Origin of the sequence: Streptomyces sp. NBC_00237 (genome assembly GCF_026342435.1) — a bacterium.
Taxonomy (GTDB): Bacteria; Actinomycetota; Actinomycetes; order Streptomycetales; family Streptomycetaceae; genus Streptomyces.
Genome location: NZ_JAPEMT010000002.1, coordinates 920,492 through 977,378, shown reverse-complemented (window position 1 = coordinate 977,378; position 56,887 = coordinate 920,492). Strand labels below are relative to the sequence as shown.

At 71.0% G+C, this 56,887-nt stretch carries 53 protein-coding genes and 1 pseudogene (2 of these 54 cut by a window edge); 24 read left to right on the top strand and 30 right to left on the bottom strand.

All coding sequences use genetic code 11. The features are described 5' to 3' along the window. Positions 1-54: the start of a GNAT family N-acetyltransferase gene (locus OG897_RS18555; RefSeq protein WP_266658211.1), read on the bottom strand. 891 nt of this gene lie to the left of the window's left edge; the window shows 54 of its 945 coding nt (coding positions 1-54); the start codon lies at positions 52-54; its stop codon lies off the left edge, out of view. Positions 55-167: 113 nt separating this feature from the next. Between OG897_RS18555 and OG897_RS18550 the strand changes: the two genes are divergently transcribed. Beyond that, a complete protein-coding gene (locus OG897_RS18550; RefSeq protein WP_266658210.1) occupies positions 168-716 on the top strand; it encodes a DUF1707 and FHA domain-containing protein in 549 nt (182 codons plus the stop codon). Between the two features lie 122 nt (positions 717-838). Further along, on the top strand, positions 839-1,276 hold the full coding sequence (locus OG897_RS18545) for an SSI family serine proteinase inhibitor (RefSeq protein WP_266658208.1): 438 nt from the start codon (positions 839-841) through the stop codon (positions 1,274-1,276). Positions 1,277-1,438: 162 nt separating this feature from the next. On the opposite strand, the gene treY is transcribed toward OG897_RS18545, so the two are convergent. Then, a complete protein-coding gene (gene treY, locus OG897_RS18540) occupies positions 1,439-3,862 on the bottom strand; it encodes a malto-oligosyltrehalose synthase (protein ID WP_266658206.1) in 2,424 nt (807 codons plus the stop codon). 90 nt (positions 3,863-3,952) lie between these two features. Here treY and OG897_RS18535 point away from each other — a divergent pair, with 90 nt between their 5' ends. Beyond that, entirely contained in the window at positions 3,953-5,257 is a 1,305-nt protein-coding gene (locus OG897_RS18535) for an MFS transporter (RefSeq protein WP_266658204.1), read from the top strand. On the opposite strand, the gene glgX is transcribed toward OG897_RS18535, so the two are convergent. After that, a complete protein-coding gene (gene glgX, locus OG897_RS18530) occupies positions 5,211-7,343 on the bottom strand; it encodes a glycogen debranching protein GlgX (RefSeq protein ID WP_266658202.1) in 2,133 nt (710 codons plus the stop codon). The genes OG897_RS18535 and glgX overlap by 47 nt on opposite strands. 241 nt (positions 7,344-7,584) lie before the next feature. Here glgX and OG897_RS18525 point away from each other — a divergent pair, with 241 nt between their 5' ends. Together OG897_RS18525 and OG897_RS18520 are read left to right on the top strand one after the other, a co-directional pair. Next, on the top strand, positions 7,585-8,829 hold the full coding sequence (locus tag OG897_RS18525) for an SAV2148 family HEPN domain-containing protein (RefSeq protein ID WP_266658201.1): 1,245 nt from the start codon (positions 7,585-7,587) through the stop codon (positions 8,827-8,829). Positions 8,830-9,021: 192 nt separating this feature from the next. Then, a complete protein-coding gene (locus tag OG897_RS18520; RefSeq protein WP_266658200.1) occupies positions 9,022-9,762 on the top strand; it encodes a 3'-5' exonuclease in 741 nt (246 codons plus the stop codon). Between the two features lie 34 nt (positions 9,763-9,796). Here the strand turns inward: OG897_RS18520 and OG897_RS18515 are convergent, their stop codons facing one another. Next, a complete protein-coding gene (locus OG897_RS18515; protein ID WP_266658199.1) occupies positions 9,797-10,672 on the bottom strand; it encodes a phosphotransferase enzyme family protein in 876 nt (291 codons plus the stop codon). Positions 10,673-10,840: 168 nt separating this feature from the next. Between OG897_RS18515 and OG897_RS18510 the strand changes: the two genes are divergently transcribed. The 8 genes from OG897_RS18510 to OG897_RS18475 all read left to right on the top strand — a co-directional run bounded on the left by OG897_RS18510 (position 10,841) and on the right by OG897_RS18475 (position 20,706). Continuing rightward, entirely contained in the window at positions 10,841-11,776 is a 936-nt protein-coding gene (locus OG897_RS18510; protein ID WP_266658198.1) for a carbohydrate ABC transporter permease, read from the top strand. Positions 11,777-11,793: 17 nt separating this feature from the next. Next, positions 11,794-12,627 (top strand): carbohydrate ABC transporter permease, encoded by an 834-nt coding sequence (locus OG897_RS18505; protein ID WP_266660282.1) that lies wholly within the window; start codon positions 11,794-11,796, stop codon positions 12,625-12,627. Beyond that, a complete protein-coding gene (locus tag OG897_RS18500; protein ID WP_266658197.1) occupies positions 12,627-13,925 on the top strand; it encodes an ABC transporter substrate-binding protein in 1,299 nt (432 codons plus the stop codon). Before OG897_RS18505 ends, OG897_RS18500 begins: the two co-directional genes overlap by 1 nt. An 86-nt stretch (positions 13,926-14,011) precedes the next feature. Continuing rightward, entirely contained in the window at positions 14,012-15,214 is a 1,203-nt protein-coding gene (mgt, locus tag OG897_RS18495; protein ID WP_266658195.1) for a macrolide-inactivating glycosyltransferase, read from the top strand. A 350-nt stretch (positions 15,215-15,564) separates the two neighbouring features. Beyond that, positions 15,565-16,749 (top strand): S8 family peptidase, encoded by a 1,185-nt coding sequence (locus OG897_RS18490; RefSeq protein ID WP_266658193.1) that lies wholly within the window; start codon positions 15,565-15,567, stop codon positions 16,747-16,749. A 519-nt stretch (positions 16,750-17,268) separates the two neighbouring features. Continuing rightward, on the top strand, positions 17,269-17,463 hold the full coding sequence (locus OG897_RS18485) for a hypothetical protein (RefSeq protein WP_266658191.1): 195 nt from the start codon (positions 17,269-17,271) through the stop codon (positions 17,461-17,463). 305 nt (positions 17,464-17,768) lie between these two features. Beyond that, positions 17,769-19,793 carry a hypothetical protein gene (locus tag OG897_RS18480; RefSeq protein ID WP_266658187.1) on the top strand — a complete coding sequence of 675 codons (2,025 nt, stop codon included), beginning with the start codon at positions 17,769-17,771 and terminating at the stop codon, positions 19,791-19,793. Positions 19,794-20,151: 358 nt separating this feature from the next. Then, a complete protein-coding gene (locus OG897_RS18475) occupies positions 20,152-20,706 on the top strand; it encodes a DUF1697 domain-containing protein (RefSeq protein ID WP_266658184.1) in 555 nt (184 codons plus the stop codon). A gap of 94 nt (positions 20,707-20,800) precedes the next feature. Here OG897_RS18475 and OG897_RS18470 read toward each other — a convergent pair whose 3' ends face one another. Further along, positions 20,801-21,676 carry a GyrI-like domain-containing protein gene (locus OG897_RS18470; protein WP_266658182.1) on the bottom strand — a complete coding sequence of 292 codons (876 nt, stop codon included), beginning with the start codon at positions 21,674-21,676 and terminating at the stop codon, positions 20,801-20,803. Positions 21,677-21,805: 129 nt separating this feature from the next. Here OG897_RS18470 and OG897_RS18465 point away from each other — a divergent pair. Then, positions 21,806-22,816: pseudogene (locus tag OG897_RS18465) on the top strand (ketopantoate reductase family protein). Positions 22,817-22,852: 36 nt separating this feature from the next. Here OG897_RS18465 and OG897_RS18460 read toward each other — a convergent pair. From OG897_RS18460 to OG897_RS18400, 14 genes are all read right to left on the bottom strand, one after another. Beyond that, positions 22,853-23,617: a sirohydrochlorin chelatase gene (locus OG897_RS18460; RefSeq protein ID WP_266658180.1), complete on the bottom strand. Its 765-nt coding sequence runs from the start codon at positions 23,615-23,617 to the stop codon at positions 22,853-22,855. Between the two features lie 5 nt (positions 23,618-23,622). Next, on the bottom strand, positions 23,623-24,474 hold the full coding sequence (locus OG897_RS18455; RefSeq protein ID WP_266660281.1) for an ABC transporter permease: 852 nt from the start codon (positions 24,472-24,474) through the stop codon (positions 23,623-23,625). A 289-nt stretch (positions 24,475-24,763) separates the two neighbouring features. Beyond that, entirely contained in the window at positions 24,764-25,591 is an 828-nt protein-coding gene (locus OG897_RS18450; protein ID WP_266658178.1) for an ABC transporter ATP-binding protein, read from the bottom strand. Between the two features lie 58 nt (positions 25,592-25,649). Beyond that, positions 25,650-26,768, bottom strand: a complete 1,119-nt coding sequence (locus tag OG897_RS18445) for an aliphatic sulfonate ABC transporter substrate-binding protein (RefSeq protein ID WP_266658176.1) — start codon at positions 26,766-26,768, stop codon at positions 25,650-25,652. An 88-nt stretch (positions 26,769-26,856) separates the two neighbouring features. After that, positions 26,857-27,006, bottom strand: a complete 150-nt coding sequence (locus OG897_RS18440) for a hypothetical protein (RefSeq protein ID WP_266660538.1) — start codon at positions 27,004-27,006, stop codon at positions 26,857-26,859. After that, positions 27,006-28,337: a sulfate adenylyltransferase subunit 1 gene (locus tag OG897_RS18435; protein ID WP_266658174.1), complete on the bottom strand. Its 1,332-nt coding sequence runs from the start codon at positions 28,335-28,337 to the stop codon at positions 27,006-27,008. The genes OG897_RS18440 and OG897_RS18435 overlap by 1 nt, the downstream gene beginning before the upstream one ends. Positions 28,338-28,339: 2 nt before the next feature. Continuing rightward, entirely contained in the window at positions 28,340-29,275 is a 936-nt protein-coding gene (cysD, locus tag OG897_RS18430; protein ID WP_266658171.1) for a sulfate adenylyltransferase subunit CysD, read from the bottom strand. Then, positions 29,272-29,856, bottom strand: coding sequence for an adenylyl-sulfate kinase (gene cysC / locus OG897_RS18425; RefSeq protein ID WP_266658170.1), 585 nt, complete (start codon positions 29,854-29,856; stop codon positions 29,272-29,274). Before cysC ends, cysD begins: the two co-directional genes overlap by 4 nt. Next, complete coding sequence (locus OG897_RS18420; protein WP_266658169.1) at positions 29,853-30,560, bottom strand: phosphoadenylyl-sulfate reductase; 708 nt, start codon at positions 30,558-30,560, stop codon at positions 29,853-29,855. The genes cysC and OG897_RS18420 overlap by 4 nt, the downstream gene beginning before the upstream one ends. Further along, positions 30,557-30,739: a hypothetical protein gene (locus OG897_RS18415; protein WP_266658168.1), complete on the bottom strand. Its 183-nt coding sequence runs from the start codon at positions 30,737-30,739 to the stop codon at positions 30,557-30,559. The genes OG897_RS18420 and OG897_RS18415 overlap by 4 nt, the downstream gene beginning before the upstream one ends. Further along, complete coding sequence (locus OG897_RS18410; protein ID WP_266658167.1) at positions 30,736-32,442, bottom strand: nitrite/sulfite reductase; 1,707 nt, start codon at positions 32,440-32,442, stop codon at positions 30,736-30,738. The genes OG897_RS18415 and OG897_RS18410 overlap by 4 nt, the downstream gene beginning before the upstream one ends. A 147-nt stretch (positions 32,443-32,589) precedes the next feature. Next, entirely contained in the window at positions 32,590-32,673 is an 84-nt protein-coding gene (locus OG897_RS40820; protein WP_323188103.1) for a putative leader peptide, read from the bottom strand. A gap of 336 nt (positions 32,674-33,009) precedes the next feature. Further along, positions 33,010-33,588: a GNAT family N-acetyltransferase gene (locus OG897_RS18405; protein WP_266658165.1), complete on the bottom strand. Its 579-nt coding sequence runs from the start codon at positions 33,586-33,588 to the stop codon at positions 33,010-33,012. A 44-nt stretch (positions 33,589-33,632) separates the two neighbouring features. Further along, positions 33,633-35,273, bottom strand: coding sequence for an acyl-CoA dehydrogenase family protein (locus tag OG897_RS18400; protein ID WP_266658163.1), 1,641 nt, complete (start codon positions 35,271-35,273; stop codon positions 33,633-33,635). Between the two features lie 17 nt (positions 35,274-35,290). Between OG897_RS18400 and OG897_RS18395 the strand changes: the two genes are divergently transcribed. Then, positions 35,291-36,511, top strand: coding sequence for a YihY/virulence factor BrkB family protein (locus tag OG897_RS18395; protein ID WP_266658161.1), 1,221 nt, complete (start codon positions 35,291-35,293; stop codon positions 36,509-36,511). A gap of 185 nt (positions 36,512-36,696) precedes the next feature. Here the strand turns inward: OG897_RS18395 and OG897_RS18390 are convergent, their stop codons facing one another. Continuing rightward, positions 36,697-37,137: a CU044_2847 family protein gene (locus tag OG897_RS18390; protein WP_266658159.1), complete on the bottom strand. Its 441-nt coding sequence runs from the start codon at positions 37,135-37,137 to the stop codon at positions 36,697-36,699. Between the two features lie 163 nt (positions 37,138-37,300). Between OG897_RS18390 and OG897_RS18385 the strand changes: the two genes are divergently transcribed. After that, on the top strand, positions 37,301-38,083 hold the full coding sequence (locus tag OG897_RS18385; protein ID WP_266658157.1) for a helix-turn-helix domain-containing protein: 783 nt from the start codon (positions 37,301-37,303) through the stop codon (positions 38,081-38,083). Here the strand turns inward: OG897_RS18385 and OG897_RS18380 are convergent. Beyond that, positions 38,020-38,415, bottom strand: a complete 396-nt coding sequence (locus tag OG897_RS18380) for a VOC family protein (RefSeq protein WP_266658155.1) — start codon at positions 38,413-38,415, stop codon at positions 38,020-38,022. The two genes, OG897_RS18385 and OG897_RS18380, sit on opposite strands and share 64 nt — an antisense overlap. A gap of 222 nt (positions 38,416-38,637) precedes the next feature. Here OG897_RS18380 and OG897_RS18375 point away from each other — a divergent pair, with 222 nt between their 5' ends. Further along, the gene (locus OG897_RS18375) at positions 38,638-39,633 is read left to right on the top strand and encodes an NAD-dependent epimerase/dehydratase family protein (protein ID WP_266658153.1); all 996 of its coding nucleotides are present in this window, start codon (positions 38,638-38,640) and stop codon (positions 39,631-39,633) included. A gap of 127 nt (positions 39,634-39,760) precedes the next feature. Here the strand turns inward: OG897_RS18375 and OG897_RS18370 are convergent, their stop codons facing one another. Both OG897_RS18370 and OG897_RS18365 read right to left on the bottom strand, forming a co-directional pair. After that, the gene (locus OG897_RS18370; RefSeq protein WP_266658151.1) at positions 39,761-40,423 is read right to left on the bottom strand and encodes a phosphotransferase family protein; all 663 of its coding nucleotides are present in this window, start codon (positions 40,421-40,423) and stop codon (positions 39,761-39,763) included. Between the two features lie 205 nt (positions 40,424-40,628). Then, on the bottom strand, positions 40,629-41,279 hold the full coding sequence (locus tag OG897_RS18365; protein ID WP_266658149.1) for a cyclopropane-fatty-acyl-phospholipid synthase family protein: 651 nt from the start codon (positions 41,277-41,279) through the stop codon (positions 40,629-40,631). Between the two features lie 422 nt (positions 41,280-41,701). Here OG897_RS18365 and OG897_RS18360 point away from each other — a divergent pair, with 422 nt between their 5' ends. The 3 genes from OG897_RS18360 to OG897_RS18350 all read left to right on the top strand — a co-directional run bounded on the left by OG897_RS18360 (position 41,702) and on the right by OG897_RS18350 (position 44,922). Beyond that, complete coding sequence (locus OG897_RS18360; protein ID WP_266658147.1) at positions 41,702-42,541, top strand: 2,3-dihydro-2,3-dihydroxybenzoate dehydrogenase; 840 nt, start codon at positions 41,702-41,704, stop codon at positions 42,539-42,541. A gap of 199 nt (positions 42,542-42,740) precedes the next feature. Then, entirely contained in the window at positions 42,741-43,916 is a 1,176-nt protein-coding gene (dhbC, locus tag OG897_RS18355) for an isochorismate synthase DhbC (RefSeq protein ID WP_266660279.1), read from the top strand. A 259-nt stretch (positions 43,917-44,175) separates the two neighbouring features. Next, entirely contained in the window at positions 44,176-44,922 is a 747-nt protein-coding gene (locus OG897_RS18350; protein ID WP_266658145.1) for a hypothetical protein, read from the top strand. Between the two features lie 22 nt (positions 44,923-44,944). Here the strand turns inward: OG897_RS18350 and OG897_RS18345 are convergent, their stop codons facing one another. Then, a complete protein-coding gene (locus OG897_RS18345) occupies positions 44,945-46,138 on the bottom strand; it encodes an MFS transporter (protein WP_266658143.1) in 1,194 nt (397 codons plus the stop codon). A 56-nt stretch (positions 46,139-46,194) separates the two neighbouring features. Between OG897_RS18345 and OG897_RS18340 the strand changes: the two genes are divergently transcribed. The 4 genes from OG897_RS18340 (at position 46,195) to OG897_RS18325 (ending at position 51,184) form a co-directional block, all read left to right on the top strand. Further along, positions 46,195-46,737: a CGNR zinc finger domain-containing protein gene (locus OG897_RS18340; RefSeq protein ID WP_266660277.1), complete on the top strand. Its 543-nt coding sequence runs from the start codon at positions 46,195-46,197 to the stop codon at positions 46,735-46,737. A gap of 143 nt (positions 46,738-46,880) precedes the next feature. Continuing rightward, on the top strand, positions 46,881-48,092 hold the full coding sequence (locus OG897_RS18335) for a matrixin family metalloprotease (RefSeq protein ID WP_266658141.1): 1,212 nt from the start codon (positions 46,881-46,883) through the stop codon (positions 48,090-48,092). A gap of 366 nt (positions 48,093-48,458) precedes the next feature. Next, positions 48,459-49,574, top strand: coding sequence for a ribosome small subunit-dependent GTPase A (rsgA, locus tag OG897_RS18330; protein WP_266658139.1), 1,116 nt, complete (start codon positions 48,459-48,461; stop codon positions 49,572-49,574). Positions 49,575-49,714: 140 nt separating this feature from the next. Then, entirely contained in the window at positions 49,715-51,184 is a 1,470-nt protein-coding gene (locus tag OG897_RS18325) for a DNA-3-methyladenine glycosylase 2 family protein (RefSeq protein WP_266658137.1), read from the top strand. Here OG897_RS18325 and OG897_RS18320 read toward each other — a convergent pair. From OG897_RS18320 to OG897_RS18295, 6 genes are all read right to left on the bottom strand, one after another. Further along, positions 51,166-51,882 carry an ABC transporter ATP-binding protein gene (locus OG897_RS18320; protein WP_266658135.1) on the bottom strand — a complete coding sequence of 239 codons (717 nt, stop codon included), beginning with the start codon at positions 51,880-51,882 and terminating at the stop codon, positions 51,166-51,168. The genes OG897_RS18325 and OG897_RS18320 overlap by 19 nt on opposite strands. Beyond that, positions 51,879-52,673: an ABC transporter ATP-binding protein gene (locus OG897_RS18315; RefSeq protein WP_266658134.1), complete on the bottom strand. Its 795-nt coding sequence runs from the start codon at positions 52,671-52,673 to the stop codon at positions 51,879-51,881. Before OG897_RS18315 ends, OG897_RS18320 begins: the two co-directional genes overlap by 4 nt. Then, positions 52,670-54,301 carry a branched-chain amino acid ABC transporter permease gene (locus OG897_RS18310; RefSeq protein WP_266660275.1) on the bottom strand — a complete coding sequence of 544 codons (1,632 nt, stop codon included), beginning with the start codon at positions 54,299-54,301 and terminating at the stop codon, positions 52,670-52,672. The genes OG897_RS18315 and OG897_RS18310 overlap by 4 nt, the downstream gene beginning before the upstream one ends. A gap of 80 nt (positions 54,302-54,381) precedes the next feature. Further along, positions 54,382-55,311, bottom strand: coding sequence for a branched-chain amino acid ABC transporter permease (locus OG897_RS18305; protein ID WP_266658133.1), 930 nt, complete (start codon positions 55,309-55,311; stop codon positions 54,382-54,384). A gap of 44 nt (positions 55,312-55,355) precedes the next feature. Then, positions 55,356-56,594, bottom strand: coding sequence for a branched-chain amino acid ABC transporter substrate-binding protein (locus OG897_RS18300; RefSeq protein WP_266658132.1), 1,239 nt, complete (start codon positions 56,592-56,594; stop codon positions 55,356-55,358). 45 nt (positions 56,595-56,639) lie between these two features. Further along, positions 56,640-56,887, bottom strand: the 3' end of a protein-coding gene (locus OG897_RS18295; RefSeq protein WP_266658130.1) for a hypothetical protein. The gene runs 1,549 nt beyond the window's last position; 248 of the gene's 1,797 nt are visible here — the last part of the coding sequence; its start codon lies beyond the right edge, outside the window; the stop codon is at positions 56,640-56,642.

The window sequence follows — 56,887 nt, the reverse complement described above, 5'->3', positions numbered from 1 at the left end:
GAGGAACAGTCCGAGCTCTTCGGGGCCTGCGAGGGGACGGAGTATTACGGACAAAAGCGCTCCTTGAGCAGAGTGTTGTCGCAGATCAGTACGGTTTTGATGTGTGCACGATGCCAGAATCCCCGGCCTGCTGGACACCTCGGGCACCTCGGCCCGACAATCCTCCTGTGACGCCCCCCTACGAGCCCCACACCTACCCGGCGCGGCTCTCCGACGCCGAACGGGACCGTGCGCTGGCCCAGCTCCGCGAGGGCGCCGCCCAGGGCAAGCTCTCCCACGAGACCTTCCTCCAGCGGATGGAACTGGCCCTCGCCGCCCGGCAGTCCGCCGACCTCGCGATGCTCACCTCCGACCTGGACACCGACGGCCGCTGGGCCCGCCGGATGTTCGGCGCGGTGAGCCGCGCCTCCGCCTTCACCGTGCGGCTGCGCAGGGCCTGGACGACCGAACGGCTGCCGAAACTGCTGCTGCCCACCCCCGGGCCCACCCCGCTGCTGATCGGCCGGGACATCGGCAACGGGCTGCGGCTCAGCCACGAGACCGTCTCCCGGCGGCATGCGGAACTGCTCCGGCAGGGCGGTCTGTGGATTCTCCGTGACCTCGGCTCGACCAACGGCACCTGTGTCAACGGCCGTCGGGTGACGGGCACGGCGGTCGTCAACGACGGCGATCAGGTCAGCTTCGGCCGTATGTCCTTCCGGCTCTCGGCGACCTGAGGCGGGACTGCTCCTGTGGGCCGTTCGGCCCAGTACGAGTCAACGCGGGCCGCCCCCGTGCCGATGCACGCACCGGCGCGGACGACCGTCCGCGCGCACCCGTGCACAGAACGGTGACGCCCATGTCGGCAGTACGAAGCGCAGTGCGCCAGACCCTCGTCGCGACCGCCGCGACCGCCGCCCTCCTCGCCTCGGCGGGCGGCGCGACCGCCCAGCAGGCCACCGCGCGGGAGGCGCACCCGGACAACTGGATGTACCTCGCGGTGATCCAGGGCGAGGACGTCGTCAGCGAATTGTCGGGCACCCTGCTGACGTGTCCGCCCGCGAAGAACTCGGGCCACCCGAACGCGAAGAACGCCTGCAAGCAGCTCGCCGCCGTCGACGGGGACATCGCGAGGATCAAGCGCGCCGACGTCGCCTGCCCGATGATCTACAAGCCGGTGACGGCCATGGCGTACGGCAGGTGGGACGGCCGCCGCATGGTGTTCGCCAAGAACTACCCCAACGCCTGTGTCATGGAGGCGTCCACCGGGCTTGTCTTCACGTTGGCCGGCCAGTAGGAAGGTTGGCTGTCAGAACGGCACGGTGGTGCGCCACCCATCCGTGGCACGCCACCGTCGGCCGGGCCCTCGTCGTCGTCCTCGTCGGCCGGGCCCTCCTCGTCGTCCTCCTCGTCGTCGTACGAGACGCCCGTACGGCGCTGAGGCCGCACCCCGGCACTCCTACGTGGCTGTACCCGGCGCCCGTACCAACAGTGCCACCGGCCGCTCCGCGAGCAGCCGCACCAGAGGCACCGCCCCCTCGAACTCCCGCCCGCCCGGCAGCCGGTCAGCCCACCGTCCCTCCGGCAGCGTCAGTACGGTGTCCCGCCAGCCACCCGCCTCCGCCAGCCGCAGCGACAGCCGGGTCACCACGGTCACCGTCTCCCCGGAGCGGGTGAACGCGACACAGTGCCTGGCCGCCTGCCCCGTGGCGGACAGGGGGGTGTACGTCGCGCACTCCCCGAAGACCTCGGGCCGCTCCCGGCGCAACGCCAGGGCGGTCGTCGTCAGGGCCAGCTTCTCCTGCGACAGGGTGACGCCCGCAGGGGCCTCCGCGAGGGTGCGCGCGTCGAAGGCGACGGGACGCCGGTTGTCCGGGTCGACCAGCGCCAGGTACTCCCGCTCGGTGCCCTGGTACAGCTCCGGCACCCCCGGCATCGTCAGGTGCACCAGCGTGGCGCCCAGCACGTTCGCCCTCGTGTGGGGCGCCAGCTCCCGTGAGAACAGCGACAGTTCGTACTGTGCGGTCCCGCACGGCCCTGACCGTACGAACGCCTCCAGGGCCTGCTCGTAGCCCGCGTCCTGCTCCGTCCAGCTCGTGTGCAGCCCCGCCTCCCTGGCGGCCTTCAGCAGGGCGGGCACCAGCCGGTCCGGTCCCGCGTAGGGAACGGCGGCAGCCGTCTGCCAGGCCGTCCACGCGGCGTGCGGGTCCGGGGCCGCGGCCGTCTGCGCCCACCGCCGCAGCAGGCCCGCCCACCGCTGCGGGCACTCGGTCAGCACCGCCAGGCGTGCCCGTACGTCCGCGCTGCGCTTGGTGTCGTGCGTGGACAGTACGGTGCCGGTGCCCGGCCAGTCCCGGGCCAGGCGGGCACAGAACGCGTGGAACTCGTCCGGGGACACGGCGGGCCGCCCCGGGTCCCCGCCGACCTCCGCCGCCGAGAGGAGCGGCGCGTAGCGGTAGAACGCGGTGTCCTCCACCGACTTGGCGCGCAGCGCCGACGCCGTCTGCGCGAACCTGACGCAGAAAGCCTGGTGGTCGGGCCCCGCTCCCAGCCGCCCCAGCCCCAGTTCGCGCACGACGTCGACCGCCGCGGCCTCCTCCGGCACGGAGAACGCCGCCTTCGCCTCGCGCACCGCCTCCGGCGGCAGGGTCGCCTCCGCCTCCTCGGGGGTGGGGCCGCCCGCCGCCACATAGGGGCGGTAGACGGGCATCCGTACCAACAGCTCGTGCAGGGCACTGTGCAGTGCCCAGGGAGCGTGGTCCCGCAGGGCGGGGTCGGCGGCGCAGATGCGTCCCGCCGCACGCACCAGGAAGCCGGTCTCGGCGGCCAGTTCGTGGGCGAGGACCCGGTGGGCGGCGCGGCGCACTGTCGCCGCCCAGTAGCCGCCCCGGTCGCCGGGCGGGTCGGCGAACGCCCGGTACAGCTCGGTGAGTTCGTCGGCCCCCGTGGGATCGTTGAACAGTCCGTCGATCCGGTGCAGGGCGTCGTAGCCGGTCGTCCCCGCGACCGGCCAGTCGGCGGGCAGCCGCTCGTCGCCGGTGAGGATCTTCTCGACCACCGTCCACACCGGGCTCTCCGGCTCCTCCTGGCCCTCCGCGCTCTCGCGGCCCGCCTCCGTCGCGTCCGCCAGCCGTCGCAGGTAGTCGCCGGGCGCGGCCAGCCCGTCCGGGTGATCGATCCGCAGGCCCTCGACGACGCCCTCGCGCACCAGCTGGAGGATCTTCGCGTGCGAGGCGGCGAACACCTCGGGATCCTCGACCCGCACACCGATGAGGTCCGAGATGGTGAAGAAGCGGCGGTAGTTGAGCTCCGTGCGGGCCAGCCGCCACCAGGCGAGCCGGTACCACTGGGCGTCGAGCAGCTCCGGCAGAGGAAGCTTCTCGGTGCCCTCGCGCAGCGGGAAGGCGTGGTCGAAGTAGCGCAGCACCCCGCCCTCCACCCGGAGGTGCCCGATCTCCTCGCCGAGCCTGCCGCCCAGGACGGGGAGCAGGAGCTTGCCGCCGCCGCCCTCCCAGTCCAGGTCGAACCAGCTCGCGCAACGGGAGGCCGGACCCTCCCTGAGCACCTCCCACAGCGGCGCGTTGAGGTGCTCGGGCGCGGGCACGGCCATGTGGTTGGGCACGATGTCCAGGACCAGGCCGAGCCCGTGCGCGCGGGCCGTGCGGGAGAGCGCCCGCAGGCCCTCCTCGCCGCCCAGCTCTTCGCGCACGCGCGCGTGGTCCACCACGTCGTACCCGTGCAGGGATCCGGGCACTGCTTCCAGCACCGGCGACAGGTGCAGGTGCGAGACCCCGAGGGCGGCCAGGTACGGCACCGCTTCCTCGGCGGCCGAGAAGGGGAAGTCGGGCTGCAGCTGAAGGCGGTAGGTGGAGGTCGGCGTCATGCGAACGTACGTACCCGCATTCGGGGCTTCTGTGTCATCGGCCCATGCGTCCGCTCGCGGGCACGGAGCTAATTTCTCCTGATGGCTTCCATGAACAAGTCACCGAAGAAGAGGGAAGGTTCAGGTGCTCTGCGGACGTACCGGAAGAGCTATCAAGAGGCGATGGCGCTCACCGGCCCTGTACTGCCCCTGGTGTCCTTCCTCGGCAGGCTGCCCCTGGCCATGTGCCAGTTGGGAACCCTCCTGCTGGTCGCCGAGACCAGCGGCAGCCTGACCACCGCCGGACTCGTGGGCGGCGCCCTGGCGGCCGGACAGACCGTCGGCGGACCCCTGCTCGGCAGGGCCGCCGACCGGCGCGGACAGCGCGTCGTGGTGCTATCCGCGACCCTCCTCAACGCCGTCGCCGTGACCGCCCTGGTGCTCGCCTCGCTCGCCCGCCCGGACACCCTGACGCTCGCCCTGATCGCCGTGGTCGCGGGCGCGTCCGTGCCGCAGATCGGCCCGATGTCGCGCACCCGCACCCTGGCGCTCGCCCGTCGCGAGGACGCCGACGAGCGCCTCATCGGCACGGTGCTCTCCTTCGAGGGCACCCTCGACGAGGTCACCTTCGTCCTGGGACCCGCCCTCGTGGGCCTCGCCGTCGCCGTCGCGCACCCCGCCGCCGCACTGCTCGCCGCCGCAGGACTCCTCGCCGTATGCGGTACGTGGTTCGCCCTGCATCCGACGGCGTCCCTGCTACGTCCCGCCGCGCGCACCCCGTCGGGCGAACGTACGAGGCTGCCTGGTTCGGTGTACGCCCTGCGCCTCGCGATGGCCCTCCAGGGCGCCATGTTCGGCGCGTCCCAGGCGGGCATCACCGCCCTCACCGAGGACCTCGGGACGCCGGAGCAGGCGGGGCTGGTCTACGCCGCCATGGGCGTCATGAGCGCCGTCGCCGGGTTCTCCATGGCCGCCGTCCCCGCGAGCGTCGCCCTGAGCACCCGCTGGCGCATCGCCACCGCGGCCCTGGTGGTGCTCTCGGTGCCGCTCCTGTTCGTGTCGCAGCTGTGGCCGCTGTACGTCGCCGTGGTCGTCCTGGGCGTCGCGCTCGCCCCCAACATGATCACGATCTTCGGGCTGACCGAGCGCGTCGTGCCCGCCACCAGGCTCGCCGAGTCGATGGCGTACCTCATGAGCGGCATCGTCGGCGGTCAGGCCCTCGCCCTGGCGCTCTCCGGCCGGCTCGCCGAGTCCAGCGGCCCGCCCGCCGCCTTCGCCGTGGTGCTCGGCGCGGCGGTCCTGTGCGCGGCCCTCTCCTGGGCGGTGCGCCCCCGGACCGGCCGGGTGCGCACCGCAGCGCGGGGAGCCGTCACGCGGGGCGCTGAAGCACCGTCAGGCAGCGGCCGATCAGCGTGAGGTGCTCGCCCTTGTCGACCTTCGCGCCGGTGCCGGGCGGCACCCCGTCCTCCCGCGCGGTGTCCACCACGACCTCCCACTGCTCCCCGTGGTCCTGCGGAACACGGAATTCGAGGGTCTCGGCACTGGCGTTGAACATCAGCAGGAAGGAATCGTCCGTGATCCGCTCCCCGCGCGGGCCCGGCTCCGAGATCGCCTCCCCGTTGAGGAACACCGTGATCGCCTTGGCGTGCGCGGCCTCCCAGTCCTCCTGCGTCATCTCCTCGCCCTCCGGGGTGAACCACGCGATGTCGGAGAGCTCGTCCTGCGTGCCGCGCACCGGACGCCCGTGGAAGAAGCGCCTGCGCCGGAACACCGGATGCTCGCGCCTGAGCGCCACCATGGCGCGGGTGAACAGCAGAAGGGTGCCGTCCTCCGTCTTGTTGCCGTCGGCGTCCGGCCCCGGCCAGGGCACCCAGGACAGTTCGTTGTCCTGGCAGTAGGCATTGTTGTTGCCGTGCTGGGTGCGGGCGAACTCGTCGCCGTGGCTCAGCATCGGCACCCCCTGGGACAGCATCAGCGTCGCCACGAAGTTGCGCATCTGCCGCTGTCGCAGGGCCAGGACCTCGCCGTCGTCGGTGGGGCCCTCCGCACCGCAGTTCCAGGACCGGTTGTGGCTCTCGCCGTCCCGGTTGCCCTCGCCGTTGGCGGTGTTGTGCTTGTCGTTGTACGCCACCAGGTCGTGCAGGGTGAACCCGTCGTGGCAGGTGGTGAAGTTGATGGAGGCGAGCGGCCGCCGCCCGTCGTCCTGGTAGAGGTCCGAGGACCCCGTCAGGCGGCCCGCGAACTCCGCTATCGTCTGCGGCTCGCCCCGCCACATGTCCCGTACGGTGTCGCGGTACTTGCCGTTCCACTCCGTCCACAGCGGCGGGAAGTTGCCCACCTGGTAGCCGCCCTCGCCGACGTCCCACGGCTCCGCGATCAGCTTCACCTGGCTGACGACCGGGTCCTGCTGCACCAGGTCGAAGAACGACGACAGCCGGTCCACCTCGTGGAACTGCCGGGCGAGGGTCGCCGCGAGGTCGAAGCGGAACCCGTCCACCCGCATCTCGGTCACCCAGTACCGCAGCGAGTCCATGATCAGCTGGAGCACGTGGGGGGAGCGCATCAGCAGCGAGTTCCCGGTGCCGGTGGTGTCCATGTAGTACTTCGGGTCGTCCGCCAGCCGGTAGTACGAGGCGTTGTCCAGGCCCCGGAACGACAGTGTGGGCCCCAGGTGGTTGCCCTCCGCCGTGTGGTTGTAGACCACGTCGAGGATGACCTCGATGCCCGCCTCGTGCAGCGCCTTGACCGCCGTCTTGAACTCCAGCACCTGCTCGCCTCGGTCGCCCCAGGACGCGTAGCTGTTGTGCGGGGCGAAGAAGCCGATCGTGTTGTAGCCCCAGTAGTTGTTCATGCCCGCGTCGACCAGCCGGTGGTCGTTCACGAACTGGTGCACCGGCATCAGCTCCAGCGCGGTCACCCCCAGCTCCACCAGGTGGTCGATGATCGCCGGATGCGCCAGGGCGCCGTACGAACCGCGCAGCTCGTCCGGGAGGTCCGGGTGCAGCATCGTGAGGCCCTTGACGTGCGCCTCGTAGAGGATGGTGTGGTGGTACGCCGTCCGGGGCGGCCGGTCGTCGCCCCAGTCGAAGTACGGGTTCACCACCACCGACGTCATGGTGTGCGGCGCGGAGTCCTGGTCGTTGCGCGAGTCCGGCTTCCCGAAGTGGTAGCCGTACACCGCCTCGCCCCACTCGATCTCCCCGCTGATCGCCTTCGCGTACGGGTCCAGCAGGAGCTTCGCCGAGTTCGAGCGCAGCCCCCGGGCGGGCTCGTACGGGCCGTGGACGCGGTAGCCGTAGCGCTGGCCCGGCATGATGCCGGGCAGGTAGGCGTGCCGTACGAACGCGTCGGACTCCCGCAGCTCGACGGCGGTCTCCGAACCGTCGTCGTGCAGCAGACACAGCTCGATGCGCTCGGCGGCCTCCGAGAAGACCGCGAAGTTCGTTCCGGCGCCGTCGTACGTGGCGCCCAGGGGGTAAGCCTCTCCCGGCCAGACCTGCATGCGATCGACTCTTCCACTTCTGATGGCGGCCAAGGTGGTGCGGTAGCGTCAGATCTTCCCCCGAATCGTGCCCCAATGCGGCCCGATCGCCGGGCGGTTGTGGCCGTCTGGGGGAACGGCTGCACCGGCCGCCCCTCCCGGAGTACCCTTCCTTGATCGTCGGCGGAGGCCGGACAACGTGCGGACAGCGGCCGGACGGCAGCCGGACAACAGTCAGAAGCGGGCAGAAGGCGGTGCGTGGGTGAGCTCGGGAGGGCTGGAGCTACCCCCAGGTGACACGGGTCACGAGGGGGGCTCGGGCGACATCCCGCCCGGTACGGTCTCGCTCGCGCGACCGATGGAGATCGGCGCGGAACTGGACTGGGGCACGGACGCCTGGAGCGAGGTGCGTACGCGCGCCCAGCGCGCCGGACGCGCCTACATCTGGCTCAATCTCGTCGAGCAGCGCATGCGCGCCGTCGTCGCCGCCGTGCTGCGCCCGGTGTACGAACCGGTGCACGGCGACGAGTGGGTCGTGGCCGCGGCCGGGCCCGCGGGGCAGGAGTGGGTGCAGCGCGCCGTCGCGGTGCGCGAGGTGAGCCGCAGGAAGGGCTACCTCCTGGACCCGGCCGACGACAACGTCCTGAGCTTCCTGACGCTGCCGCAGCTGCGCGAGCTGATGGTGCAGCACTGGCCGTGCTTCGAGCCGTACTACGACGACCGCCGCGACGTGGAACTGGCGCTGGACGAGCTGGAGGTCACCCGCAACGTCGTCTCCCGCAACCGCGCACTGTCCGAGACCGTCCTCGCCCAGGCGGAACGGGCCTCCGCGCGGCTGCTCGAAATCCTCGGCGCGGGCTCCGGAGCGCCGTCCGCCGACCGGATGCCGGTGGACGCGGTCGAGGACCTCGTCGGCGACCGGTACGCCGACGTCGTCTCCGTCCACCCCGACCGGGTGCGCCTCCAGCGGCAGCTGCCCGCGGAGGACCTCTTCGGCGGGGCCCGGCGCGTCGACGCGATCGGGATAGGGCTCAACCTGCTCGTGCAGAACTTCTCCGGGCGCAGGCTCGTGCGTCTCGCGGAGGCGGGCTGCCGGGTGCGGCTGCTCTTCCTCAACCCGGCCAGCAGCTCCGTCAAGCGCCGCGAGCGCGAACTCGGGCTGCGCAAGGGCGAGCTGAGCAGGTCCGTCGAGATGAACATCCTGCACATGCGGCGGGTGCGGGCCAGCCTGCGGGACCCGGGGGCCTTCCAGATCCAGGTCTTCGACGAGACGCCGCGCTTCACCGCGTACCTCGTCGACGGCGACGGTCCCGGCGGCCTGGCCGTCGTCCAGTCGTACCTCCGCAGGGCGCGCGGCATGGAGGCCCCGGTGCTCGTGCTGCGCGGCGGCGGGCGGGGCGGGCGCGACGGGGTGGTGCGGCACGGGCAGGAGACCGAGGCCGGGCTCTTCGAGACCTACCGCGAGGAATTCGAGTCGGTCTGGACGGATTCGCGGCCGGTCTCCTGACCGGTCCTGGCCTCCTCGCGGGGCGTCGGGCGGTTTCGCGGGACTTCATGTTGCTCCGTGCGGCTTCGCGTGGTTTCACGTTGCTTCGTGCGGCTTCGTGCGCGAACGTCGATGATCTTCGGGGGCCGGATTGTCAGTGCTGCGTGCGAGGGTGGTTCTCCGTTGGGGGAGAACACTCAAGGAGGCCCAGGAATGGGATGGCACGGGGAATCGCTGATCGGCTTCGACCTGGAGACCACGGGTACGGAGCCGCTGGAGTCGCGCATCGTGACGGCGGCGGTCGTGGAGGTGCGGGGCGGGGACGTCGTGGAGCGGCGGCTGTGGCTGGCCGATCCCGGCATCAGAATCCCGGCCCAGGCCACGGCGATACACGGCATCAGCAGCGAGCACGCGAGCGCCGAGGGCCGCCCGGTCCGCGAGGTCGCGGACGAGATCGCCGACCTCCTGGTCGACCACTGGGCACGGGGCGTGCCGGTGATCGCGTACAACGCGGCCTTCGACCTGACGCTGCTCTCCGCCGAGCTGGCCCGGCACGGGCTGCCCGCGCTCGGCGACCGGCTCGCCGCGCGCACGGGGGAGCAGGGCATCGGCCCCGTCGTCGACCCGCTCACCATCGACCGGGCCGTCGACCGCTACCGGCGCGGCAAGCGCACCCTCGAAGCGGTCTGCGTGGAGTACGGAGTGGAGCTGGACGGGGCGCACGAGGCGTCGGCGGACGCGCTGGCGGCGGTCCGGGTGGCGATCGCGATAGCGGAGCGGCACCCCACGATCGCCGCTCTCGCCCTGCCGGAGCTGCACCAGGAGCAGGTGCGGTGGTACGCGGACTGGGCGACCGGCTTCCAGGAGTTCCTCCGGAAGAAGGGCACCGCCGATGCCGTCATCGACCCCGCCTGGCCGCTGCGCGCCCCGAGCCCGGCCGCCACGAAGAGCTGACCGGCCCCCGAGCCGCGGACCGGCCGGGAGGCTTCTAGAACGGGTACCAGCGCACCTGCGGGTCGTTGTCCCGCAGCGACCGCACCCGGCGACGGAACTCCGCGAGCGCCTTCGGGTTGGTCGGCGCGTGCTGGGCGACCCACGCACAGCTCGCCGTCTCCCGCGCGCCGCGCAGCACCGTCCAGCCGTCCCAGGCGCGGACGTCCCAGCCGTACGCGGCGACGAAGGCGTCGTAGCGCTCCTCGGGCAGCCCGTAGCGGTCCAAGGACAGCGCCATCACCACCAGGTCGTGCTCCCGGAAGTCCGAGGAGAAGGTCTCCAGGTCGACCAGGACCGGCCCTTGGGGCCCCACCATCACGTTGCGGGGCAGTGCGTCCCCGTGGATCGGGCCCTGCGGCAGCTGCGGGACGAGCGCGGCGGCGGAGGCGGCGAAACCGTCCCGGCGGCCCCGCAGGTACACCGCGTCCTCGGGATCGATGGCGTCGCCCGCCAGCCGCAGCCACCGCTCGACCCCGTCCAGCAAGTCCCGGGGCGGCAGCGTGAACGACGGGGCGGGCAGCGCGTGCACCAGGTTCAGCAGCTCCGCCACGTCCCTCGGCTCCGAGGGACGTACGGCGTCGGGCAGCCGGTGCCAGAGCGTCACCGGGTGGCCGTCCACCAGCCACGGCTTCTCGGCGGCGGGCCGCACGGCCGGAACGCCTGCCTCCGCCAGCCACTCGCCGACGGCCAGTTCGCGCTTCGCGCGGGCGGCCAGGTCGGGGGAGCCCCGGCCGACCTTGGCCACGAAGGAACCGCTCGCGCCCCCGGCGTTCTCCACCGTGAACACCGCGTTCTCGCCCAGGGACACCAGTGCCGCCCCGGTGCCGAGGCCGGTGGCCTCCAGCACCTCGCGTGCGCGCTTCTCGTCCATCGTCGTGCTTCTCCCGTGTACCCGGTGATGCGAATCCGACAAAGTCTCGCATCCGTGCAGGTTGGCTTGACGAACCAACGGGTCGTCAGCACGATGACGGGGGCCGCGGGACGACCAGAACGGTATAAGTCGCCTGAATCGCGCAAACTGCCTGAAGGAGCCGAATCTGTGACACTGGCGACCAGCAAGGGGCAGTCGGCCAAGAAGCCGGGACAGCGGGAACCGGGTGGCCGGAAACCCGACTTCGGGACCTGGTTCCTGGTCCTGCCCGCGCTCATCCCCATCCTGATCCTCAGCGTCGGCCCGCTGCTCTACGGCATCGCCCTCGCCTTCACCGACTCCCAGTCGGGCCGCACCGCGCCCACCCAGTGGACCGGCACCCTCAACTTCGCCGACCTGCTGCACGACACCCTCTTCTGGGACTCCTTCCGGATCGGTCTGCTCTGGGCCGTCGGCGTCACCGTTCCCCAGTTCCTGCTGGCCCTGGGCCTGGCCCTGCTGCTCAACCAGAACCTCCGCTTCCGCTGGCTGGCGCGGGCGCTGGCCATCGTCCCGTGGGCGATGCCCGAAGTCGTCGTCGGCATCATGTGGCGGCTCGTGTACAACCCCGACGCGGGCATCCTCAACGAGACCCTCCGCACGCTGGGCCTGGGGGAGGGCCGCGACTGGCTCACCGGCCTCGCCACCGCGCTGCCCGCCGTCATCCTGGTCGGCATCTGGGCGGGCATGCCGCAGACCACCGTCGCCCTCCTCGCCGGACTCCAGAACACCCCGCACGAACTCCACGAGGCCGCAGCCCTCGACGGGGCCGGGGCCTGGCGCCGCTTCCGGGCCGTCACCTGGCCCGCCCTCAAGCCCATCGCGCTGTCCATCACCGCGCTCAACTTCATCTGGAACTTCAACTCCTTCGCCCTGGTCTACGTCCTGACCAGCGGCGGCCCCGGCGGACGCACCCGCCTGCCGATGCTCTTCGCCTACGAACAGGCTTTCCGCTACGGGCAGTTCGGCTACGCCGCCGCGATGGGCTGCGTCATGGTCGCCGCCATCTCCGTACTCCTCGCCGTGTTCCTGGCGGGCCGACTCAAGGGAGGAGCCGACAAGTGAGCCTCACCTCGGGCCCCATGCGCGCCGGCAGGCCCGCCCGCGCGGGCCAGTACCTGGCGCTCCTCGCCTACCTGGTCTTCCTCGCGTTCCCGTTCCTCTGGCTGATCTCGACGGCCTTCAAGTCCCCGCGCGAGCTGGGCGACCTGCACCCCACCTGGATTCCCCAGGACCCCGGCCTGGACAACTTCCGGCAGGCGTTCGAGGAACAGCCCCTCCTCGAAGCCGCCGGGAACAGCCTGATCGCCGCGCTCTCCGCAGCCCTGATCGCCGTCGTCGTCGCCACCCCGATGGCCTTCGTGATGGCCCGCCACCGCAGCAGGCTCACCACCGCCGCGACCGGGTGGGTCGTGGTCAGCCAGGCGTTCCCGTTCGTGCTGGTGATCATCCCGCTGTTCCTGATCCTGAAGAACCTGCACCTGATCAACTCGCTGCCGGGCCTGATCATGGTGTACGTCGTCTGGTCGCTGCCCTTCGCGCTGTGGATGCTCGTCGGCTACGTGCGCGCCGTCCCGCGCGAGCTGGAGGAGGCGGCGGCGGTCGACGGCGCGGGCAGACTCCGTACGCTCGTCTCGGTCACCGCACCACTGCTCATGCCGGGACTGATCGCCACCGCACTGTTCGCGTTCATCACCGCGTGGAACGAGTTCTTCTTCGCGCTCGTCCTGCTCAAGTCCCCGGAGAAGCAGACCTTGCCGGTCATCCTCACGCACTTCATCGGCGCGGAGGGGGCGGCCGACCTCGGACCGCTGGCCGCCGCCGCGTTCCTCGCCACCCTCCCCTCGCTGGTGATCTTCGCGATCATCCAGAAGCGGATCACGGGCGGCATGCTCGCCGGGGCGGTGAAGAGCTGATGCGCGCACCCCGCACGCTGGTCGCCGCCGTGGCGACGGCCCTGCTGCTCACCGGCTGCGCGGCGGCCGAGCGCGGCCCCGACAAGGACGGCGTGGTCCACCTCCGCTTCCAGTCCCTGGCCTGGCAGAAGGAGTCAGTCGACATCAACAAGCAGTTGGTGAAGGAGTGGAACGCGGCGCACCCCAAGGTCCAGATCGACTACGTCCAGGGCAGCTGGGACAACGTCCACGACCAGCTCCTCACCTCCTTCGAGGGCGGCGAGGCGCCCGACATCATCCACGACGCCTCCGACGACCTCGCCGACTTCTCCTACGGCGGCCACCTCGCCGACCTGACGCAGCTCCTGCCCGCCCGCCTCAGGGCCGACATCCCGCAGCAGAGCTGGGACACCACCACCTTCGACAAGAAGGTGTACGGAGTCCCCTTCCTCCAGGAACCCCGCGTCCTGATGGCCAACGAGAAGCTCCTCAAGGCGTCCGGCGTCCGCATCCCCACTCCCGAACAGCCCTGGACCTGGGACGAGTTCCGGCAGATCACCAAGAGGCTGACCACCGACATGGGCAAAGGCAGGTACGGCGTCGCCTGGCCGCTCAAGGAACCGGTGTCCGCCACCCTCAACCTGGGCCTGTCGGCGGGCGGTCAGCTCTTCCACCAGGGCGACGACGGCAAGACCACCATCCGCTTCACCGACGGTGACGAGGTCGTCCCCGGCACCGTCCACGACCAGGTCAACACCGACGCCTCCGCCTCCGCGGCGACCCTCGGCATGGGCGGCTCCGACACCCTCCCCGGCTTCTTCGGCGGCAAGTACGCGATGGTCCCGCTCGGCTTCTCCTACCGCCAGCAGATCGCCCAGCAGGCCCCCGAGGGCTTCCCCTGGAAGGTGCTCCCGGCCCCGGCCGGCAAGGCGGGACTCACCCAGGGCGTCAGCCCGCAGACGCTCTCGGTCGCCGAGGACAGCCCGTTCAAGAAGGAGGCGGTCGAGTTCATCGACTTCTTCCTGGAGCCGGACAACATGACCCGCCTCGCCAAGGGCGACTGGATGCTGCCCACCGGCAGGGAAGCCCTCAAGGATCCCTCCCTGCGCACGTCCAAGGACGGCTGGGCCACCGGCACCGCCCTCGCCGGGCACCTGCGGTCGGCCCCCGCCCAGGCGGTGCGCGGCTACCAGGAGTGGAAGGACAAGGTCGCCACCCCCGCCTACCAGGAGTACTACAGCGGCGCGATCGACGAGGCCGCACTCCGTCAACGCCTGGAGAAGGACGGCAACTTGGTGCTCGCGCGCTATCAGCGCTGATCGCGTGGCAGGGATCGCGTGGCAGGAATGAGCTGTTCCGAAAAGACACTTGCACGAGACGTCTCGTCTCGCATAGCGTGCCGAGCATGGACACCACGCCTCGTGCTGCCGCACACATCGCCATGTTCTCCATCGCCTTCCCCGGTCACGTCAACCCGAGCCTCGAAGTCGTCCGTGAACTGGTCGCGCGCGGCCACCGGGTGAGCTACGCGATCCCGGAGTCGTACGCGGAGAAGATCGCGGCCACCGGCGCCGAGCCGGTGATCTACACCTCGACCCTCCCGGACGAGAACGCCGACCCCGAAGTCTGGGGCACCGAACTCGTCGAGAACCTCGAACCGTTCCTGGAGAACGGCATCCACGCCCTCCCGCAGCTGATCAAGGCATTCGAGGGCGACGAGCCCGACCTCGTCATCCACGACATCACCACCTACCCGGCCCCGGTCCTGGCCCACCGCTGGGGCGTCCCCGCCATCTCGCTCTCGCCCAACATGGTCGGCTGGCAGGGGTACGAGGAAGAGGTCATGAAGCCCATGTACGAGGGCCTCCTGGCGTCCGAGCGCGGGCAGGCGTACATGAACCGCTTCAGCGGCTGGCTGAAGGCGAACGACCTGCCGGGAGACGACTTCTTCGCCTTCATCGAGCCCACCCGCTCCCTCGTCCTCATCCCCGAGGCGCTCCAGCCGAACGCCGACCGCGTCGACAGGACGATCCACACCTTCGTCGGCGCCTGCCAGGGCGAGCGCGCCGACCAGGGGGAGTGGCACCGCCCGGCGGAAGCGGAGAAGGTCGTCCTGGTCTCCCTCGGCTCGGCCTTCACCAAGCAGCCCGCCTTCTATCGCGCGTGCCTGAAGGCATTCGGCGACCTGCCCGGCTGGCACCTGGTGCTCCAGATCGGCAGGTTCGTCGAGGAGTCGGAGCTCGGCGAGATCCCGGCCAACGTCGAAGTGACGCGCTGGGTACCGCAGTTGAGCATCCTCAAGCAGGCCGACCTCTTTGTCACCCACGCGGGTGCGGGCGGCAGCCAGGAGGGTCTCGCCACCCGCACGCCGATGATCGCGGTCCCGCAGGCCGTCGACCAGTTCGGCAACGCCGACATGCTCCAGAGCCTTGGCGTCGCCCGGCGCATCGACACGGACGACGCCACCGCCGAACTCCTGCGCAGCACCGGCGAATTGCTCGTGTCCGACCCCGAGGTGGCGCGGAAGCTCGCCGACATCGCGGCCGGGATGGAGAGGGAAGGGGGCACCAAGCGGGCCGCCGACCTCATCGAGGCGGAGCTTCCGTAAAGAGGCATCCGCGCCCTCGGGGCGTCTGTGCGTCGCGACGCGTCCGCAGTTGCGGAGATGAAGAGAAGAATTGAAGGAGCCGACCCCTTGCGATATTCGCAAGGGGTCGGCTTTTTGTGAAGGCGTTAACTGACTTCGAAGTAAGTCGAGTTGGCGTTGTGCCCGACTCGGCCTGCACTGTCCCCATTTTTGATTACGGATTTTTGTTTATTGGATTACGGCCGTATGGAGGTCTTGATCTGTCGCCGTCAATCCGCCAGTGTTTCGACCCAACCCCCGGAGGACTTCCGGTCCTTGGGGGGTACCCCCACACATTCCCCCCACAAAAGAATGATGAGGACTTCCTCTTCATGGCCATACACAAGACCAAGCTGATCGCGGCGATAACCACTGTCGCCGCCGTGGCAGGACTGACCGCCCTCTCCGCCCCCACAGCGGGTGCGGCTCCCGCCGTAGGGACCGTCTACGGTGCGAACGCCGAAGGCGCGGTAGCGGGCAGCTACATCGTGATGCTCGACCAGAAGGCCGACAAGAAGGCCCTCGCCAAGACGTACGGCGGCGAACTCAAGCGGAACTTCAGCTCCGCCATCAACGGCTTCTCCGCCTCCGGCCTCACCGAGACCGAGGCCAAGCGGCTCGCCGCCGACCCGGCGGTCGCCAAGGTCGTCCAGAACAAGAAGTTCCACGCCGACGCCACCCAGGACAACCCGCCGTCCTGGGGCATCGACCGCATCGACCAGGCCGACACCGCCCTCGACAAGAAGTACACGTACCCGGACGGCGCGGGCGAGGGAGTCACCGCGTACGTCATCGACACCGGAGTCCGCGTCACCCACAAGGACTTCGGCGGACGCGCCTCCTCCGGCTTCGACGCCATCGACAACGACGACAACGCGGACGACGGCAACGGCCACGGCACCCACGTCGCGGGCACCATCGCCGGGGACGCGCACGGCGTCGCCAAGAAGGCGAAGATCGTCGCAGTCCGCGTGCTGGACGACTCGGGCTCCGGCACCACCGAGCAGGTCGTCGCGGGCATCGACTGGGTGACCGCCAACCACAAGGGCCCCTCGGTCGCCAACATGAGCCTCGGCGGGGGCGCGGACCCGGCCCTCGACGAGGCCGTCCAGAAGGCCATCGCCTCCGGCGTCACCTTCGCGATCGCCGCCGGAAACGACGCCAGCGACGCCAAGGACCACTCCCCGGCCCGCGTCCCGGAGGCCATCACCGTCGCCTCCTCCGCCGAGGGCGACAGTCAGTCGAGCTTCTCCAACTTCGGCTCGCTGGTGGACCTCTACGCCCCCGGCTCGGACATCACCTCGTCCTGGAACGACAGCGACGACGGCACGAAGACCATCTCCGGTACGTCCATGGCGACGCCCCACGTCGCCGGCGCGGCGGCGGTCTACCTGGCCGGACACCAGGACGCCACCCCCGCCCAGGTCGCCGAGGCGCTCACCGGCGGGGCCACCGCCGACAAGATCACCAACCCGTCCCCGGGCACGGCGAACAAGCTTCTGAAGGTCGTCGAGTAGGACGGACCGGGCTCCACCGGCCGGGCCGAAGGGCCCCACCCCCTCGGCCCGACCGGCCGGCCGCCGCGCTCTCCCCCCACGGAGCGCGGCTGCTGGCACGTGCGGCTGTCAGAAGTCGCGGGTTCACGAAGCCGGGTCCACCCGCGGGCGGCCCCGGTGACCTTCCCCCACAGGGTGGCGGCTGTCTGGCCGGTGGCGACCATCGCCCTCTTGTCGCGGTCCCAACGGCTCTCGCCGATGGAGCGAATCGAACGGGTCAGTTCCGTTGGGCTTCGCGGGACGCCGGTGGCGCGGCCCGGCGCGACCGGCAAGCGGTCAGGCAGCGGTCAGGACCCAGCGGCGCGCTCAGCCGCATCCGCGCACGCGCTGACCCGTCGGGCCCCCTCCGCACCGTCACGGGAATCGCGCCCTGGTGGTCAGATCCTCAGGTCCTCAGGGCCGGGGACGGATACCGGCCATTTCCCCGGGGTGCCTGACCGGTGCTGATCTTTACTGCGACGCTGTGGCCAGGAAGGCAGCGTGCCGACCCGACAGAATGGCCCCCCGACTCCCGCCCCGGGCTCGATCCAGGTCACCGAGATCCGCCCCGAGAACAACAGCGACAGCCGCCTGACCGAAGTCGCGCCGACCGACGTCCAGGCAGAAGACTGGGGCACCTTCAGCCCCCACCACCAAGCGCATCACCAGCCGACTGCTCCCCGGCGACGACAGTGACGTTCCCTGCGCCACCCCCGACTGCAAGCCCATCAGCCTCACCAAATAGGCGATGCGAGCAGCGCCTGGGCGCGGGTGACGCGCGCTCTACTCGTCCCGCCTGGACGAGCGGAACGCGTCGACACGCTCCGACGGTGACGGAGAAGCCGGTCGTGTGGGGCGGGCAAACAGATACCTCGCATGGCCGAGTTCCGGCAAACACTGTCCGTTAACCGACTTCTGCTGTCTGTAGTCGCCTTGCAATGATCAGGCCCTCACGCTCCGTAACCTGCGGAGATCCGTGTCTGTGATCTTGGGAGTGGTTGATGTCTGCATCGGGCGATGTGACGGTCACTCAAGCGGAGCGCATAAAGCGGCTGCGCGCACAGCTCCAGGGCTTGAAGCCGTTGGGTACCTTCGGTGGGGCGAAGGTGGCGCCTGCCGCGGCGACGGGTCTGCTGTACGGGGTGATGCTGCGCGGCGCGGCCCGCATGGCCGACGGGCGGGAACTGACCGATCTGGAAACGCAGATGGTGAAGTTCCTGCGGCCGCTGGCCTCGGAGGAAGAGATCCGTGAGCTGGGGCGGGTCTTCGCCGATGAGCAGTCGTCACACGCCCTGGGGATGTTTCCCGACGTGCTGACCTCGCGCGGCATGGAACAGGGGTACGCGTTCGAGGACCTGGTCAAGGACCTGCCCGCGCTGCGCGCCGACGTCGCGGCGCAGCCGAACCTGAGCCTGGTCGACCTCGACCGGCTCGACGAGGGCGCACCCCTGGACAGCCCGGAGTTCATCGAGGGCATGAGCGCCTACGGGCACGGCGTCACGGTGGTCACGGCGTCCGACCACCACCCTGACGCGCGGGCGACCGCCAAGCCGGAGCAGGTGCTGGTGGAGCTGAAGGCATACAGCTGCCAGCGGGAATCCAACGAACTCGGCGACGACGAGCTCTACTGGGCCCACTCCGCCAGCTCGGACAAGGCCGGTAAGCAAAGTGGCGTCACCCGCGAGTACGGGGACGTGGCGACCGGGGACTACCGGGCTCTCGACGCCGGAACGGTGCTCTTCAACGGCCAGGTCGACAAGTTCCTGACCGCCCACATCATCTGCTGGGAGGCCGACCACAGCTCCTCCCAGTGGCGCGACGACATGCACGACACGATGCGGAAGATCTCGGACATCCTGTTCGAGATGGCCGACAAACTGGCCCAGTACGGCGGCCACTTCCCCGTGCCGGAGTACCACGACCTGATCGACTACTTCGAAATCGTCGGGATGATTGCGCTGGCCATCGCGGCGCTGCTGGAGCTGTTCCGCAACCACGACGACGAGGTCGCCGCACGTACGTTCGTCTTCGACCGTGCGGCCCTGGGCAAGTGGGCCAACGACCTCAACGCGATCGCGAACTTCGAGTTCGACGGCGGCAGCGAGGGGCACTTCACGCTCATCGCCAAGGCCACCAGCTCCATCAACGCCCGCCCCCGCGCCACCTCCATGCCCCGCGTCCTGCCCGGAGGGCAGCACACGTGGAGCCCCGACGTGCCCTTCCCGTCCGGCACCATGTCCGGAACACCCGCACTGGCCGAGTACTACGACAAGCTGTACTGCGTGGTCCCCGGATTCGCAGGCTCCGGCAGCCTGTGGTGGAGCACCCTGGAAAACGGCGCCTGGCGTCCGTTCGCCCAGATCCCCGGGGCCGTCACCAGCGACTCGCCGTCCCTGACAGCCCAGTCGGGGCCGGGAGCCGGACTGTGGTGCGCCTACAACAGGCGTAATGCCGTGGTGGTGACCCGGTTCTCCGGCAGTTCCTGGTCCGGGCAAGAAACGGTCGCCGAGAACATCGTGCTCGGCTCACCCGCCCTCAGCACCTACGGCCAAAGGTTGATCTGCGTCGTCCGCGGGCCGGAGAACAAGCTGTACTGGAACGAACGCGACTACGACCGGTGGGGCACGTTCAAGCCGTTCGCCAGCGGCACGACCTGCGACTCTCCCGCCCTGGGCCAGGACGGATCGGGCGTTCCCCACTGCGTGGTACGTGGCTCGAACGGAAAGGGGCTGTACCTGAGCAAGTACATCTCTTCCACCCCTAGTTGGTCCTCGTTCCAAGGGCTGCCCCTGGGCTCCGCCTCCGCACGCCCGGCCCTCGCCCATTCCGCGGAGGGGCTGGTGTGCATGTTCCGGGCCGACGACCTCTCGGAAGAACTGCGCTACGCCACCTTGCGGGACAACACCTGGTCCCCCGTCACCAAGCACCCCACCGCCACCAGCGCCGACGGCCCCGCCCTCGTCAAGTACTCCGACACCACCCCCGAGGCACCGTACGGCTACCTGTACTGCGTCCACCGCGGCTAGGCGCAAAGCAACAGGCACGCAACCCCGTGGGGCCGACCCCGGTCGGCCCCACGGCCGGGCGGTGCCGCGCTTCCATCGGTCAGGAACCGGACGTTTGCCGGTGCCGAAGTTGCCCAGCTCGGCCGGGCGCCCTGGCGTTGCGGTAGAAGTCGACGGTCTCCAGCCGGGAGGACTCCGTACAGCGAGTCCCCACTCGTACACGAGCTTGAACACGGTCGCGTCCCGGTGCGCGGCCAGCGCCCCCTTGCGGGCAGCCGCCCGCCACGCTGCTGCCGGGCCCACCCCTCCAGCATCGCGTCGCAGACCGCGTCCTCAGGATGCAGGGCCCCTTGTCAGTGGTGCCCCCTATCGTCATTCCATGACCACGAAGAAGAGATACGCGGCCCTCCTGCGAGGAATCAACGTGGGCGGCGGCAAGAAGCTCCCCATGGCCGAACTGCGAGACCTGCTGGGGGAGTTGGGGCACACGGACGTAAGCACCCTCCTCGCCAGCGGCAACGCGGCCTTCCGCACGGACTCCGGGGCGTCCGAGGAAAGCCTCGCCCGCGACCTGGAGAACGCCATCGAGAAACGCTTCGGATTCACCGTCGCCTGCCTGGTCCGCGACCACGCCTACCTGCGCGCCGTCGCGGAAGCCTGCCCCTTTCCCGCCGCCGAACTGGAGGGGAAGCAGCTGCACGCGAATTTCTACTCCGGCCCGCTCGACGCGGAACGTTTCGCGGGCCTCGACCCGGCCTCGTACCTCCCGGAGGAATTCCGCCTCGGCGACCGGGTCCTCTATCTGTACGCCCCCGACGGTCTGGGCCGTTCCGCACTGGGCGAGGCACTGTCCAAGCCCGCGCTCAACAAGGGCCTCACGGTCACCAGCCGCAACTGGAACACGGTGGTGAAACTGGTCGAACTCACCGCCTGAGACCCGCCGCGTCCGCAGCAGCCCTCACCCCTGCGCCAGCCCCCTCGGCCTGCCCCACCGAAGAGGGCGACGTCGGACCCGTGCGGTGGTGTGCTCATACGGTGGTTCGCTCGACCGGAATCCACAGCTCCGCCTCCGCTTGTGTGGCGTCCGCGTTCAGGCGGGTCCGCAGGATCTCCGGACCCGGCCTGCTGCGGTACGGATTCGACGGGAACCACGCGGTGAACACGTCCCGCCACAGGTACTGCAACGCCTGCGGAAACGCCCCGGAACTCTCGAACACCGCCCAGGTCCCGGCCGGTACCTCCAACGAGTCCAGATCCTCCGGAACGTCGGCCGCGCTGCTCACCACCGCGTGGTAGTAGTCCAGTTCGGTCCCCTCGGCCCGGCTGCCCGCGAGGTCGTCACTCACCCCGACGATGCCCTCCGGCTGCTGGTCGGACAGCGCCTCGACCCGTGCCATGACGTCCTTGCCGATGCCCCGGATGAAATCGGCGATCGCCGGATTCATCCCCTCGTGCACGAGCGGCACCCGCGCCTTCTTCCCCACCACCCGGAAGGCGTCCTTCTCCACCACGCGGTACTCCATGCTGCTGTTCCCTTCGACGACGAGCCGGAAGGACATCCGGGGCTGCGAGCGCAGGACCGCACCGGTCCGCCGTGCCTCGCCGGGACCGACCCCGTGCAGGGCGCGGAACGCGCGGGCGAAAGCCTCGCCCGACCCGTATCCGTACCGCACGGCGATCTCCAGCAGGGTCCGCCGGCCGTCCAGCACCTCGGCCCCGGCGAACGTCAGCCGCCTGCGCCGTACGTACTCCGACAGCGGAATCCCCGCCAGTGCCGAGAACAGCCGACGGAAGTGGTACTCCGACGTCATCGCGAGCCGTGCCAGTTCGGCGACGTCCACCTCGGCCCGCCGCGCCACCTGCTCCTCGATGCGCTCCATGGCCTGATTCAGCCGTTCCAGCACCCCGGACCTTCCTTCCTCATTTCGCCTCCGACGTTAGGCGGCACCCACCCTGCCGCACCCGACATCCTGTGCCCGGAAAGGTCGGGGCATGATCGACGACGTCATCACACGACCAGCGGGGAGGACTTCATGCGTTACGTCGTCATCGGTGCGGGAGCCGTGGGCGCAGTGGTCGGCGGAAGGCTCGCCGAGTCCGGGCACGAGGTGGTGCTCGTCGCCCGGGGAAGCCACCTCGCGGCCCTGCGGGACACGGGCCTGCGGCTCACCACGCCCGAGGGCACCAGGACGCTGCGGCTTCCCTGAGCCTCGGGCCCGCAGGAGGTGGAGCTGCGCGCCGACGACGTACTCGTGCTGGCGGTCAAGACGCAGGACAGCGTTGCCGCGCTGGACGCGTGGAGCGGGCGGCCGGTCGCGGGCGGCGGCACGGCGGGGGAGGTGCTGCCTCTGGTCTGCGCGCAGAACGGTGTGGAGAGCGAGCGGCTGGCGCTGCGGCGGTTCCGGCGGGTGTACGCGATGTGCGTGTATCTTCCGGCGACCTTCGTGGAGCCGGGAGCGGTGTCGGCGGCGGGAGAGCCGGTGACCGGGATCCTGCATCTGGGGCGATTCCCGGACGGCGTTGACGAGACGGCCCTGCGCATCGCCGCGGACCTGGAGAAGTCGCACTTCCTGGTGCCGGTGGTGCCGGACGTGATGCGGTGGAAGTACGGGAAGCTGTTGAGCAACCTCCTCAACTCGCTGAACGCGGTATCCGGAACGGAGGCCCTCTCTTCTCCGGCGGGCCGCGATCTCGTCGCGCGTACGGTCGCGGAGGGGCGGGCCGTGCTGGAGGCGGCGGGGATCGCCGTGGCGAGCGACGAGGAACAGGCCGGGGCGAGGGAGGGGCGGATCGCCATGGCGGTGCTGGAGGGCGAGGCACCGGCCGGGGGGTCCTCGTGGCAGAGCCTGGTCCGGGGGACGGGGAGCATCGAGGCGGACTATCTGAACGGCGAGATCGTCCTCCTGGGCAGGACGCACGGGGTGGCGACGCCGGCGAACGCGGTGTTGCAGAGGGTGGCGAACGAGTGCGCGCGGGAGGGGTTGGGAGCGGGAAGGCTGGGCGTGGAGGAGGTGGTCGCGATGGTGGAGGCGGAGGCGGGGTAGGGGCAGCGCGCCGCAGGCGAACCCCGGTGGGTGGGGTCAGGCCGCTGCGGGCAGAAGTGCGCGGCGCAGCGCCTCCTCGTACCGGCCGAGGACGAGTGAGGTGACCTCCGGAGAGTCGCCGAGGACCTCGCTCAGGATGTCCGCGCCGCCCTCCTGGGCACCCCGTACGATCCGGTCCGGCAGGAAGCCGGGGGCCAGGACGTACGGGGCGACGGCCACCCGGGCGACCCCCGGAGCCGTGCGCAGGGCGCGTACCGCATCGGCGGTGCGCGGCAGTGAAGCGGAGGCGAACGCAGGTCGCACGGCACGCCATCCGGCGTTCCGCAGCTCCCGCGCGATTTCAGCGATCACTGCGATCGCCTCCGGGTCGGTGGAGCCCGCCGAGGCCAGGACGACCCCGGTCGAGCTCATGTCGCCGGGCCGCAGCCCGGCCTCGTACAGGCGGTGGGTGAGCGCGGTGAGGAGGAGCGGGGAAGGGCCCAGCACCGCCGCCCGCGTGATGCGCAGGTGCGGCAGGCCGGCCGAGGCATCGTCCAGTACCGCCGGGATGTCCGCCTTGGCGTGGAAGGCGCGCGTCAGGAGGAGGGGGAGGGCGACGACGTCCCGCGCCCCCGAGCGAGCGATGCGGGTCAGCGCCGCCGGTACGGAGGGGGTGTTGAAGTCGAGGAAGGAGACTTCCACCCGGGTGCCCGGCTGCCGCTCCCGCACCCGCTCCGCCAGGGCGTGCACCGTCGCCGCGTGGCGCGGGTCGCGGCTGCCGTGCGCGATGAGGAGGAGGGTGGGGGAGGGAGCGGCGTACACGGGGATCAGCTCCTGACGAGGAGGCCGCGGCTGCGGAGCACGCGGCGTTCCAGGGGCGAGAAGAACAACAGCTCGATGCCGATGCCGACGATCAGGATGAGGATGATCGTGGCGAGGACGCCGGACATGTCGCTGTTGACGCGGAAGTTCTCCATCAACTGGCCGAGTCCTGTCCCCAGGTCGGGCGAGCTGGCGATCAGCTCGGCGGCCATCAGGGAGCGCCAGGAGAACGCCCAGCCCTGCTTGAGCCCGGCGAGGTAGCCGGGGAGCGCGGCGGGCAGCAGGACGTGACGGACGCTGTCCAGGCCGCGTGCGCCGAGCGTGCGGCCCGCCCGCAGGTACAGCGGGGGGATCTGGTCGACGCCGGAGACGAGACCGTTGGCGATCGAGGGGACCGCGCCGAGCAGGACGACCGCGTAGATCGTCGCGTCGGTCAGCCCGAACCAGATGATCGCGGCGGGCACCCAGGCGACGGAAGGGAGCGACTGGAGGCCGGAGAGGATCGGCCCGATGGCCGCCCGGACGAACTTCACGCGTGCGACCAGCAGGCCCAGCGGAGTGCCGATCGCGACGGCCACCACGAAGCCGAGGGCGCCGCGCGAGATGCTGGTCCAGATGTAGCCGAGGAGGGTGCCGTCGAACCACATCGTCTCGACGGACTTCCATACGTCGAGCGGACCCGGCAGGACGTAGTCCGGCTTGATGTCGGAGGCCGCGGCGAGCTGCCAGAGCGTCAGGACGAGCGCGATGGCGACGAGCGGCGGGACGAGCTTGGAGAGGGCGATACGGCCGAGACCCACGCGCTCACGGGCGGGTGCGGTGTCGAGCGCGTCGAGCCCCGCTTCGAGCCCGGCCAGGCTCTCGGCGGTGCTGTTCTTCTTGGCGGTGCTGCTCTTCTCGGTAGTGTCGTGCTTCGTGGCAGTGCCGTGCGTCGTGGTGGTGAGGACGGAGTCCTCTGCCGCGACCCCGGCGCTCCGGGCGTCGGGGCCGGACGCCTCGGCGCCCGCACCGGTTCCGTCCCTGACGTCTTCGGCGGCCGTGGCGGACCCCGAGTCCGCGTCGGTCCCGGCGGCTCCGGCGGTTGAAGGGATCTCCGTACCTCCGGCGGACGGAGTTGTTCCCGTGTCCCCCACGGCCGGAGTGGTCTCAGTGCTGGCCATGTCGGCGGATCTCCCCACGCAGCTGTTCAGTGATCTCTACGGACAGGTCGGCGACCGCGGCGTCCTCGATGCGGCGCGGTTGCGGCAGGCCGATCTCCCATTCGCGGGCGATCCGTCCGGGGCGCGACGACAGCAGGACGACGCGCTGCGCCAGCCGTACCGCCTCGCGCACGTTGTGCGTGACGAACAGGACCGAGACCGAGGTCTCCGCCCAGATCCGGGTCAGTTCCTCGTGGAGGACGTCCCGGGTGATGGCGTCCAGGGCGGCGAACGGCTCGTCCATGAGCAGGAGTTGGCTGTCCTGGGCGAGCGCGCGGGCCAGGGCGACGCGCTGACGCATGCCGCCCGAGAGCTCGTGCACGCGCTTGCCGTACGCGCCCTGGAGACGTACGAGCTCCAGCAGGCGCTCCGCCTCGGGCTTGCGGTCCGGCTTCGCCACGCCCCGCAGTTTCAGGGCGAGTTCGATGTTCTTGCCCGCGGTGAGCCACGGGAAGAGGGCGTGCTCCTGGAACATCAGGGCAGGACGCCCGCCCGGTACGTCGATGGTTCCGGCCGACGGCTTGTCGAGCCCGGCGACCAGATTGAGCAGGGTGGACTTTCCGCAGCCGGAAGCCCCCAGGAGGGTCACGAACTCACCCGGGGCGACATCGATGGTGATGTCGTCCAGGACGAGCTGCCGGGCCGATCCGGGTCGGCCGAACGACTTCGAGACGTGGTCGATGCGCGCGGCGTACGGCGACGCCGATGCCGGTGCCGATGCCTTGTCGGCGACCGGGGCGGCTGCCGTTCCGGTCGTGACGAGCGTGCTGGCCATGGGTCTCACCTCCTGGGGGCTGGGGGTTGCTACGGGCTGAACAGCGCTGCGGGCAGGGTTACTTGACGCCGAGACCGGCGTCGGAGACCTCGGGCTTGCCCGCGGCCTTGAGGACCTTGTTCAGCGGGCGCAGGTCGTAGATGCCCTCCAGCAGCGGGTCCTTGAGCAGGCCCGCCTTCACCGCGTGCTGTGCCTCGTCGCGCAGGGTCGAGGCCAGCGGGTCGTCGATCACCTCGACGTTCTTGAACGCCGAGTCGAGGATCTTCGCGGGCAGTTCCTTGCCGGTTTCCTGCTTGAGATGGGTGTTGATGCTGGTCTTCGCCTTGTCCGGGTTGGCCTTGATCCAGACGTTGGTGTTGACCGAGCCGCGCAGCACCGCCTCGACGACCTCCGGGTGCTCCTTCAGGAAGTCCTGGCGGACGATGATGTTCGTGATGACGAACTTGTCGTCCTTCCACAGCTTCTTCTCGTCGAGGAGGACCTTGCCGCCGTCCGACACCAGCTTCGACGCGGTCGGCTCCGGCACCCAAGCGCCGTCGATCGCACCGGACTTGAAGGAGAGCGGGATCTCCTTGTTGTCCTGCCGCAGCACCGTCACGTCACCCTTGCCGGTGTTCGCGTCGACCTTGTGGCCCTTCTCGGACAGGTAGTTCAGGAGCGCCACGTCCTGGGTGTTGCCCAGCTGCGGGGTGGCGATGCGCTTGCCCTTGAGGTCGTCCAGCGACTTGATCTTGTCGGAGTTGACGACGAGGGAGACGCCGCCGGAGGCGGAGCCGCCGACGATGCGGAGGTTCTGGCCCTTGGACTTGGTGAAGCCGTTGATGGAGGGCGAGGGGCCGATCCAGCCGATGTCGATCGCCTTCGCGTTCAACGCCTCGATCTCGGAGGGTCCCGCGTTGAAGACCTGAGTCTTGACCTTGGTGCCGCCCAACTCCTTCTGGAACAGGCCCTCCTGAAGACCCACCAGGGCGGTGGCGTGCGTGACGTTGGCGAAGTAGCCGATCTTCACCTCGTCGAGGCCGCCGATCTTCTCGCCCTTGGCGGCGGGGGCGGCCTTCGCCGGATCGTCCTTCTTGGCCTCGGAGCCGTAGCCGCAGGCGCCGAGCGCGGCGATCAGCAGGGGCAGCGCGGCGGCCGCGGCCAGGGAACGGCGCAGGGTGGTGCGGGGGACAGTCATGGTGATGGGTCCTCGGGTCTTCGTTCGTGCACGCTTGCTCGCATGCGGAGAGAAGTGCGGAAGGGCTCGCGGTCGTCGGGGCTGTACGTCATCGCGCACATCGCCCGACCCCGCCCTGCCCGCTGCCGAGGGTGCCGCTGCCTATCCGGCCGCCCTCCTTCGCGAACGTCGCGTAGACGTCGACCATGGTCATGAGGAACCCGGTCATCGGGAACCCGGTCATCGGGGACCCGGTCATCAGAAGTCCCAGCCTTCTTCGTCAGCAACCGTGTTGACGGCTGCGGTGGAGGCGAAGGACCGGCCCGCCATCCCCGCGGCGAGCGTCGTGCCGTCCGCCGGGTCGATCAGCAGGAAGGAGCCGGTGCGCCGCGAGTCCGCGTACGCGTCGAGCGCCAGCGGCTCGGCCGTCCGTACGACGATCCGTCCGATGTCGTTGGTGACGAGCTGCCCGGGAGCCGGGTGCTGGGAGAGGTCGTCCAGCGTGAGCCGGGACGGGATGTCCTTGACGATCGCCTTGACCGTGCGGGTGGTGTGCTTGAGCAGCACCCGCTGCCCGACGGCAAGCGGCCGGTCGGCGACGTGGCACACGGTCGCCTCGACGTCCTGCGTCGGCTCGGGGGCGTCCGAGCTCGGGGCGATCAGGTCGCCGCGCGAGACGTCGATGTCGTCGGTCAGGCGCAGCGTCACCGACTGCGGGGCCCACGCGATGTCGACTTCCTCACCGAGTGCGTCGATGCCCTCGATGGTGCTGGTGCGTCCCGACGGCAGTACGATCACCTGCTCGCCGACCCGGAACGCCCCGGCCGCGATCTGTCCCGCGTATCCCCGGTAGTCGGGGTGCTCGGCGGACTGCGGCCTGATGACGTACTGGACGGGGAAGCGGGCGTGGCAGGCGGTCAGGTCGTGCGCGACCGGCACCGTCTCCAGGTGCTCCAGGACGGTCGGACCGCCGTACCAGTCCATGTGCGCGGACGGCTCGACCACGTTGTCCCCGGCGAGCGCGGAGATCGGGATCGCCGTGATCTCGGGGACGCCCAACTCGCTTGCGTACGCGGTGAATTCCTCGGCGATACGGGCGAAGACCGGCTCCGCGTAGTCCACCAGGTCCATCTTGTTCACGGCCAGCACCACGTGCGGAACGCGCAGCAGCGCGGCGACGGCGGCATGGCGGCGGGTCTGCTCGACGACCCCGTTGCGGGCGTCGACCAGGACGACCGCCAGCTCGGCCGTCGACGCGCCGGTCACCATGTTCCGGGTGTACTGCACGTGCCCGGGGGTGTCGGCCAGGATGAACCGGCGGCGGATCGTCGCGAAGTACCGGTACGCCACGTCGATGGTGATGCCCTGCTCGCGCTCGGCGCGCAGGCCGTCGGTCAGCAGCGCCAGGTCGGGCGTCTCCTGCCCCCGGTTGCGGGACGCGTGCTCGACGGCCTCCAGCTGGTCGGTCAGTACCGACTTCGAGTCGTGCAGCAGCCGCCCGACCAGGGTGGACTTGCCGTCGTCGACGGACCCGGCAGTCGCGAAGCGAAGGAGGGTGGTGGTGCTCAGCTGTTCGGCAACAGTGGTCATGGTTAGAAATACCCCTCGCGCTTGCGGTCTTCCATCGCGGCCTCGGACATCTTGTCGTCGGCGCGGGTCGCGCCCCGCTCGGTGAGCCGGGACGCGGCGATCTCGGCGATGACGGCGTCCAGCGTGGTCGCGTCCGAGTCGACGGCCCCCGTGCAGGACATGTCGCCGACGGTCCGGTAGCGGATCAGCCGGGTCTGCGTCGTCTCCGACTCCTTCGGCCCGCCCCACTCGCCGGCGGTCAGCCACATGCCGTTGCGGGCGAAGACCTCGCGCTCGTGCGCGTAGTAGATCTCGGGGAGCTCGATCTTCTCGCGGGCGATGTACTGCCACACGTCCAGCTCAGTCCAGTTGGAGAGCGGGAAGACGCGGACGTGCTCGCCGGGGGCGTGGCGGCCGTTGTACAGCTGCCACAGCTCGGGGCGCTGGCGGCGCGGGTCCCACTGCGAGAACTCGTCGCGCAGCGAGAACACCCGCTCCTTGGCGCGCGCCTTCTCCTCATCGCGGCGGCCGCCGCCGAAGACCGCGTCGAAGCGCATCTCCTGGATCTTCTCCGTCAGCGGCAGCGTCTGGAGGGGGTTGCGCGTCCCGTCGGGCCGCTCGCGCAGCACGCCGCGATCGATGTAGTCCTGTACGGACGCCACGTGCAGCCGCAGCCCGTGCTGAGCCACCGCTCGGTCCCGGTATTCGAGTACCTCGGGGAAGTTGTGCCCGGTGTCCACGTGCAGCAGCGAGAAGGGAACGGGCGCCGGGGCGAACGCCTTCAGCGCCAGGTGCAGCATGACGATGGAGTCCTTGCCGCCGGAGAAGAGGATCACCGGCCGCTCGAACTCACCCGCCACCTCGCGGAAGATGTGCACCGCCTCCGACTCCAGGGAGTCGAGGTGGCTGAGCGCGAAGGGGCTGTCGACGCCTTCGTCCGTGGTTGCGGCGGTCGTCATGCCAGACCCCTCTCGGTGAGCAGCGTGTGCAGCGCGGTCGCGGACTCGTCGACGGACTGGGTGTGTGACGCGATGCGCAGGTCCGGGTCGACCGGAGCCTCGTACGGGTCGTCGACCCCGGTCAGCCCGGATATCTCCCCGGCCGCCTGTTTCGCGTACAGGCCCTTCACATCGCGTACGGAGCACACCTCGACGGGCGTCGCGACGTGCACCTCCAGGTACGCGGTGCCCTCGGACTGGTGCCGCTTGCGCACCGCCTCACGGCTGTCGGCGAACGGGGCGATGACCGGAGCGAGCGCCAACACGCCGTTGCGGGCCAGGAGTTCGGCCACGTAACCGATCCGTTGCACATTGGTGTGCCGGTCCTCGCGGCTGAACCCGAGTCCGGCCGAGAGGAACTCGCGGATCTCGTCGCCGTCGAGCACCTCGACCCTGCGGCCCTGGGCGCGCAGCCTCTCGGCGAGCGCGTACGCGATGGTGGTCTTGCCCGCGCTGGGCAGGCCGGTGAGCCAGACGGTGGCTCCGGTCACTGTGGTCTCCTGATCGTCCTGAACATCGCGGCCGTCCTGACGGTTCGTCATCCGTGCAGCCCGCATTCGGTCTTGCCGCGTCCGGCCCAGCGTCCGGCGCGGGCGTCCTCGCCCTCCAGCACCCGTCGCGTGCACGGGGCGCAGCCCACGGACGCGTAACCGTCCATCAGGAGCGGGTTGGTGAGGACGCCGTGCTCACTCACGTACGCGTCGACGTCATCCTGCGTCCAGCGGGCGATCGGGGAGACCTTGACCTTGCGGCGCTTGGCGTCCCAGCCGACGACCGGGGTGTTGGCCCGGGTCGGGGACTCGTCGCGGCGCAGCCCTGTCGCCCACGCGTCGTACGAACTCAGGCCGTCCTCAAGGGGCTTGACCTTGCGGAGCGCGCAGCACAGGTCCGGGTCACGGTCGTGCAGCCTGGGCCCGTACTCGGCGTCCTGCTCGGCGACGGTCTGCCGGGGGGTGAGGGTGATGACGTTGACGTCCATCACCGCGTCGACGGCGTCGCGGGTGCCGATGGTCTCCTCGAAGTGGTAGCCGGTGTCGAGGAACACCACGTCGACACCGGGCAGGGCGCGCGAGGCCAGATGGGCGACGACCGCGTCCTCCATGGAGGAGGTCACGCAGAAGCGGCTGCCGAAGGCGCCGGTCGCCCACTTCAGGATGTCGAGCGGGGAAGCGTCTTCGAGGTCGCGTCCGGCCTGCTCGGCGAGTGCCCGCAGTTCTTCCCGCCGCTCTTCCTGAACGACCGTCATATCCCTTCCCCTTCCGTCGGGTTGCTCTTCGTCACGCCCCGGGACAGCAGCCCCAGGTACTTCAGCTGGAACGCCCGGTTGCAGGCGCGGCACTCCCACGCCCCGTGCCCGGTCTCGTTGGGCCGCAGGTCCTCGTCGCCGCAGTACGGGCAGTGGAACGGGGCCGCGCGCTCGCTCACGACAGGTCCCCGTCCGCCGCACGCGTCGCCCAGGTCGCGAAGCGTTCGCCGTCCTCGCGCTGCTCCTGGAAGCGGGTCAGTACGCGCTCCACGTAGTCGGGGAGTTCGGCCGCGGTGACCTTCAGGCCGCGGACCTTGCGGCCGAACCCGGCCTCCAGGCCCAGCGCGCCGCCCAGGTGCACCTGGTAGCCCTCGACCTGGTTGCCCTCGTCGTCCAGGACCAGCTGGCCCTTGAGGCCGATGTCGGCGACCTGGATGCGGGCGCAGGCGTTGGGGCAGCCGTTGATGTTGATGGTGAGCGGCTCGTCGAACTCCGGGATGCGGCGCTCCAGTTCGTCGATCAGCGAGGCGCCGCGCGCCTTCGTCTCGACGATCGCCAGCTTGCAGAACTCGATGCCGGTGCAGGCCATGGTGCCGCGCCGGAACGGAGAAGGCGTCACCTTCAGGTCCAGCGACTCCAGTCCCGCCACCAGCGACTCGACCTGCTCCTCGGCGACGTCGAGCACGATCATCTTCTGCTCGGCGGTGGTGCGCAGCCGCCCGGAGCCGTGCGTCTCGGCCAGTTCGGCGATCTTCGTCAGCGTGGAGCCGTCGACCCGGCCGACACGCGGCGCGAAGCCGACGTAGAAACGCCCGTCCTTCTGCCGGTGCACACCGAGGTGGTCGCGCCACGTCCCCTTGGGCTGCTGCGGCGCGGGCCCGTCGAGAAGCTTGCGCTTCAGGTACTCGTCCTCCAGGACCTGCCGGAACTTCTCCGGGCCCCAGTCCGCGACCAGGAACTTCAGGCGGGCGCGGTTGCGCAGCCGCCGGTAGCCGTAGTCGCGGAAGATCCCGATGACGCCGCCGTACACGTCCGGCACGTCCTCCAGGGACACCCAGGTCCCCAGCCGTACACCCAGCTTGGGGTTGGTGGAGAGCCCGCCGCCGACCCACAGGTCGAAGCCGGGACCGCGTTCGGGGTGCTCGACGCCGACGAACGCGATGTCGTTGATCTCGTGCGCCACGTCCAGCTGCGGCGACCCGGAGACCGCCGACTTGAACTTGCGGGGCAGGTTGGAGAAGTCCGGGTTGCCGATGAAGCGGCGGTAGATCTCGTCGATGGCGGGCGTGCCGTCGATGATCTCGTCGACGGCGATCCCGGCGACGGGCGAGCCGAGGATGACGCGGGGGGTGTCGCCGCACGCCTCCGTCGTCGAAAGCCCCACGGCTTCCAGCCGCCGCCAGATCTCCGGGACGTCCTCGATGCGGATCCAGTGGTACTGCACGTTCTGCCGGTCGGTGAGGTCGGCGGTGCCCCGCGCGAACTCCTGCGAGATCTCGCCGATGACGCGCAGTTGCTCCGTCGTCAGCCGCCCGCCGTCGATCCGCACCCGCAGCATGAAGTACTCGTCGTCCAGCTCCTCCGGCTCCAGGATCGCCGTCTTGCCGCCGTCGATCCCGGGCTTGCGCTGCGTGTAGAGACCCCACCAACGCATGCGGCCGCGAAGGTCGTTGGGGTCGATCGAGTCGAAACCGCGCTTCGAGTAGATCGTCTCAATACGTGTCCGTACGTTGAGACCGTCGTCGTCCTTCTTGAACTGCTCGTTGCCGTTGAGCGGCGTGTGATGCCCTACGGCCCACTGGCCTTCGCCACGGTGGCGTCCGGCCTTGCGGCGGGCGGTGACGGCAGCACCCGCGGCGGGCTTCTCTGGGGTGGCAGACATGGCGGTACGTCCTTCGGGCATGCGGGGGACTGCGGGCAGGCGGCTCTGACCTGCACACTCGCGCAGAAACGGCACGAAGGTGCGCAGACATGCGGGGCACGGGAGAGCAGGAAGGGTGAAGACGAGAAGTGCGGCAGTGCTGAGCTGTCAGCAGGCCGGACAGATGGCGCTGGACATGCGGCCGAGGTCGACGTGACGTCGACTGATCAAGGCAACTCCAGCTGCAGACATGACGGAAGCGTGGCACGCGGCTCTCGTGCCAGTCCACCACTATCCAAAATGTGGACCACTTCGTCTCGTATCGTGAAATCGTGTGTCCTGGGTCACTCCGCGGCCGTGCGGCGGTCATATCCTGCTGTACCCGTACATGCGCGGAATTCCGGGGGCGGTCGTGGGGGGACCCGCTGAAGAAGGCCGTGGACCGGGTGTCGGCCGCGCTGTACGGACGGCCGGCGGGGAGCTCCCTGCTCGCCGGAACGGGGCTGCGCCGCCACACCCGGCCGGTGCACGCGGGTCTGGGCCACGACCGCCAGCCACCTCGCCAGGGCCCCCCGCTCACGCCCCCGCTCACGCCCCCGGAAACGCCCCCGGCCACGGCCCCGGATTGGCCACGGCCGGTTCCTCCTCGACCGTCGTGTCGAAGAGCCGGAAGCCCCGCCGCTCGTAGTTCGCCATCGCGTGCGGCCCGTCCTTGGAGCAGGTGTGCAGCCACACCCGCTTCGTCGGCGTCCGGTCCGGGTGCCGCTCGGCGAGGTCCCAGGCGCGCCGGATTCCGTACGAGAGGAGGTGACCGCCGATCCGGCGGCCGCGGAACGCCGGGATCAGCCCGAAGTAGACGATCTCGACCGCGCCCTCGTCCTGGGCCTCCAACTCGACGTATCCGGCCGGGGTGCCCCTGTCGTACGCGACCCACGTCTCGACGCCGGGCCGGTCCACGGCCTGCCGCCACTGCTCGTACGACCAGGGCAGCCGGTCCGTCCAGCGGATGTCGCCGCCGACCGCCGTGTAGAGGAAGCGGCTCAGTTCGGGCGATGCGACCTCGGCCCGGACGATCCGCAGGTCGTCGCCCGGCGGGGGCGGGACCGGGTTCAGATCGTCGGGCGAAGTCTGTTCGAGGGACCAGGTGGTCACGGTCAGGGTGCTCATGGGGGTCAGGGAACCACGCATTCCGCGTCGTCCTCCAGGCGGGTCTACAGCTCCGGCCGCGCCCGCTCCACCACCGCCCCCAGGTCCAGGCTGCCCGGCAGCGTTCCGAACGCCGAACCCCAGTCCCCGCCGAGCCGCGAGGCGCAGAACGCGTCCGCCACCTCCGAGGGGGCCCAGCGCACCAGCAGTGACCCCTGCAACACCAGTGCCATCCGTTCCACCAGCCGCCGGGCCCGGCCCTCGATGCCGTCCAGGTCGGCAAGCTCCGTGAGGAGGTCCTTGACCGCGCCGTCGAGGCGATGATCGGCGCCGCGCGTCTGCCCGACCTCGGTGAGGAACGCGTTCAGCGCCATCGGTTCGCGCTGGAGGGCGCGCAGCACATCCAGGGCCTGGACGTTGCCCGACCCCTCCCAGATGGAGTTCAGCGGCGACTCGCGCAGCAGGCGCGGCATGCCCGACTCCTCGACGTAGCCGTTGCCGCCCAGACACTCCAGGGCCTCCGCCGCCACCGGGGTGCAGCGCTTCGTCACCCAGTACTTCGCCGCCGGGACCGCGAGCCGCAGCAGCGCCCGGTCCTGCTCGGTGTCGCTGTCGTACGCCGCCGCCAGGCGCAGGGCGAGCGTCGTGGCGGCCTCCGACTCCAGGTGCAGGTCCGCCAGGACGTTGCGCATCAGGGGCTTGTCGATCAGCTCGCCGCCGAACGCCCTGCGGTGCGCCGCGTGGTGCGTGGCCTGCGCGACCGCCTGCCGCATCAGCGCCGCCGAACCGATCACACAGTCGAGCCGGGTCGCCGCGACCATGCCGATGATGGTGCGCACCCCGCGCCCCTCCTCGCCGACCAGCCGGCCCCAGGTCCCGTCGAACTCGACCTCGCTCGACGCGTTCGACCTGTTGCCGAGCTTGTCCTTGAGGCGCTGGATGCGGAAGGTGTTGCGCGTCCCGTCCTCCAGTACGCGCGGGACGAGGAAGCAGCTCAGGCCGCCCGGAGCCTGGGCCAGGACGAGGAAGCCGTCGGACATCGGGGCGGAGCAGAACCACTTGTGTCCGGTGAGTACGTACCCGCCCGCCCGGCCGCCGTCGACGGGCAGGGCCTCGGTCGTGTTGGCCCGGACGTCGCTCCCGCCCTGCTTCTCCGTCATGCCCATGCCGAAGAGGGCGCCCGTCTTCCGCGCGGCGGGCAGCAGCTCCTGTCCGTACACCGTGGAGGTGAGACGGGGCTCCCACTCGGCCGCCAGCGACGGATCGGCGCGGAGCGCGGGGACGGCCGCGTGCGTCATCGACACCGGGCAGCCGTGTCCGCCCTCCGCCTGCGTCCACACCAGGAACCCGGCGGCGCGGCGGACGTGCCCGTCCGGGCGGCCCCACGCGTCGGTCAGTCCTGACGAGACGGCGTGGCCGAGCAGCCGGTGCCAGGAGGGGTGGAACTCGACCTCGTCGATCCGGTTCCCGTACCGGTCGTGGGTGCGCAGCTTCGGCGGGTTCTCGTTCGCCAGCGCACCCCACTCCTGGACCTGGGCGGACCCGGCGGCCGTGCCGAGCGCCGTCAGCTCCTCCTGTACGCCGTCGAGGAGAGCGGGCTCGACATGCCGTTCGACCGCCTCCTTCAGGGCGTGGTCCGCGCCGTATACGTCGTACCCCACCAGGGGAGGGGCCTGATTGGTGACTGTGTGGGTGGTGGCTGCCATGCGGCTACGGTAAGGAGGTGCAGCCAGCAAAAGAAACACCCGAACGGCCGCGGAAACACCGCAAGGAGAACCGGCTCCATCGCGCTCGGGTCCTCTACCGGAACGTGTCGAAGCGGAAGCTGGCCTGGCTGCTCCTCAAGGACACCGTCAACTCGTGCGTCGAGTACCGCATCCTCGGCCTCGCCGCCGAAGCCGCCTTCTTCACGCTGCTGTCCCTGCCGCCGCTCCTCCTCGGCCTGATCGGGCTGCTCGGCTACATCGACGACTGGACGGCCACCGAGACCGTCCAGTCCATCGAGCGCAACATCCTCAACGCCTCGCAGGCCGTCCTCTCCGACCGGGGCGTCAACGAATTCGCCAAGCCCCTGCTGGAGGACGTGACGCGGGAGGGCCGCCCCGACGTCATCTCGATCGGCTTCGCGATCGCCCTGTGGTCGGGGTCGAGGGCCGTCAACGTCTTCATCGACACGATCACCGTCATGTACGGACTGGACGGGCACCGCGGGATCGTCAAGACCCGGCTGCTCGCCTTCCTGCTGTACGTCGTCGCGCTGCTGATCGGCGCGGTGGTGCTGCCGCTGATGGTGGTGGGCCCCGACCGGGTGGTGGCGCTGGTGCCGTTCGGGACGGAGGTCATCAGCTTCCTGTACTGGCCGCTGGTGATAGTGCTGTCGGTGGTCTTCCTGACGACGCTCTACCACGTGTCCGTGCCGGTGCGCTCGCCCTGGGTGGAGGACGTGCCCGGGTCGCTGATAGCGCTGGGGATGTGGGTGCTGGGCAGCTTCCTGCTGCGGATCTACGTCACGAGCACGGTCGAGGGCGGGACGATCTACGGGTCCCTGGCCGCGCCCATCGCCGTACTGCTGTGGATCGGGGTGTCCGCGTTCGCGGTGCTGGTGGGGGCCGCCGTGAACGCGGCCATCGACCGGGTGTGGCCGTCGGTCGCCACGGCCGCCGCCCGCGCCGACAACGACCGGCTGCGCACGGCGCAGGCGGCGGCGGTGATAGCGCGGGCACGGCAGGCCGAACTGGAGCAGCAGGCGGGCTGGGTCCGCGACGAGGACGACGAGGAGTACGGGGACGACGGCGAGGGCCAGTGGACGGAGGCCAACCCGGACATGCCGTCGGAGTTCCCGGAGCGGTGGTCGCGGTTCCTGCCGCCGGACGACGTGAAGGGGAGGCTGCACGCGCAGCGGGTGCGGGAGGCGGAGAGGGAGCCGGGGGAGTCGAAGGGGTAGGGCTGGGGGCGCAGGTTGGGCCAGGGCTCGTCCGGCAGGCCGGGCCCGTGCGGTCCAGGGCGGTCCTCCCGGTGCGGATCACTGCGTGACGGTCCGACACCGGGAGCCCCGGGCCCCTGGGGGGGGGGCTCCTCGGCCGTCCACGCGTACGTGCCGGGCGGGAGCCTCGGCGGAGGCGGTTCCGGCTACCGGACGGAGGGCCCCGGAGCGCCTGGGGACGCCGGGCCGGGCACCGAGGGGGTCGCCGCGACCGTTCCGCCGACCGTTCCGCCCGTCGCCTCCGTGCTCGTCGCCTCCGGTGGAGCCGCCAGCACCTTCGAGCCCCACGCGAGCTTGACGGTGATGTGTCCCTCGATCGAGCTCTTCGCGATTACCGCCCCCGCCTCGCCCGTCAGCTTCACGCCGAACTCCAGCTCGACGCCCTCCGGCATGAGCGATCCGCCCCGGAACGTCCGCAGTGCGGACTCGGCCGCCGTGCGGATGCCCGCCAGGGCGTCCTCGAAGTTGCGGCCGGCGTCCAGCAGGTTGTCGCGGCGCGAGACCAGGGTCGCCCCCGGCGGGCGGTGGTCGACCTCGACGACCACATGCCCGCCGTCCTCGGTCTTGAACTGCATCAGTTCGCTCACAACAGCCCCCGTGATCCAGTGAGTTGTGCGGTTCCAGGTGCACCGCATTGTCCCTGAGGAAGTGCGTGAGTACCAGCGGACCAGCCGTTGAGTAGCAGTGCGAAGGGGGCGCGAAGGAGGGCGCGAGGGAGCGGCGTGCAGAGGTGCGACGTAGCCTGGAAGCATGCCCGGCACCTACCAGGAACGCCCGTCCCGCCTGGACGGCGCGGTCCTCTGGCGGCGCGACGCCGACCCCGACCCCGCGCCCGACGCGGTGGTGTACCCGGTGCTGCCCGACGGCTGCATGGACCTGATCCTGATCGACGGGCGGCTGATCGTCGCAGGGCCCGACACCCGGGCCCACGGCACGTCCGACAGCCCCGGCGGACGCTTCGCCGGTATCCGCTTCGCCCCGGGGACGGGGTCCGCCTTCCTCGGCGTACCGGCGCACGCGCTGCGCGATCTGCGCGTACCGCTCGAAGAGCTGTGGCCGCGCGCCGTCGTGCGGGAGCTGACCGGCCGGATCGCCGACGCACCCGAAGTGACCGGCGCACTGGAGGAGTTCGCGCTGCGCCGGGCGGCCGAAGCCGGGCCGTGGGACCCCGTGATGCGTGCCGTCGCCACGGGGCTCGGCGCGGGGGCGACGGTCGGGGAGGCCGCCGAAACCGTCGGGCTCGGCGCCCGCCAGCTGCACCGGCGCTCCCTCGACGCCTTCGGGTACGGGCCCAAGACGCTCGCCCGGGTGCTCCGGCTCCAGCGCGCCCTCGCGCTCGTACGGCAAGAAGTGCCGTTCGCGGAGGCGGCCTACCGGTCGGGCTGCGCGGACCAGGCCCATCTGGCGCGTGAGACAAGGGAGTTGGCCGGGATGACGCTGCGCGCCTACCTGGCCCTCGTACGGCAGCGCTACGCGAGCCCGTCCGCGAACAGGGACACCCCGAGGCCGTCCGGGTCGAGCACGACGGCGTAGCGCTGGCCCCATTCGGCGTTCCACGGCTTCATGCTGCCGGTGTACCCGGCGGCGAGAAGTCCGTCGTACGTGGCGTCCACGTCGGCGGCGTCGTCGCAGCGGAAGGCGAGGCCGATCCGGTCGCCGCCCTCCGGCTTCTGCCACGCGGGGTCGATGGAGCGCATCACGTCCTCGGTGTCCCACATCATGCGCAGGCCGCCGGGCAGTGCGGCCTCCACGTGCGGAAGGGACGCGGCGTCGTCGGGCACCGGGACGCCGAGTCGGCGGTAGAAGGCGAGGGAGGCGGCGAGGTCGGCCGTGACCAGGCCGAAGGCGTCGAATCGAGGAGTCATGGGGGGAACGTATCCCGCCCGACGGCTGCGGATCTTGAAGGAATCGGACGTGGCAGCCGCCTGCCGGGGTTACGGGGCTGGGGGAGGGCTGCGAGTCTCCGGGGGGAGGGGTGGCGAGCACGCGTTTCGCCGTGGGCGCAGCGCCCGCCGGAACTCCCGTTTCGCCGTGGGCGCAGCGCCCACAGGGGCCGTTCCCCACCCCCTCGGGGCATGATCATCCGCATGAAGCTACTGATACTCGGCGGCACCGAGTTCGTCGGCCGTGCCGTCACCGAGGACGCGCTCGCCCGGGGCTGGGACGTGACCGTCTTCCACCGGGGCAACCACGCCCCGCCGCCCGGCGTCACCGCCCTGCACGGCGACCGCGTCGGCGACCTCTCCGCGCTCGCCGACGCGGTCCGCGACGGTGCCCGGTGGGACGTCGTACTCGATACGTGGTCGGGTGCGCCCGCCGCGGTGCGCGAGGCGGCACAGCTCCTCGCCGACCACGCCGACCGGTACGTGTACGTATCGTCCCGCTCGGTCTACGCCGACCCGGTCCCGGCCCACCAGGCCGAGGACGGCGTCCTGGTCGAGCCGGGCGACGAGGGCTACGCGCACGTCAAGCGCGGCGGGGAGAAGGCCGCCGTCGAGGTGTTCGGCGAGGACCGCTGCGTGCTGGTCAGGGCGGGCCTGATCGTGGGCCCCGGCGAGAACATCGGCCGCCTCCCCTGGTGGCTGAACCGCATCGCCCTCGGCGGCCCGGTGCTGGCCCCCGGACCCCGCGACCTGCCCCTCCAGTACATTGACGCGCGCGACCTCGCGGTGTGGATGCTGGACGCGGCGGAGCAGGGGCTGTCCGGCCCGTACAACCTGATCTCGCCCCAGGGGCACGCGACCATGGGCGAACTGCTGGATTCCTGCGTACGGGCGACGGGCGCGACCGGCGTCGAACTGCGCTGGGCGGAGCCGGAGTTGATCCTCTCCCACGGCATCGTGCCGTGGATGGACCTGCCGGTGTGGGTGCCGCCGGGCGAGGACCACGACGCGATCCACCGCGCCGACGTCACGAAGGCGGTCGCCTCGGGGCTGCGGTGCCGCCCGGTCGCGGAGACCGTGGCCGACACCTGGGCGTGGCTCGGTACGCTCGGCGGGGTGGCCCCGCAGCGCACGGACCGGCCCGTGGTGGGCCTCGCCCCCGACATCGAGGCGAAGGTGCTGGCGGCTCTGGGCAGTTGACGGGGACGGGCGGGGTGAGCCGCGCCCGCCGCGCCCGCGTGCTCACTTCGCCCGCGCGTTCAGTCCGTCCGCGTGTTCAGCCCGTCCGCGTGTTCAGCCCGTCCGCGTGTTCAGCCCGTCCCCGTGCTCACTCCCTCCAGTTCTCCGTGGCGATGAGCAGCCCCACGCGGTGCGGCTGGAAGTCGACGAGTTCGCGGCACCGGTCGGTCATCGCCCGGTGCCGCTCCTCCCAGTCGGGCCGGTGCCCGTACGCGTCGAAGAATCCCTCCAACGCGGGTACCCACTCCGGGTGATGGGTGCGGACGATCCACTCGCACCAGGCCAGGTCCTCCACCGGGTCGCCCGCGTGCGCCCACTCCCAGTCGAGCAGTGCGGTGAGGCGGGAGCCGTCGTCGGAGAGCAGCATGTTGTTCGGCCCGAAGTCCCCGTGCACCAGCACCGTGCCGGGCCGGGCGCGGGGGAACACCTCGACGGCGTCCACTGAGTGCACCGCGCGCAGCGCCACTCCGCAGGTGTGCAGTACGGAATCCGCCCATCCGGCGTCGATCAGGTCCTGGCCGTGGACGCCGTCCAGGAAGGTCATGCTCAGGCTCTCCCCGGTGAGGCCGATCAACTGGGGCACCGGCAACCGCGCCCCGATCGTCTCCAGCCCGCACAGCGCGGCGGCCTCCCGCTCCATGCGGCGCTGGGCGTCCCGGCCCTTGTACGTCTTGGTGACGACACCGGCGTGATGGGTGGTGTGGTTGGTATATCCATGCGGCAGCAGTTCCATGGGCTCAGCTTTGCTCATGAATAGGGTCGTACGGGCCGCACTTCCGAAGGGAGGCGGGAGGTTGACGCCGGTGGGACGGGGTGCGAGGGGTGCGTGGGGAACTTGTGTACCCATGAGGCGAGGGTGCGGGGCTGGGGCGGCCCGCCGCAGGCCACCCCAGGCGCGGCCCGCCGCAGTCCATCTCAGGCGCGGCCCGCCACAGAAGCTCCCGCCCCGGCCCCCGCTAGGCGGACGCTCTACGCACGAGGACCGTGGAGTCCGTCCGCGTCCCCTCCACGCCCTCCGGCGTCAGCTGCTTCCGCTCGTGCTCCGCACAGACGAGCACCTCCCACAGCCCTTCCTCCAGCCGGAGCGAGCCCACCACCTCCTCCGGCGACGGCAAGTGCACCTCCGGGTGCGGGTTCTCCTGCCAGGACGGCCACCCCGAGTGCCCCTCGATCAGGAGCAGCCCGCCGGGGGCCACCGCAGAAGCAGCCCTCCGCAGGATCTCCTCGCGCGGCAACTCCGTCGGCGAGTGCAGGAACTGGGACGAGACCAGGTCGAACTCCCCCTCCGGGAAGGACTTCCCGAGCTCGTGCCGCTCCCAGGCGATCCGGTCCGCGACCCCCGCCTCCGCCGCGTGCCGCGCGGCCCGGTCCAGGGCCACCCGGGAGATGTCCGTGGCCGTCACCCGCCACCCCTGCCGCGCCAGCCACACGGCGTCCGCGCCCTCGCCGCAGCCCAGGTCCAGGGCCCGGCCCGGGGTCAGCCCGGCGGTCTCCCGGACCAGGACCACGTTCGGGTCGCCGCTCCAGATGCGGTCGCTCTCCGCGTAACGCCCGTCCCAGAACTCCTCGGATTCCGTCGGGTCCAACGCGCCATCAACAGTCGTCATGAGTGCTCCTTCGGCGAAGTGGGTCCGCTGGCCGCGTGCCGACAGCGTCCGCCCGCCCCCGCCCGCACAGCAAAGGTTCTTGCCGGAACGGCAAAACCGGCGTTCGGACCAAGAGCCCTACCGGCCCGCGATGAGCAGGGCGAGGGCCAGGCCGGACAGGGCGAGGGGGAGCCCGCTCCGATCCTGGGTGGCGATTTTCGGCGTTCCGTCCGATGTGTCTGCTGGACTGGAGTGTCCGCCGAAGTGCCCGCCGGGGCTTTTTCGGCTGGGAGTTGATCGGAGGTGGCGGAGACCTCGGTGGCTTCCGCGCACAGGGTAACCATAAGGTGAGGCTAGCCTAAGTTTTTGTTGGGCCGAGGTGCTGTCGATCTTCGTCGTGCATTAGGTTAGGCTCACCTAACAAAACCCCGGGAGGATTTTGCATGCCTGAGCACATACCGTCGCAATCACCGTCCACACCGGATGAGTTCGCAGGTCACGGCGAATTCGCCGGACGTGTCGCGCTGGTCACCGGTGCGGGTCAGGGCATCGGTGAAGCGGTGGTACGGGCCCTGGTGGCGCGTGGGGCGACCGTCGCCGCCACGGACCGGGTGCCCACGGGCGTCGAGGCGCTCGCCGAGGAACTGGCGGCCCGGGGCGGGCCGGGCAAGGCGGTGGCGTACCCGCTCGACGTCACCGACGGGTCGGCCGTGGACGCGGTCGTCGCCCGGGTCGAGGGCGAACTCGGCCCGCTGGACCTCCTGGTGAACGTCGCCGGAATCCTCCGTACCGCTCCGGCAGTCGAACTCACCGACCGGGACTGGGCCGACACCTTCGCCGTCAACACCACCGGCGTCTTCCACACCTCGCGGGCCGCCGCCGCCCGCATGACGGAGCGCCGCAAGGGGTGCATCGTCACCGTCGCCTCCAACGCCGCCGGGATACCCCGCACCGGCATGGCCGCGTACGCCGCCTCCAAGGCGGCCGCCGCCATGTTCACCAAGTGCCTCGGTCTGGAGGTCGCCCGCAGCGGCGTCCGCTGCAACGTCGTCGCCCCCGGCTCCACCGACACTCCCATGCTGCGCAGCATGGGAGAGGGGCGCTCCGATGCCGAACGCGCCCTGATCGAGGGCGACTTGGCGTCGTACAAGAACGGCATACCGCTCGGCCGGATCGCACAGCCGGAGGACATCGCGGACGCGGTGCTCTTCCTCGCCTCCGACCGGGCGCGGCACATCACCATGCAGGACATCTACGTCGACGGCGGCGCGACGTTGCGCTGACCGTTCCGTTCCCGAATTCCCCTCCGCTCCCGAACTCCCTCCCGACGCCTTTCCCCTCTGGCTCCGCCCCCACATCCTCACGAGCATTGGAGAACCCGTGGACACCGTGTCGACGGCCCCCGAAGTCGCCACCGCCACCGTTCCGGCCGCTGTCCCGGCCCCGCGCGGCAGCCGCACCGCCGAAGCGGCGCACCCCGCCGTGGGCGCCGCCACCTCGCTGCTGGACGCGTACACCCCCGGCGCGCGCTTCCTCGCCACGCCGACGCGGACCCTGCTGTCCGACGGTCCCGCGCGTGAAGTCCCGCACGGCGAAGCTCCGTTGAGCGAACGCGTCGCCGAGACGCTGGCCGCCGCGCGGCGCGACGGGCAGCCCCGCCCGGTCGTCATCGGCGCGGTGCCTTTCGACCAGAACGCGCCCGCGGCGCTCGCCGTACCGGAGTTCGTCCAGGACGCGCCGCCGCTCGCCACCGACCCGCTGATCGCGCTGCCCGCGGACCTGCCCGCGGCCACCGAGTGGGACGTACGGCCGGTTCCGGAGCCCGAGGTGTACGGGGCGGGGGTCGCCGCCGTCGTGGACCGCATGTGGCGCGGCGAGTTCAGCAAGGTGGTGCTGGCGCGGACGCTGGAGCTCACGGCTGACGCCCCGCTCGACCTGCCGGTGATGCTCCAGCGGCTGGCGCGGCGCGACCCGTCCGGGTACACGTTCGCACTGCCCACCGGGGTCGAGGCGGACGGGGCCGTGCGGACCGGGGCCGGGCGGACCCTTCTCGGGGCCAGCCCCGAACTCCTCGTCTCGCGGCGCGGCAACAAGGTCGTGGCGAACCCGCTGGCCGGATCGACGCCGCGCAGCGAGGACCTCGCCGAGGACGTCCGGCGGGCGGCGGCGCTGCTCGCCTCCGCCAAGGATCTGCACGAGCACGCGGTGGTGGTGGACGCGGTGCACGGAGCGCTCGCGCCGTACTGCGTGACGCTGGACGTTCCGGCGAAGCCGACGCTGATACGTACGGCCACCATGTGGCACCTGTCCACGACGGTCACCGGCATCCTCCCCGAGGAGGGGGCGGCGTCCGCGCTGGAGCTGGCTTCGGCGCTGCACCCGACGCCCGCGGTGTGCGGGACGCCGACGCTGACGGCACGTCAGGTCATCGCAGAGACCGAGCCGTTCGACCGGGGGTTCTTCACCGGGATGATCGGGTGGGGGGACGCGGACGGCGACGGCGAGTGGGTCGTGACCATCCGGTGCGCGGAGGCGGAGGAGCGGACGCTGCGGCTGTATGCGGGGGCGGGGGTCGTCGCCGCTTCCGAGCCGGAGGCGGAGACGGCGGAGACGGGCGCCAAGTTCCGCACGTTCCTGCACGCGGTGGGGGCTGACTAGGGGGCGGGTGGGTGTGGCTGGGGCTACTGCCGGGGGCTCCGCCCCCGGGCCCCCCGGCCCGCCTTCGGCGGGATGCGCAGTTCCCCGCGCCCCTCTACCCCCCGGACCCACGGGAGTCTCCGGGAGAGCTCCCGTGCCGGGTCCGCCGTGGCGGCGACGGGCCCACCCTGCGGCGTCACCGCACCGCACGCCCCGCCACGCGGGCCCTGCGGTGTGGTGATGCCGCGCCCGGCACCCCATCGCCCCTACCGTGACCGTTATGAACGCATCTGATATGGGTTCCGACCGACTGAACGCCCTCGCCGCCCTCAGCCAGAGCACGGACGCCAACCGCGCCGAGCTCATCGAACGCGCCTGGCGCACCGGCACCCGCAACGTCGTCGAGCTGGCCTCCGTCTCGGGCGCCGACCGCGACGCCGTCTACGCCGACCTCACCGCCCGCGGCATCGACTGGCGCGACCCCGACGCCGTACCCGCACAGCGCCCCGAGCGGGTCGGCGCGGAGGCCGTCGAGCCGGTGGCGCGGCAGGCCGAGGACGCGTTCGGCCCGTTGGTCCAGGACACCCACGACCCGGGCCCGCTCACCACCGTCTGCTGGCAGCTCGCCATCGCGTACCGCTCCATCGCCGCCCTCCTCCTCGACGAACTCGCCGACGCGGACCGCGAGGAGACCGCCGAGGAACTCTCCGACCGGCTCCAGATCGCCCTGCACCACTCCCACGTCTACCGAGCCTCCCGCAGCACCGCCCGCCGTCTCGGCGCGCAGACCGGCCGTACCGACGCCGAGATCGCCTTCCTCCAGCCGCTGCCCACCGGCGCGACGATCACTCTCACCCTCCAGAACGGCGAAACACTCTCCGCCCGCATCGGCAGCGAGGAAGGCACAGGGCTGACCACCCTCACCTCCGACAACCCTCTCCTGGACACCACCCTGGAGGCCCACGACCACCTCGAACTGCACACCGCGCTCGACACCGTGGCCCAGGTCCTCACCCGTCATCTCTGACACCCGTCATCTCTGACACCCGTCACCTCTGACACCTGTAACCTCCGACCCGTACGAGTCGGCAGACCAGCGCGGCCAGGACCTGGAACCCGGCGGCGGCCAGCAGCGCCGCCGGGACGGACCGCGCGGCGAGCGGCCCGGCGAGGGCCGCGCCGAGCGCGAAGCCGGTGATCTTGAGGCTCGCCCCGGTCGTGAACACCTGGCCGCGCAGCCGCTCCGGCGCCTCCCGATGACGTATCGCGAACAACGCGGTGAGCTGCGGCCCCACCGCACACCCGGTCAGCGCCGCCCCCACGAGGACGAGTACCGGCCGCGTGGTCGCCGCGAGCAGCATCGCCACCGCCAGCAGCGCCGTGCACGGACCGAGTGCCGCGTCGGGGCGTACGAGAAGAGGACTGCGGGCGAGCACCGCGTTCGCGGCCAACGCGCCGGTGGCGGAGACACTCAGCAGCAGCGCCCCGTGGTGCGCGCCACCGAGCGACAGGGCCCCGAGCAGCGGCGTCACCGCGACGAAAACTCCCTCACCCGCACAGGACAGTACGGACGCGACCGTCGCACGGGCCAGAGCCCGGCTGCGTATGAGGACCCGGAATCCGGCCGCGACCCCTGAGCTGACGGACTCCCGCGCCTCCCGCTCCCGCACCCGATCCCGCTCCCCGGGGGTCCGCAGCCGCCACGCCACCGGGAGCGCCGCAGCGATCAGCGCCGCCGACACCGCCACCCCGGCCCGCGCCCCGGCCAGCGCCGCGACCCCGCCCGCCAGCGCGGGCCCCGCCAGGCTCGCCGCGTCGAACGTCATGGCGTCCAGTGCGTTCGCCCGAGGTAGGTCGGACTCCCGTACAGCATGGGGGAGTTGGGACGTCCAGCCGCCCGACAACGCCGGGCCGAGCAGCCCCGCCCCGACCGCGACGACCAACGCGACACCCACCGGCGCCCGGCCCAGTGCCAGCAGCATCACGATCAGGGCCGCCGCGTAGAGCGCGAGCGCCCCGGCGAGCAGGCGGCCGGGGCGGCGGGCCCGGTCGAGCAGCGCACCGAACAGCGGGCCTCCCAGCGCCGCCGCCACCGTCAGCGCCGCGAGGAGCGAGGAGGCCGACGACGCCGAACCCGTGACGGCGAGGGCGAGCAGCAGGAGGGCGGGGCCCGACATCTCGTCCCCGGTGCGGGCGAGGGCCGCCCCGGTCACGTAGAGCCCCTGTGCGGATGGCTTCGGCATGCCGAGCACGTTAGGCACGTAACGCAAAGGTGCGCTAGTTGCGTTACATTCAGCGGATGCTGTCCCTGCGCACCGCCCGACGGACCGTGGCCCTGATCAACGTCCTGTGTGAACGGGAGGAGGATGCCTCGGCCCTCACCTTCGTCAGTGAACTACTTCTCGAACACGGGGAGTTGAGCCCCCTCGACCTCACCGTCGCCGACCTCGCCGACCTGCGGGCCGCCGCCCTCCAGCTGCGCGAGGTCTTCGCCGCCACGGACGCCGACACCGCCGCCGCCACCCTCAACGGCCTGCTGAGCGGTGCCCCGGGACGGCTGCGCCTCACCTCGCACGACGGCGCCAGCGGCTGGCACCCGCACCTGGACAGTGACGACGAAGCGCCGTGGGGCGAATGGTTCCTGGCCTCCTCCACCCTCGCCCTCACCGTGCTGCTCTGGGACCGGCAGGAACCCCCGGGCGGCCTCTGCGCCTCCCCGCCCTGCCCGCATGTCTACCTCGCCCACGGCAGCGGGCCCGAACGCCGCTACTGCTCGCGGCGCTGCGCGACGAGGGAGCGCGTGGCTGCGCACCGCAGAGCGCGGGAACCCGAACGGGGCTGACGCCCCCCTCCGTACATGCGGACATGCGTAATTCTTCTCGTCATTCCGTACGCTCCCGTTGACCGCACGCCCCAGCGGAGTAGTTTCCGAATTCAGCGAGCAGCACTCCGAAAGCAGCAGGCCGGCACCCACAGGGGGAAGTCATGGCCAAAGAATCAGTTGCGCCCTTTGCGGGAATAGCCGCCGTCCAGCCGACCAAGACCGGCGAGAGCAGCCCAGGACTCGAACTCGTACAGAATTTCCTCGTACGGTTCGGATACCTCGAAGAGGCCGCCTACCAGCCCGAAGAGCTGGACGAGCAAACGTCCGCCGCGCTTCAGAAGTACCAGAGCTTCAACAACGTCACGCCAACGGGGATCTTCGACGATTCCACCCAGCAGGCCATGACGCAAGCACGCTGCGCCCTGCCCGACCTCGATCACGGAATCGACTTCGCGACCCAGTGCTCCTGGAAGAAATGGAGCCTGAAATTCGCCCTCGACACCGGAACCGCGGACTGCGCCGACGAATTCATCGCCGTACGGAACGCATTCCGCTCCTGGTCCGCGGTCGTGCCGCTGATCTTCGCCGAGGTCTCCACCGTCTCCGCGCCCGACATCCGGGTCGGCTGGCGACCGGCGAACGACCCCGACCACAGCATGGTCGGCGGCGTCCTCGCCCACGCGGACTTCCCGCCGGGCTGCTCCGTCGTCACCAACTCCCTCCCCAAACCCGTCCACTTCGACGACACCGAACACCTGTGGACGATCGGCGCGGTCCCGGGCGGCTTCGACGTCGAGACCGTCGCCCTGCACGAAATCGGCCACATCATCGGCCTCGGCCACTCCAGCGTGGCGGGCTCGGTCATGTTCCCGACCGTCTCCGCCAACTTCACCAAACGCGCCCTCACCGCCGACGACATCAACGGCGCGCGCGCCCTCTACCCGCACCAGGCGGACTGGCGCTGGTGCAGCAAGTGCGAGGGCATGTTCTTCGGCGGCAACGCGAACCCGGTCTGTCCTGCGGGCGGCGGCCACACCAAGGCGGGCAGCGGCAACTACGTACTCGCCCACAACATGGCCGTCACCCCCGGCTGGCAGCGCGACTGGCGCTGGTGCCGCAAGTGCCAGGGCCTGCACTTCGGCGGCAACCCCGGCCCGGTCTGCCCGTCCGGCGGCGCGCACGACAAGACCGGCAGCGGCAACTACAGCCTCCCGTTCTCGGCGGGCAACCCGCCCGGCCAACAGGACAACTGGCGCTGGTGCCGCAAGTGCCAGGGTCTGGCCTACGGCGGCCACGCAACGTCGGGCGTCTGCCCGGCGGGCGGCAGCCACGACAAGACGGGCAGCGGCAACTACAGCATCGCCCACCGCTGACCATCGCCCACCGCTGATTCCGCCCCGAACCGAGGGGCGCGGCACGCAGCTTCACGTGGAGGAAGTTTCGTCCGTCCGGCGGCATGCCGGTCGGAGGTGGAATTGACCGGAGGCGGAATTAATCGGTGGTGCGCTGCCGGGGAGCGTGGTTATGGTTCACCTCGTTCCTCCGGCGGCGCTCTCCGCTGCCGGGTTGTTCCGTCGTAGCAAGGCAGGAGGTGGGCCCGATGGCTGCCGTCGTCGTCATGGGTGCCGCGCGCACTCACAGGCTCGTCCGCTCCACCACCTCCGTGGCCTCCGGCTGACCACCACTCTTTCCGCGTCCGTGAACGCGGTGCCGGGGCCATCCCTGTGAAGGGTCCCACCTTGTCTTTTTCTTCTTCTCCGCAGGCTTCCGCCACTTCCGCGCACCCGCTTTCGCCGTACGGCTGGGACGCGCAGTGGGAAGCCGAGTTCGCTCCGTACGCCGAGCAGGGGCTGCTGCCCGGGCGTGTCGTACGAGTGGACCGTGGGCAGGCCGACGTCGTCACCACCGACGGTCTGATCCGCGCCGACACCGCTCTGGTCACCCCGCACGACCCACTGCGGATCATCTGCACCGGCGACTGGGCCGCGGTCGAACCCGCCGGTGACCCGCAGCTCATCCGTGCGCTGCTGCCGCGCAGGACCGCGTTCGTGCGGTCCACCTCCTCCCAGCGGTCCGAGGGGCAGATCCTCGCGGCCAACGTCGATCACGCGATCATCGCGGTCTCGCTCGCCGTCGAGCTGGACCTCGGGCGTATCGAACGCTTCCTCGCCCTGGCGTGGGAGTCGGGGGCGCGGCCCCTCGTCGTCCTCACCAAGGCGGACCTCGTCCCGGACGCCACCGGGCTCTCGTACCTCGTCGAGGACGTCGAGACCACGGCGCCCGGCGTCCAGGTGCTGCCCGTCAGCTCCGCCACCGGGGTGGGCGTGGACGTTCTCGGCGCCGTCGTCGCCGGGGGTACGAGTGTGCTGCTCGGGGTGTCCGGGGCGGGCAAGTCCACCCTCGCCAACACCCTCCTGGGCAGGGACGTGATGGAGGTGCAGGCCGCCCGTGACGTCGACGGCAAGGGGCGGCACACCACCACCACCCGCAACCTGCTCGCGCTGCCGGGCGGGGGAGTCCTCATCGACACCCCCGGGCTGCGCGGCGTCGGGCTGTGGGACTCCGAGGCCGGGGTCGGCCAGGTCTTCTCGGAGATCCGGGAGCTGGCCGACGACTGCCGGTTCCACGACTGCGGGCACGAGTCCGAGCCGGGCTGTGCCGTGCGCACGGCCATCGAGGACGGGTCGCTGCCCGAGCGGCGGCTGGAGAGCTGGCGCAAGCTGATGCGCGAGAACCAGCGCATCGTCGCCAAGACCGACGCCCGGGTGCGCAAGGAGATGCTGCGCAACTGGAAGCAGATGGGCGCCGAGGGCCGGACCAACGGGGCCATCAAGCGCGGGCAGCGCGTCCGCTAGTCGGTGGGTCGGCTAGTCGGTGAGTCGGCTAGTCGGTGGGTCGGCGCTTCCGGAGGTGTGAGGCGGCCCTGTCATCGGTCCCGGACTCCCTGTCCGAATCCCGCGAGTCCGGGGCCGGTGGACGGCGCACACTGGAGGGCATGAGCGCCGACGACGACACCCGCTACGAGGCCGTGAGCAGCCGCGACGCCCGTTTCGACGGGGTCTTCTTCTTCGCCGTGACGAGTACCGGCATCTACTGCCGACCGAGCTGCCCGGCCGTCACCCCGAAGCGTGCGAACGTCCGCTTCTTCCCCACGGCCGCCGCCGCCCAGGGCAACGGCTTCCGGGCCTGCCGCCGCTGCCGTCCGGACGCGGTGCCGGGTTCCCCCGACTGGAACGTGCGGGCGGACGCGGTGGGGCGGGCGATGCGGCTGATCGCGGACGGGGTGGTCGACCGCGAGGGCGTGCCCGGCCTGGCCGGACGCCTCGGCTACAGCGTCCGCCAGGTCCAGCGCCAGCTCACCGCGGAACTGGGCGCGGGCCCGATCGCCCTGGCCCGCGCGCAGCGCGCCCACACCGCACGCGTCCTCCTTCAGACGACCCCGCTGCCCGTCACGGACATCGCCTTCGCCTCGGGCTTCGCGAGCGTCCGCCAGTTCAACGACACCATCCGCACGATCTACGCCCGCACCCCCACCACTCTCCGCACCGAACCCGCCACCCGCCTCGCGCCCTCCGGCCCGGCCACCCCGCCCGCCCCGGCCCGCACCGCGAGCGGAGCCCCCCTCGCCGCCGGTATCCCCCTCCGCCTCGCCTACCGAGGCCCCTACGCCGCCCGCGAGACCTTCGACCTCCTCGAAGCGGAGTCGGTCCCCCGCGTCGAAGAGGTGCTGGGCACCCCCGGCAACCGCACCTACCGCCGCACCCTCCGCCTCCCCCACGGCACCGGCACCGTCTCCGTCGACGAGGCCCCCCACCCCGGCTGGCTCGACGCCCGCATCACCCTTTCCGACCTCCGCGACCTCACCACCGCCGTCCAGCGGGTCCGCCGCCTGTTCGACCTCGACTCGGATCCGTACGCCGTCGACGAGCGCCTCGGTACCGACCCTCGCCTCACCCACCTCGTCGAGGCCCGCCCCGGCCTCCGTTCGCCCGGCACCGCCGACCCCGACGAGTGCGCGATACGGCTCCGGGTCGGCCGGGACCGCGCCGCCGAGCTGGTCGAGTCGTACGGCACCCCGCACCCCAACCCCTGCGGCACCCTCGACCTGCTCTTCCCGACCCCAGGCGCCCTGACCGGGGAGCCCGACGCCGGGCCACTGGCCACCGCGCTCGCGCTCGGTACCGTACGCTTGGACCCCGGGGCCGACCGGGAGGAGACGGCCCGCGCGCTCGCCGCACTGCCGGACCTGGACACCCGGAGTGCGGCACTGATCCGCATGCGTGCCCTGGGCGACCCGGACGTGGCGCTCCCCGAAGGACCGGACGACGAGACCTGGCGGCCCTGGCGCTCGTACGCCACCCGGCACCTGGCCCTGAACCCCGGCCGCCTCGCCCCCCACACGGCCCGCACCAGCACCGTGACCTCGACGCCAAGGCCCCCGTGCGGTCAGTCCTCGCCCAAGTAAGCCTTGCGCACCGACGCGTCGTGCAGCAGCCGCTCGCCCGTCCCCGACAGGACGACCTTCCCGATCTCCATGACGTGCCCGTGGTCGGCGAGCGAGAGCGCGGCCTGCGCGTTCTGCTCGACGAGCAGGATCGTCGTACCCGTCGACCTGAGCTCCGCGATCGTCGCCATGATCTTCTGCATCATGATCGGGGAGAGGCCCATCGACGGCTCGTCGAGCATCAGCAGCTTGGGCCGGGACATCAGCGCCCGTCCCATCGCCAGCATCTGCTGCTCACCGCCGGAGAGGGTGCCCGCCGCCTGCTTCCGTCGTTCGCCCAGGATGGGGAAGAGGTCGTAGGCCCGTTGGATGTCCTTCTCGATGCCCGCCTTGTCGTTGCGCAGAAACGCTCCGAGCTGGAGATTCTCGGTGATGGTGAGGCGCGGGAAGATGTGCCGTCCCTCGGGGGAGTGGGCGAGCCCGAGCGACACGATTCTGTGCGCGGGGATCCCCGACAGCGGCTTCCCGTCGAAGACCACCTGCCCGCCGGACGGCTTCAGGAGCCCCGAGAGGGTGCGCAGGGTGGTCGTCTTGCCCGCACCGTTCGTGCCGATCAGCGTGACGACCTGGCCCTCGTCCACCCGGAACGAGATCCCCTTCACGGCCTCGATCTTGCCGTACGAGACGCGGAGGTCCTCGACCTCCAGCAGCGCGCTCACGCGGTGGCCCCTTCCGTTTCCGTGGTGCCCAGGTAGGCGGCGACGACGCGTTCGTCGCCCCGTACGACATCCGCCGTGCCCTCGACCAGCTTCTCGCCGCGGACCAGACAGGCGACCCGGTCGCAGAGGTTGAAGATGAAGCGCATGTCGTGCTCGATGACGAGGACGGCGACGCCCGTGTCCCGGATCGCGAACACCAACTCCTCGGTGGTGCGCGTCTCCTGGGGGTTCATCCCCGCCGTCGGTTCGTCGAGGAGCAGCAGTCCCGGGTCGCTCGCGAGGGCGCGGGCGATCTCCAGCTTGCGCTGGTCGCCGTAGGGGAGATTGTGGGCGAGGTGGTCGGCCTTCGCGGCAAGACCGGTGAAGTGCAGGAGTTCCAGGGCGCGTTCGTGTGACTCGGCCTCCGCCCGCCGAAATCCCGGACCTCGTACGAGAGCCGACAGCAGGCCCTCCTTGGTGCGGGTGTGGCGGCCCACGAGGACGTTCTCCAGGACGGTCATGTGGGCGAAGAGCCGGATGTTCTGGAAGGTGCGGGCGATGCCCGCCTTCGTGACCAGGTGGGGCTTGGGCGGCAGGACGGTGCCCCGGTAGCGGACCGTGCCCCGGGTCGGGACGTACAGGCCGGTCAGACAGTTGAAGAAGGTGGTCTTGCCCGCGCCGTTCGGCCCGATCAGGCCGACGATCTCCCCGTTGCCGACCCTCAGGTCCACCCCGCGCACGGCGGTCAGCCCGCCGAAGCGCATGGTGACGCCGGTCGCGTCGAGTACGTACTGGTCGCTCGTGCCGCTCATGCGTGCGCTCCCGCCGCGTCGTGGTTCATGCGCTTCCTGCGGTCCGCGACGAGCCCGTCCGGCCGGAACCGCATCAGCAGGATCAGCGCGATGCCGAACGCCATCAGCTGGTAGTCCTGCATGAATTGGAGCTTCATCGGGATGAGGTAGAGGAGCGCCGCCCCGATCAGCGGCCCCGCCACCGTGCCGGTGCCTCCGAGGACGACCGCGGCGAGCAGGAAGGCGGAGTTGGGCGGCACCGCGCCCGCGAACTGGTACGGGTCGGGCACCACCGCGTACGACACGTGTGCCTGCACCGTTCCCGCGACTCCGGCCAGCGCCGCGCCCAGCGCGAACGCGACCAGCTTCAGCTTGAAGCTGTTGATGCCCATCGCGGTCGCCGCCGTCTCGTCCTCCCGGATAGCGATCCACGCCCGCCCGGTCCGCGACTCCCCGACGCGCTGGAAGACGACCACCACCAGGGCGGTGACCAGCAGCATCAGCAGGAAGTAGTTGGCGAAGCGGCCCAGCTCCACCCCGGCGACGACGTGGCTCGCGCCGAAGTCGAAGCCGAAGAGGGAGAGGTCGGGGATGTTGGGGATGCCGCCGGGGCCGCCCGTGATGTCGGGGCCCGAGACCCCGTCGAGGTTGTTGACGGCGATGCGGAAGATCTCGCCGAAGCCCAGCGTCACGATCGCCAGGTAGTCGCCCCGCACCCGCAGCGTCGGCGCACCGATGAGCAGGCCGAACAGCATCGACACGAAGCCGCCCGCCAATACGGCGGCCCAGAAGGGGAGTTGGAAGCCAAGAGCCGAAGCGGACGCCCCGGACACCAGGGCCGCCGTGTACGCGCCGACGCCGAGGAAGGCGACGTACCCGAGGTCGAGCAGCCCGGCGAGACCGACGACCACGTTCAGGCCGAGCGCCACCGTCGCGAAGATCAGGATGTTGACGCCCACCGACATGTACGTCTCGTCGGACCCGGTGAACGGGAACGCGACGGCCGCCACGAGCGCCGCCCCGGCCGCCGCTGTACGGTGCCGGGCCGTCAGCCCCGTCAACCGCGCGAGCAGCCCCGCCCTGGCGAGCCCGGCCGCCGCGAAACCGGCCGTGATCAGGAACCCGGCGAACAGCTCGCCCTCCGTCCCGATGCCGTACGTGAAGACCAGCAGCCCGACCCCGGCGGCCGCGACGATCAGCAACAGCTCCACCCAGGAGGGCAGTTGACGCCAGGTGTCGAGCTGCCGTCTGTCCGGCGGCAGCAGGAACGCCCCCACCACCGGCACCGCCGAAGCGACCGCCGCGAACCAGCCGCCGGGCACCACGTTCACCGCCCCGCCCAGCGTCCAGGAGATCGCCCCGACCGTGAACCACGTGACGGCGAGACCACCCAGCGCGAACAGCCGCAGCGCCGCCGTCGCCCCGGCGGGCACCGCCCACCGGAAGCCCCTGATCCCGTACGCGCCGAGCGCACCCAGCACCGTCAGCAGCCCGGACACCAGCGTGAGCACCTGGAGCCCGCCCGGCCATCCGTCGACCGTGAGGTCGCCGGGGAACTCCCGCGTCCACGTCCACGCCACGAAAGCGGAACCGGAGGTGAGCACGGAGCCGAGCGCGGTCAGGGCGCGGCCCAGCGACACCGGCCGCACGGGGGAAGCCTCCGCCGCGACGGCGGTCGCCGGGGTCGCCGGGGTCGTCCTGGTCAGTCCGGTCACCGTGTCCATCCCCTTCACGCCCTGTCCGCCGTGAGCTTGCTGAACAGGCCCTGCGGCCGGATCAGCAGCACCACGATCAGCAGCACGAACGCCCACACGTTCGCCCACGCCCCACCTCCGAACAGCTCAAGCCCCGGCAGGTACTTCACGTAACCGGAGGCCAGTGCCTCCGCCAGACCCAGTGCCAGGCCGCCCAGCATCGCGCCCTGGATCGAGCCGATGCCGCCCAGCACGGCCGCCGTGAACGCCTTCAGGCCGGTGATGAAGCCCATCCGGAAGTCCACCTGCCCGTACCGCAGCCCGTGCGCCACGGCCGCCAGCGCGGCGAAGGCCGCCCCGATGGCGAACGCGGTGACGATGATCCGGTCGGTGTTGATGCCCATCAGCCGCGAGGTGTCCGGGTCCTGCGCGGTGGCCTGCATGGCGCGTCCGGTGCGGGTGCCGCGGACGAACCACATCAGCGCCAGCATGGACAGGACGGCCGCCACCACCAGGAAGACGTCCCCCGTCTGGATGGTGACCGGCCCCAACGCGTAGGGACCGCCCGGCAGATGAGGGAAGGTGCGGGCCTGCTTGGCGTCCGGGTACCAGGCCCACACCATCTGCTGGATGGCGATCGACAGGCCGATCGCCGTGATCAGCGGGGCCAGCCGGGACGAGCCGCGCAGCGGCCGGTAGGCGAGGCGTTCCGCGAGGACCGCCACGGACGTCGACACCAGTACGGCGGCGAGCAGCATCACCGGCAGTGCCAGCCACAACGACACACCGCTCGGCAGCATCAGGAACGCGGTGAGGGCGCCGAAGCCCCCGGTCATGAAGACCTCGCCGTGGGCGAAGTTGATGAGCTGGACGATGCCGTAGACCATCGTGTAGCCGATGGCGATCAGCCCGTACATCGAGCCGAGCAGAAGGCCGTTGGCCAGCGTTTGCGGCAGTTCGTGCACTGCAACGCCTCCGTGGGAGAAGGGGACTGGGCTGAAGGGGGGCGCTACTTGGCTGTGAACGTGCCGCTGGTGACCGGCGTCCATGCGCCGTCCTTCACCTGATTGACCGTCAACTGCCGGTTGGTGGTGTCCCCGAACGCGTCGAAGGAGACCTTGCCGGTCACCCCCGCGAAGGAGACTTTCTGGACCGCCTCGGTGACCCTGGCGCGGGCGTCCTTCGGCAGCTTGCCGCCGTTCGCCCCGGCGACCGCCTTCACGGCCTCGATCAGGGTGGTCGCCGAGTCGTGCGCGTAGCCGCCGTAGGCCCCGTACGGTTCGGCGAACTTCGCCGCCCGGTAGGCCGTGGCGAAGGTCTTGCCCGCCGCACCCGATTCGAGGGGCGCGCCGACCGTCGTGCAGTAGTCGCCGGTCGCGCCGCCGCCCGCGAGCTTCACGAAGTTGGCGTCCGAGATGCCGTCGCCGCCGACCAGCGGAACCTTCACCCCGGCCTTCTTCAGCTGCCCCGTCAGCGGGCCCGCGTCCGGGTACTCGCCGCCGTAGTAGACGAACTGGGCGCCCGAGTTGCGCACCTTGTTGATCACCGAGGAGAAGTCCTTCTCGCCGGAGTTGATCTGGTCGGTGTCGACGACCTTCCCGCCGCGCTTCTTGAACTCGGCGGTGAAGGTGGCCGCCAGCCCCGCCCCGTACGCCTTCTTGTCGTCGACGACGAAGACCTTCGTCAGCCCCAGGGTGTCGTGCATGTGCTGGGCCGCGAACGGGCCCTGCACCGCGTCTGTGGTGGCGGTGCGGAAGTACGTCGTGAAGCGGCGCTCCTTCTTGCCCGTGGCCCAGCTGTCGCCCTGGGTGAGGCCGGGGCTGGTGGTCGCCGGGGACACCACGGCGAGCTTCGCCTGCTCGAAGATCATCTGCATGGACTTGGCGACGCCCGAGTTCAGCGGCCCGACCACTCCGAGCACCTGCTTGTCGCCGGTCAGCTTGGTCGCGTTCTGCTGGCCCGTGCCCGGCTGGCCCTGATCGTCCAGCGACTTCAGGACGAACGTCACACCGGGTACGGCCTTGTTCTTGTTGGCCTGGTCGACGGCGAGCTGCGCCGCGTTCTTCGCGCCGATGGCGAGGGCGGAAAGATCGCCGGTCAGCGGGCCGTCGAAGCCGATGGCGACGGTGGTCTCACCGCCGGACGCACCGCCCGCATCCGCGCCGCCGCTGGAACGGGTGCCGCAGGCGGAGACCAGGAGGGCGGCACAGACCGCCAGGGGTGGCAGGACAACGGAGCTTCTGCGCATGGGAGTTGGCCCTTCGTGGGAGAGGCTGGGGGAGGCGGGGGAGGGTCACGGCTGGCTGCTGCGGAACGGCTCGTCCGGTCGGCCGAGGTTCGGCTTGCCCAGCACCTTCGGAGCGGACAGGGCATAGATGCCGTGGTTGGTGAGCGCCCACGCGATGTTGCGGTCCCACTCGACGTACACGCCGTGCGTCTGGTTGCCGTACGCGTACTCGGGGGTGTCCTTGCCGTACGCCTTCGGCACGAAGTACGCCTCGATCTGCGGCTTCTGAGGCTTCGTTACGTCGAAGAACTGGA

Bases quoted from the DNA above. Each gene is read 5' to 3' on its own strand.
- OG897_RS18340 (WP_266660277.1), top strand. From the start codon at position 46,195: ATGCTGTCCCTGCGCACCGCCCGACGGACCGTGGCCCTGATCAACGTC.
- cysD (WP_266658171.1), bottom strand. From the start codon at position 29,275: ATGACGACCGCCGCAACCACGGACGAAGGCGTCGACAGCCCCTTCGCG.
- OG897_RS18545 (WP_266658208.1), top strand. From the start codon at position 839: ATGTCGGCAGTACGAAGCGCAGTGCGCCAGACCCTCGTCGCGACCGCC.
- OG897_RS18515 (WP_266658199.1), bottom strand. From the start codon at position 10,672: ATGGACGAGAAGCGCGCACGCGAGGTGCTGGAGGCCACCGGCCTCGGC.
- OG897_RS18450 (WP_266658178.1), bottom strand. From the start codon at position 25,591: ATGGCCAGCACGCTCGTCACGACCGGAACGGCAGCCGCCCCGGTCGCC.
- OG897_RS18365 (WP_266658149.1), bottom strand. From the start codon at position 41,279: ATGACGACTGTTGATGGCGCGTTGGACCCGACGGAATCCGAGGAGTTC.
- OG897_RS18350 (WP_266658145.1), top strand. From the start codon at position 44,176: ATGAACGCATCTGATATGGGTTCCGACCGACTGAACGCCCTCGCCGCC.
- OG897_RS18360 (WP_266658147.1), top strand. From the start codon at position 41,702: ATGCCTGAGCACATACCGTCGCAATCACCGTCCACACCGGATGAGTTC.
- OG897_RS18445 (WP_266658176.1), bottom strand. From the start codon at position 26,768: ATGACTGTCCCCCGCACCACCCTGCGCCGTTCCCTGGCCGCGGCCGCC.
- OG897_RS18410 (WP_266658167.1), bottom strand. From the start codon at position 32,442: ATGTCTGCCACCCCAGAGAAGCCCGCCGCGGGTGCTGCCGTCACCGCC.
- OG897_RS18520 (WP_266658200.1), top strand. From the start codon at position 9,022: ATGGGATGGCACGGGGAATCGCTGATCGGCTTCGACCTGGAGACCACG.
- OG897_RS18325 (WP_266658137.1), top strand. From the start codon at position 49,715: ATGAGCGCCGACGACGACACCCGCTACGAGGCCGTGAGCAGCCGCGAC.
- OG897_RS40820 (WP_323188103.1), bottom strand. From the start codon at position 32,673: ATGTCTGCAGCTGGAGTTGCCTTGATCAGTCGACGTCACGTCGACCTC.
- OG897_RS18505 (WP_266660282.1), top strand. From the start codon at position 11,794: ATGCGCGCCGGCAGGCCCGCCCGCGCGGGCCAGTACCTGGCGCTCCTC.
- OG897_RS18475 (WP_266658184.1), top strand. From the start codon at position 20,152: ATGACCACGAAGAAGAGATACGCGGCCCTCCTGCGAGGAATCAACGTG.
- OG897_RS18535 (WP_266658204.1), top strand. From the start codon at position 3,953: ATGAACAAGTCACCGAAGAAGAGGGAAGGTTCAGGTGCTCTGCGGACG.
- OG897_RS18440 (WP_266660538.1), bottom strand. From the start codon at position 27,006: ATGACCGGGTCCCCGATGACCGGGTTCCCGATGACCGGGTTCCTCATG.
- treY (WP_266658206.1), bottom strand. From the start codon at position 3,862: ATGACGCCGACCTCCACCTACCGCCTTCAGCTGCAGCCCGACTTCCCC.
- OG897_RS18335 (WP_266658141.1), top strand. From the start codon at position 46,881: ATGGCCAAAGAATCAGTTGCGCCCTTTGCGGGAATAGCCGCCGTCCAG.
- OG897_RS18315 (WP_266658134.1), bottom strand. From the start codon at position 52,673: ATGAGCGGCACGAGCGACCAGTACGTACTCGACGCGACCGGCGTCACC.
- cysC (WP_266658170.1), bottom strand. From the start codon at position 29,856: ATGACGAACCGTCAGGACGGCCGCGATGTTCAGGACGATCAGGAGACC.
- OG897_RS18375 (WP_266658153.1), top strand. From the start codon at position 38,638: ATGAAGCTACTGATACTCGGCGGCACCGAGTTCGTCGGCCGTGCCGTC.
- OG897_RS18500 (WP_266658197.1), top strand. From the start codon at position 12,627: ATGCGCGCACCCCGCACGCTGGTCGCCGCCGTGGCGACGGCCCTGCTG.
- OG897_RS18435 (WP_266658174.1), bottom strand. From the start codon at position 28,337: ATGACCACTGTTGCCGAACAGCTGAGCACCACCACCCTCCTTCGCTTC.
- OG897_RS18400 (WP_266658163.1), bottom strand. From the start codon at position 35,273: ATGGCAGCCACCACCCACACAGTCACCAATCAGGCCCCTCCCCTGGTG.
- OG897_RS18385 (WP_266658157.1), top strand. From the start codon at position 37,301: ATGCCCGGCACCTACCAGGAACGCCCGTCCCGCCTGGACGGCGCGGTC.
- glgX (WP_266658202.1), bottom strand. From the start codon at position 7,343: ATGCAGGTCTGGCCGGGAGAGGCTTACCCCCTGGGCGCCACGTACGAC.
- OG897_RS18405 (WP_266658165.1), bottom strand. From the start codon at position 33,588: ATGAGCACCCTGACCGTGACCACCTGGTCCCTCGAACAGACTTCGCCC.
- OG897_RS18370 (WP_266658151.1), bottom strand. From the start codon at position 40,423: ATGAGCAAAGCTGAGCCCATGGAACTGCTGCCGCATGGATATACCAAC.
- OG897_RS18420 (WP_266658169.1), bottom strand. From the start codon at position 30,560: ATGACGGTCGTTCAGGAAGAGCGGCGGGAAGAACTGCGGGCACTCGCC.
- OG897_RS18345 (WP_266658143.1), bottom strand. From the start codon at position 46,138: ATGCCGAAGCCATCCGCACAGGGGCTCTACGTGACCGGGGCGGCCCTC.
- OG897_RS18300 (WP_266658132.1), bottom strand. From the start codon at position 56,594: ATGCGCAGAAGCTCCGTTGTCCTGCCACCCCTGGCGGTCTGTGCCGCC.
- OG897_RS18480 (WP_266658187.1), top strand. From the start codon at position 17,769: ATGTCTGCATCGGGCGATGTGACGGTCACTCAAGCGGAGCGCATAAAG.
- OG897_RS18380 (WP_266658155.1), bottom strand. From the start codon at position 38,415: ATGACTCCTCGATTCGACGCCTTCGGCCTGGTCACGGCCGACCTCGCC.
- OG897_RS18490 (WP_266658193.1), top strand. From the start codon at position 15,565: ATGGCCATACACAAGACCAAGCTGATCGCGGCGATAACCACTGTCGCC.
- mgt (WP_266658195.1), top strand. From the start codon at position 14,012: ATGGACACCACGCCTCGTGCTGCCGCACACATCGCCATGTTCTCCATC.